The 54712-nt window shown below is 73.2% G+C and carries 56 protein-coding genes and 1 pseudogene (1 of these 57 cut by a window edge); 37 read left to right on the top strand and 20 right to left on the bottom strand.

Annotation, left to right across the window (positions count from 1 at the left end; genetic code table 11):
* The 8 genes from ACZ3TI_RS17800 to ACZ3TI_RS17765 form a co-directional block, all read left to right on the top strand.
* Positions 1-543, top strand: partial view of a quinone-dependent dihydroorotate dehydrogenase gene (locus ACZ3TI_RS17800; RefSeq protein WP_465727147.1) — the 3' portion only. 561 nt of this gene lie to the left of the window's left edge; only the last 543 of its 1104 coding nucleotides appear in the window; its start codon lies off the left edge, out of view; it ends in the stop codon at positions 541-543.
* Between the two features lie 59 nt (positions 544-602).
* Positions 603-1436: an orotidine-5'-phosphate decarboxylase gene (gene pyrF / locus ACZ3TI_RS17795; RefSeq protein WP_465727146.1), complete on the top strand. Its 834-nt coding sequence runs from the start codon at positions 603-605 to the stop codon at positions 1434-1436.
* Positions 1437-1809: 373 nt separating this feature from the next.
* The gene (mihF, locus tag ACZ3TI_RS17790) at positions 1810-2136 is read left to right on the top strand and encodes an integration host factor, actinobacterial type (protein WP_030056187.1); all 327 of its coding nucleotides are present in this window, start codon (positions 1810-1812) and stop codon (positions 2134-2136) included.
* Between the two features lie 49 nt (positions 2137-2185).
* A complete protein-coding gene (gene gmk / locus ACZ3TI_RS17785; RefSeq protein WP_402216848.1) occupies positions 2186-2743 on the top strand; it encodes a guanylate kinase in 558 nt (185 codons plus the stop codon).
* Between the two features lie 37 nt (positions 2744-2780).
* Positions 2781-3047, top strand: coding sequence for a DNA-directed RNA polymerase subunit omega (gene rpoZ / locus ACZ3TI_RS17780; protein ID WP_030056185.1), 267 nt, complete (start codon positions 2781-2783; stop codon positions 3045-3047).
* A 143-nt stretch (positions 3048-3190) separates the two neighbouring features.
* Positions 3191-4420: a bifunctional phosphopantothenoylcysteine decarboxylase/phosphopantothenate--cysteine ligase CoaBC gene (gene coaBC, locus ACZ3TI_RS17775; RefSeq protein WP_465727145.1), complete on the top strand. Its 1230-nt coding sequence runs from the start codon at positions 3191-3193 to the stop codon at positions 4418-4420.
* Between the two features lie 150 nt (positions 4421-4570).
* Positions 4571-5779 carry a methionine adenosyltransferase gene (metK, locus tag ACZ3TI_RS17770; RefSeq protein ID WP_387750966.1) on the top strand — a complete coding sequence of 403 codons (1209 nt, stop codon included), beginning with the start codon at positions 4571-4573 and terminating at the stop codon, positions 5777-5779.
* 99 nt (positions 5780-5878) lie between these two features.
* Entirely contained in the window at positions 5879-7963 is a 2085-nt protein-coding gene (locus ACZ3TI_RS17765; RefSeq protein WP_465727144.1) for a primosomal protein N', read from the top strand.
* Positions 7964-8122: 159 nt separating this feature from the next.
* Here ACZ3TI_RS17765 and ACZ3TI_RS17760 read toward each other — a convergent pair whose 3' ends face one another.
* The gene (locus ACZ3TI_RS17760) at positions 8123-8767 is read right to left on the bottom strand and encodes a hypothetical protein (protein ID WP_465727143.1); all 645 of its coding nucleotides are present in this window, start codon (positions 8765-8767) and stop codon (positions 8123-8125) included.
* A 290-nt stretch (positions 8768-9057) separates the two neighbouring features.
* Here ACZ3TI_RS17760 and def point away from each other — a divergent pair, with 290 nt between their 5' ends.
* The 5 genes and pseudogenes from def to ACZ3TI_RS17735 all read left to right on the top strand — a co-directional run.
* On the top strand, positions 9058-9603 hold the full coding sequence (def, locus tag ACZ3TI_RS17755) for a peptide deformylase (protein WP_465727142.1): 546 nt from the start codon (positions 9058-9060) through the stop codon (positions 9601-9603).
* A gap of 40 nt (positions 9604-9643) precedes the next feature.
* A complete protein-coding gene (gene fmt / locus ACZ3TI_RS17750; protein WP_465727141.1) occupies positions 9644-10603 on the top strand; it encodes a methionyl-tRNA formyltransferase in 960 nt (319 codons plus the stop codon).
* A gap of 127 nt (positions 10604-10730) precedes the next feature.
* On the top strand, positions 10731-11087 hold the full coding sequence (locus tag ACZ3TI_RS17745; RefSeq protein WP_465727140.1) for a hypothetical protein: 357 nt from the start codon (positions 10731-10733) through the stop codon (positions 11085-11087).
* A gap of 170 nt (positions 11088-11257) precedes the next feature.
* Entirely contained in the window at positions 11258-12703 is a 1446-nt protein-coding gene (locus ACZ3TI_RS17740; RefSeq protein ID WP_465727139.1) for an RsmB/NOP family class I SAM-dependent RNA methyltransferase, read from the top strand.
* Positions 12704-12769: 66 nt separating this feature from the next.
* A pseudogene (locus ACZ3TI_RS17735) lies at positions 12770-13222 on the top strand (MerR family transcriptional regulator); the annotation flags it as partial.
* A 128-nt stretch (positions 13223-13350) separates the two neighbouring features.
* Here ACZ3TI_RS17735 and ACZ3TI_RS17730 read toward each other — a convergent pair.
* From ACZ3TI_RS17730 to ACZ3TI_RS17700, 7 genes are all read right to left on the bottom strand, one after another.
* Positions 13351-13809 carry a hypothetical protein gene (locus tag ACZ3TI_RS17730; protein ID WP_465727138.1) on the bottom strand — a complete coding sequence of 153 codons (459 nt, stop codon included), beginning with the start codon at positions 13807-13809 and terminating at the stop codon, positions 13351-13353.
* A 267-nt stretch (positions 13810-14076) separates the two neighbouring features.
* Positions 14077-14409 (bottom strand): sulfurtransferase TusA family protein, encoded by a 333-nt coding sequence (locus tag ACZ3TI_RS17725; RefSeq protein WP_465727137.1) that lies wholly within the window; start codon positions 14407-14409, stop codon positions 14077-14079.
* Positions 14406-15092, bottom strand: coding sequence for a class I SAM-dependent methyltransferase (locus tag ACZ3TI_RS17720; protein WP_465727136.1), 687 nt, complete (start codon positions 15090-15092; stop codon positions 14406-14408). The genes ACZ3TI_RS17725 and ACZ3TI_RS17720 overlap by 4 nt, the downstream gene beginning before the upstream one ends.
* A gap of 120 nt (positions 15093-15212) precedes the next feature.
* Positions 15213-15725, bottom strand: coding sequence for a MarR family winged helix-turn-helix transcriptional regulator (locus ACZ3TI_RS17715; protein WP_465727135.1), 513 nt, complete (start codon positions 15723-15725; stop codon positions 15213-15215).
* A gap of 76 nt (positions 15726-15801) precedes the next feature.
* On the bottom strand, positions 15802-16158 hold the full coding sequence (locus tag ACZ3TI_RS17710) for a DUF6204 family protein (protein ID WP_465727134.1): 357 nt from the start codon (positions 16156-16158) through the stop codon (positions 15802-15804).
* 121 nt (positions 16159-16279) lie between these two features.
* Positions 16280-16921 carry an ester cyclase gene (locus ACZ3TI_RS17705; protein ID WP_465727133.1) on the bottom strand — a complete coding sequence of 214 codons (642 nt, stop codon included), beginning with the start codon at positions 16919-16921 and terminating at the stop codon, positions 16280-16282.
* Positions 16914-17675, bottom strand: a complete 762-nt coding sequence (locus ACZ3TI_RS17700; protein ID WP_465727132.1) for an SDR family oxidoreductase — start codon at positions 17673-17675, stop codon at positions 16914-16916. The genes ACZ3TI_RS17705 and ACZ3TI_RS17700 overlap by 8 nt, the downstream gene beginning before the upstream one ends.
* Positions 17676-17803: 128 nt before the next feature.
* On the opposite strand from ACZ3TI_RS17700, the gene ACZ3TI_RS17695 reads away from it, so the two are divergent.
* Together ACZ3TI_RS17695 and ACZ3TI_RS17690 are read left to right on the top strand one after the other, a co-directional pair.
* Positions 17804-18733 (top strand): LysR family transcriptional regulator, encoded by a 930-nt coding sequence (locus ACZ3TI_RS17695; protein ID WP_465727131.1) that lies wholly within the window; start codon positions 17804-17806, stop codon positions 18731-18733.
* Between the two features lie 339 nt (positions 18734-19072).
* On the top strand, positions 19073-20596 hold the full coding sequence (locus ACZ3TI_RS17690; protein ID WP_465727130.1) for an outer membrane protein assembly factor BamB family protein: 1524 nt from the start codon (positions 19073-19075) through the stop codon (positions 20594-20596).
* A gap of 17 nt (positions 20597-20613) precedes the next feature.
* On the opposite strand, the gene ACZ3TI_RS17685 is transcribed toward ACZ3TI_RS17690, so the two are convergent.
* Complete coding sequence (locus ACZ3TI_RS17685) at positions 20614-21141, bottom strand: GNAT family N-acetyltransferase (RefSeq protein ID WP_465727129.1); 528 nt, start codon at positions 21139-21141, stop codon at positions 20614-20616.
* A gap of 217 nt (positions 21142-21358) precedes the next feature.
* Here ACZ3TI_RS17685 and ACZ3TI_RS17680 point away from each other — a divergent pair, with 217 nt between their 5' ends.
* Positions 21359-22168 (top strand): alpha/beta fold hydrolase, encoded by an 810-nt coding sequence (locus ACZ3TI_RS17680; protein WP_465727128.1) that lies wholly within the window; start codon positions 21359-21361, stop codon positions 22166-22168.
* Positions 22169-22342: 174 nt separating this feature from the next.
* On the opposite strand, the gene ACZ3TI_RS17675 is transcribed toward ACZ3TI_RS17680, so the two are convergent.
* Positions 22343-23332 carry an ArsR/SmtB family transcription factor gene (locus ACZ3TI_RS17675; RefSeq protein ID WP_465727127.1) on the bottom strand — a complete coding sequence of 330 codons (990 nt, stop codon included), beginning with the start codon at positions 23330-23332 and terminating at the stop codon, positions 22343-22345.
* A gap of 178 nt (positions 23333-23510) precedes the next feature.
* On the opposite strand from ACZ3TI_RS17675, the gene ACZ3TI_RS17670 reads away from it, so the two are divergent.
* Complete coding sequence (locus ACZ3TI_RS17670; protein ID WP_465727126.1) at positions 23511-24902, top strand: alpha/beta fold hydrolase; 1392 nt, start codon at positions 23511-23513, stop codon at positions 24900-24902.
* A gap of 160 nt (positions 24903-25062) precedes the next feature.
* Here ACZ3TI_RS17670 and ACZ3TI_RS17665 read toward each other — a convergent pair whose 3' ends face one another.
* Together ACZ3TI_RS17665 and ACZ3TI_RS17660 are read right to left on the bottom strand one after the other, a co-directional pair.
* Positions 25063-25620, bottom strand: coding sequence for a hypothetical protein (locus ACZ3TI_RS17665; protein ID WP_465727125.1), 558 nt, complete (start codon positions 25618-25620; stop codon positions 25063-25065).
* Complete coding sequence (locus ACZ3TI_RS17660; RefSeq protein ID WP_465727124.1) at positions 25617-26762, bottom strand: serine hydrolase domain-containing protein; 1146 nt, start codon at positions 26760-26762, stop codon at positions 25617-25619. Before ACZ3TI_RS17660 ends, ACZ3TI_RS17665 begins: the two co-directional genes overlap by 4 nt.
* Before the next feature lie 402 nt (positions 26763-27164).
* On the opposite strand from ACZ3TI_RS17660, the gene ACZ3TI_RS17655 reads away from it, so the two are divergent.
* Complete coding sequence (locus ACZ3TI_RS17655) at positions 27165-28538, top strand: pyridoxal-phosphate dependent enzyme (protein ID WP_465727123.1); 1374 nt, start codon at positions 27165-27167, stop codon at positions 28536-28538.
* Between the two features lie 97 nt (positions 28539-28635).
* On the opposite strand, the gene ACZ3TI_RS17650 is transcribed toward ACZ3TI_RS17655, so the two are convergent.
* Positions 28636-29235: a DUF1707 SHOCT-like domain-containing protein gene (locus ACZ3TI_RS17650; RefSeq protein ID WP_465727122.1), complete on the bottom strand. Its 600-nt coding sequence runs from the start codon at positions 29233-29235 to the stop codon at positions 28636-28638.
* Positions 29236-29335: 100 nt separating this feature from the next.
* Between ACZ3TI_RS17650 and ACZ3TI_RS17645 the strand changes: the two genes are divergently transcribed.
* Entirely contained in the window at positions 29336-29677 is a 342-nt protein-coding gene (locus tag ACZ3TI_RS17645) for a VOC family protein (protein ID WP_465727121.1), read from the top strand.
* Positions 29678-29698: 21 nt separating this feature from the next.
* Here the strand turns inward: ACZ3TI_RS17645 and ACZ3TI_RS17640 are convergent, their stop codons facing one another.
* Both ACZ3TI_RS17640 and ACZ3TI_RS17635 read right to left on the bottom strand, forming a co-directional pair.
* Positions 29699-30460, bottom strand: coding sequence for an IS5 family transposase (locus ACZ3TI_RS17640; protein ID WP_465727120.1), 762 nt, complete (start codon positions 30458-30460; stop codon positions 29699-29701).
* A gap of 42 nt (positions 30461-30502) precedes the next feature.
* Positions 30503-31315: a TetR/AcrR family transcriptional regulator gene (locus ACZ3TI_RS17635; RefSeq protein WP_465727119.1), complete on the bottom strand. Its 813-nt coding sequence runs from the start codon at positions 31313-31315 to the stop codon at positions 30503-30505.
* A 104-nt stretch (positions 31316-31419) separates the two neighbouring features.
* On the opposite strand from ACZ3TI_RS17635, the gene ACZ3TI_RS17630 reads away from it, so the two are divergent.
* The 6 genes from ACZ3TI_RS17630 (at position 31420) to ACZ3TI_RS17605 (ending at position 36622) form a co-directional block, all read left to right on the top strand.
* Positions 31420-32391: an ATP-binding cassette domain-containing protein gene (locus ACZ3TI_RS17630; protein WP_465727118.1), complete on the top strand. Its 972-nt coding sequence runs from the start codon at positions 31420-31422 to the stop codon at positions 32389-32391.
* A complete protein-coding gene (locus ACZ3TI_RS17625; RefSeq protein WP_465727117.1) occupies positions 32391-33212 on the top strand; it encodes an ABC transporter permease in 822 nt (273 codons plus the stop codon). Before ACZ3TI_RS17630 ends, ACZ3TI_RS17625 begins: the two co-directional genes overlap by 1 nt.
* Positions 33213-33305: 93 nt before the next feature.
* On the top strand, positions 33306-34292 hold the full coding sequence (locus tag ACZ3TI_RS17620) for an aldo/keto reductase (protein ID WP_465727116.1): 987 nt from the start codon (positions 33306-33308) through the stop codon (positions 34290-34292).
* Positions 34293-34468: 176 nt separating this feature from the next.
* A complete protein-coding gene (locus tag ACZ3TI_RS17615; RefSeq protein ID WP_465727115.1) occupies positions 34469-35083 on the top strand; it encodes a TetR/AcrR family transcriptional regulator in 615 nt (204 codons plus the stop codon).
* Between the two features lie 105 nt (positions 35084-35188).
* On the top strand, positions 35189-35776 hold the full coding sequence (locus ACZ3TI_RS17610; protein ID WP_465727114.1) for a DUF4188 domain-containing protein: 588 nt from the start codon (positions 35189-35191) through the stop codon (positions 35774-35776).
* Positions 35777-36352: 576 nt separating this feature from the next.
* Positions 36353-36622, top strand: coding sequence for a hypothetical protein (locus tag ACZ3TI_RS17605; protein ID WP_465727113.1), 270 nt, complete (start codon positions 36353-36355; stop codon positions 36620-36622).
* A gap of 23 nt (positions 36623-36645) precedes the next feature.
* Here the strand turns inward: ACZ3TI_RS17605 and ACZ3TI_RS17600 are convergent, their stop codons facing one another.
* Complete coding sequence (locus ACZ3TI_RS17600) at positions 36646-37497, bottom strand: SCO6745 family protein (protein WP_465727112.1); 852 nt, start codon at positions 37495-37497, stop codon at positions 36646-36648.
* 278 nt (positions 37498-37775) lie between these two features.
* On the opposite strand from ACZ3TI_RS17600, the gene rpe reads away from it, so the two are divergent.
* From rpe to ACZ3TI_RS17585, 3 genes are all read left to right on the top strand, one after another.
* A complete protein-coding gene (gene rpe / locus ACZ3TI_RS17595; protein WP_465727111.1) occupies positions 37776-38459 on the top strand; it encodes a ribulose-phosphate 3-epimerase in 684 nt (227 codons plus the stop codon).
* Between the two features lie 175 nt (positions 38460-38634).
* Entirely contained in the window at positions 38635-39594 is a 960-nt protein-coding gene (locus ACZ3TI_RS17590; RefSeq protein ID WP_465727110.1) for a pirin family protein, read from the top strand.
* A gap of 286 nt (positions 39595-39880) precedes the next feature.
* The gene (locus tag ACZ3TI_RS17585) at positions 39881-40171 is read left to right on the top strand and encodes a hypothetical protein (protein ID WP_465727109.1); all 291 of its coding nucleotides are present in this window, start codon (positions 39881-39883) and stop codon (positions 40169-40171) included.
* Between the two features lie 16 nt (positions 40172-40187).
* Here ACZ3TI_RS17585 and ACZ3TI_RS17580 read toward each other — a convergent pair whose 3' ends face one another.
* The gene (locus tag ACZ3TI_RS17580) at positions 40188-42191 is read right to left on the bottom strand and encodes an ATP-binding protein (protein WP_465727108.1); all 2004 of its coding nucleotides are present in this window, start codon (positions 42189-42191) and stop codon (positions 40188-40190) included.
* 68 nt (positions 42192-42259) lie between these two features.
* Positions 42260-42460, bottom strand: a complete 201-nt coding sequence (locus ACZ3TI_RS17575; protein ID WP_465727107.1) for a hypothetical protein — start codon at positions 42458-42460, stop codon at positions 42260-42262.
* 110 nt (positions 42461-42570) lie between these two features.
* On the opposite strand from ACZ3TI_RS17575, the gene ACZ3TI_RS17570 reads away from it, so the two are divergent.
* The 3 genes from ACZ3TI_RS17570 (at position 42571) to ACZ3TI_RS17560 (ending at position 45823) form a co-directional block, all read left to right on the top strand.
* Positions 42571-44082 (top strand): MFS transporter, encoded by a 1512-nt coding sequence (locus ACZ3TI_RS17570; RefSeq protein WP_465727106.1) that lies wholly within the window; start codon positions 42571-42573, stop codon positions 44080-44082.
* 103 nt (positions 44083-44185) lie between these two features.
* The gene (locus ACZ3TI_RS17565) at positions 44186-44407 is read left to right on the top strand and encodes a hypothetical protein (RefSeq protein WP_465727105.1); all 222 of its coding nucleotides are present in this window, start codon (positions 44186-44188) and stop codon (positions 44405-44407) included.
* Between the two features lie 69 nt (positions 44408-44476).
* The gene (locus tag ACZ3TI_RS17560) at positions 44477-45823 is read left to right on the top strand and encodes a carotenoid oxygenase family protein (RefSeq protein WP_465727104.1); all 1347 of its coding nucleotides are present in this window, start codon (positions 44477-44479) and stop codon (positions 45821-45823) included.
* 608 nt (positions 45824-46431) lie between these two features.
* Here ACZ3TI_RS17560 and ACZ3TI_RS17555 read toward each other — a convergent pair.
* Positions 46432-46797, bottom strand: coding sequence for a nuclear transport factor 2 family protein (locus ACZ3TI_RS17555; protein ID WP_465727433.1), 366 nt, complete (start codon positions 46795-46797; stop codon positions 46432-46434).
* Positions 46798-46953: 156 nt separating this feature from the next.
* On the opposite strand from ACZ3TI_RS17555, the gene ACZ3TI_RS17550 reads away from it, so the two are divergent.
* The 4 genes from ACZ3TI_RS17550 (at position 46954) to ACZ3TI_RS17535 (ending at position 50557) form a co-directional block, all read left to right on the top strand.
* Complete coding sequence (locus ACZ3TI_RS17550) at positions 46954-47397, top strand: MarR family winged helix-turn-helix transcriptional regulator (protein WP_465727103.1); 444 nt, start codon at positions 46954-46956, stop codon at positions 47395-47397.
* 341 nt (positions 47398-47738) lie between these two features.
* On the top strand, positions 47739-48371 hold the full coding sequence (locus ACZ3TI_RS17545; RefSeq protein ID WP_465727102.1) for an RNA polymerase sigma factor: 633 nt from the start codon (positions 47739-47741) through the stop codon (positions 48369-48371).
* Positions 48368-49183, top strand: a complete 816-nt coding sequence (locus tag ACZ3TI_RS17540; protein ID WP_465727101.1) for a hypothetical protein — start codon at positions 48368-48370, stop codon at positions 49181-49183. Before ACZ3TI_RS17545 ends, ACZ3TI_RS17540 begins: the two co-directional genes overlap by 4 nt.
* A 201-nt stretch (positions 49184-49384) precedes the next feature.
* Positions 49385-50557 carry an alpha/beta hydrolase gene (locus ACZ3TI_RS17535; RefSeq protein WP_465727100.1) on the top strand — a complete coding sequence of 391 codons (1173 nt, stop codon included), beginning with the start codon at positions 49385-49387 and terminating at the stop codon, positions 50555-50557.
* Between the two features lie 107 nt (positions 50558-50664).
* On the opposite strand, the gene ACZ3TI_RS17530 is transcribed toward ACZ3TI_RS17535, so the two are convergent.
* Positions 50665-52125 carry an MFS transporter gene (locus ACZ3TI_RS17530; RefSeq protein ID WP_465727099.1) on the bottom strand — a complete coding sequence of 487 codons (1461 nt, stop codon included), beginning with the start codon at positions 52123-52125 and terminating at the stop codon, positions 50665-50667.
* Positions 52126-52320: 195 nt separating this feature from the next.
* On the opposite strand from ACZ3TI_RS17530, the gene ACZ3TI_RS17525 reads away from it, so the two are divergent.
* Together ACZ3TI_RS17525 and ACZ3TI_RS17520 are read left to right on the top strand one after the other, a co-directional pair.
* Complete coding sequence (locus tag ACZ3TI_RS17525) at positions 52321-52668, top strand: YciI family protein (protein ID WP_465727098.1); 348 nt, start codon at positions 52321-52323, stop codon at positions 52666-52668.
* A gap of 67 nt (positions 52669-52735) precedes the next feature.
* Entirely contained in the window at positions 52736-54007 is a 1272-nt protein-coding gene (locus ACZ3TI_RS17520; RefSeq protein ID WP_465727097.1) for an RNA polymerase sigma factor, read from the top strand.
* Positions 54008-54712 lie beyond the last annotated feature (705 nt).

Genomic DNA, 54712 nt, shown 5'->3' with positions numbered 1-54712 from the left:
GGGCTGCGCAACCTGCAGGCCGTCGACCACCTGCGCCCGCTGCTGGCCGCCGTCCGCGAGGCCGCCGACCGCACCACCGCGCACCACGTGCCGCTGCTGGTCAAGATCGCCCCCGACCTGGCCGACGAGGACGTCGACGCCGTCGCCGACCTCGCCCTGGAGCTGGGCCTGGACGGCATCATCGCCACCAACACCACGATCGGCCGCGAGGGCCTGCGCACCGACGCCGCGCGGGTCGAGGAGATCGGCATGGGCGGGCTGTCGGGCGCCCCGCTCAAGGACCGCGCCCTGGAGGTGCTGCAGCGGCTGCGCGCCCGTACCGGGGGCCGGCTGACCCTGGTCTCGGTCGGCGGCGTCGAGACCGCCGAGGACGCCTGGCAGCGGATCATCCACGGCGCCGACCTCGTCCAGGGCTACAGCGCCTTCATCTACGAGGGCCCGTTCTGGTGCCGCAAGATCCACAAGGGCCTGTCCGCCCGGATCCGGGCCGCGGGCTTCCGCGACCTGGCCTCGGCCGTCGGCAGCGCCGTGCGCAGCTCGTGACCACCCCCACCGCTCCTGGAAACACCGCTTCCGGACACACCGGTTCTGGAAAGGACGACATGACCCTCGCCCCGTTCGGCGCCCGACTGCGCCAGGCCCTCGACACCCGCGGCCAGCTCTGCGTCGGCATCGACCCGCACGCCTCGCTGCTCGCCGCCTGGGGACTCGGCGACGACCTCGCCGGGCTGGAGACCTTCAGCCGCACCGTGGTCGAGGCGCTAGCCGACCGGGTGGCCGTGCTCAAGCCGCAGGCCGCCTTCTTCGAGCGCTTCGGCAGCAAGGGCGTCGCGGTGCTGGAGAAGACCGTCGAGGAGGCCCGGGCGGCCGGCGCGCTGGTCCTGATGGACGCCAAGCGCGGCGACATCGGCTCGACCATGGCCGCCTACGCCGAGGCCTTCCTGTCGCCCGCGAGCCCGCTGTTCTCCGACGCCGTGACGGTCAGCCCGTACCTGGGCTTCGGCTCGCTGCGCCCGGCCCTGGACCTGGCCCGGGAGCAGGGCTGCGGCGTGTTCGCGCTGGCGCTCACCTCCAACCCGGAGGGTGCCGAGGTGCAGCGCGCGGTGGGCGCGGACGGCGAGTCGGTCGCGGCCTCGGTGCTGCGGCAGCTGGCGGCCGAGAACGAGGGCGCCGCGCCGCTGGGCTCCTTCGGCGCGGTGGTCGGCGCGACGCTGGCCGACGCGGGCGTGGAGCTGGCCATCAACGGCCCGCTGCTGGCCCCGGGGATCGGCGCCCAGGGCGCGACCATGGCGGACCTGCCGCGGGTGTTCGGCGCCGCGGTGATCAACGTGGTGCCGAGCGTGAGCCGGGACGTGCTCAGGCACGGCCCCTCGGTGGCGGCGCTGCGGGAGGCTTCGGACCGCTTCGTCGGCGAGTTCGCGGACGCGGTCAAGTAGCCGTCGAGTGGCGGTCGAGTACCGGAAGGGCTCCCACTGGTAGCCGTCCGGTGACCCTGTGGAGTGTCCGCAGGACGGCGAAGCCGCCGCGGAGTTGACGTGAGCGCCGTCACATCGAGCCCGTCAAAGTTTCGCAATCGCGGTCATTTTGCCCTGGAAAGTCCTGGTCGGCCTTGGCTGACCAGGACTTTTCGTGTTCTTTTCCTGACGTGGCGCCGCAATCCGGGTAGTGTCCGGCGATAGGTCATCGGCGAGCCGCGAATTCCGTGGCTCCCGCAGGTCAGGGCCCCTGTGGTTCCCCCTTGCGGACGGTGTCCTGGGTACCAAACCAGTCATAGCTCAATCCCTTCCATCCACACCTGAGGTGAACGGCGTGGCTCTTCCGCCCCTTACCCCTGAACAGCGCACCGCCGCGCTCGCCAAGGCCGCCGAGGCTCGCCGGGAGCGCGCCGAGGTCAAGAACCGGCTCAAGCACTCCGGCGCCTCCCTGCACGAGGTGATCAAGGCCGGCAAGGCCGACAACGACGTCATCGGCAAGATGAAGGTCTCGGCGCTGCTGGAGTCGCTTCCGGGCGTCGGCAAGGTTCGCGCGAAGCAGATCATGGAGCGCCTCGGCATCAGCGAGAGCCGGCGTGTCCGGGGTCTCGGTACCAACCAGATCGCCTCCCTGGAGCGGGAGTTCGGCGGGGGTGCCGCCTGACCGTGCCCCGGTGGTCCCGTCATCCTCCGCGATCCGGGATAATCGGTGCATGAGTGAGCGTCCGCGGCTGACCGTGCTCTCCGGCCCCTCGGGGGTCGGCAAGAGCACGGTCGTCGCTCATATGAGGAAGATGCACCCCGAGGTCTGGCTCTCGGTGTCGGCGACGACCCGCCACCCGAGGCCGGGCGAGAAGAACGGGGTCCAGTACCACTTCGTCGACAACGACGAGTTCGACAAGCTGATCGCCAACGGTGAGCTGCTGGAGTGGGCCGAGTTCGCCGGGAACCGCTACGGCACCCCGCGCGCGGCCGTGCTGGAGAAGCTGGAGCGCGGCGAGCCCGTGCTGCTGGAGATCGACCTGCAGGGTGCCCGGCAGGTGCGCGAGTCGATGCCCGAGGCGCAGCTGGTGTTCCTGGCCCCGCCGAGCTGGGACGAGCTGGTCCGCCGACTGACCGGTCGTGGCACCGAGCCGCAGGACGTGATCGAGAAGCGGCTCGACGCCGCCAAGATCGAGCTCGCCGCCGAGCCCGAGTTCGACACGACTCTTGTCAACACCTCCGTCGAGCAGGTAGCGGCCGAACTGCTAGCCTTGCTCGGTGTAGCCTGACCTGTCTGTCTTTTCCACCCTTTCGGAAGGTTTTCGCGTGTCCTCTTCCATGACCGCGCCCGAGGGCATCATCAACCCGCCGATCGACGAGCTGCTCGAGGCCACCGACTCGAAGTACAGCCTCGTGATCTACGCCGCCAAGCGCGCGCGCCAGATCAACGCGTACTACTCCCAGCTCGGTGAGGGCCTGCTGGAGTACGTCGGCCCGCTGGTCGACACCCACGTGCACGAGAAGCCGCTGTCGATCGCGCTGCGCGAGATCAACGCGGGCATGCTGACCGCCGAGGCGGTCGAGGCTGCCTGAGGCGGTCGCTGATTTCCGGGAGGGCCCGGCGGAATCGTTTCCGCCGGGCCCTTTCGCGTCCTGCCGGGGGGTGGGGCACTGCGCGGGCGGCGGCTGAGGGGCCGTAGGGTGGGCGGGTTCCCGATGCGGAGAAAGGCCGGTAGATGAGCGCGAGTGCGGACGCCCCCCGCGTGGTCCTCGGTGTGAGCGGCGGCATCGCCGCGTACAAGGCGTGCGAGCTGCTGCGCCGGTTCACCGAGTCCGGCCACCAGGTCACCGTGGTGCCCACCGAGGCCGCGCTGCACTTCGTCGGCGAGGCGACCTGGGCCGCGCTGTCCGGCCGCCCGGCCGCCACCGAGACCTGGGAGCGCGTGCACGAGGTGCCGCACGTGCGGATCGGACAGCAGGCCGACCTGGTCGTGGTCGCCCCGGCCACCGCCGACCTGATCGCCAGGGCCGCCCACGGCCTCGCCGACGACCTGCTGACCAACACCCTGCTCACCGCCCGCTGTCCCGTGGTCGTGGCGCCCGCCATGCACACCGAGATGTGGGAGCACCCGGCGACCCGGGAGAACGTCGCCACGCTGCGCCGCCGGGGCGTGATCGTGCTGGAGCCGGCCGTCGGGCGGCTCACCGGCAAGGACACCGGCAAGGGGCGGCTGCCCGAGCCGTCCGCGATCTTCGACGCCTGCCGGGCGGTGCTGCGCCGCGGCGGGGCGGCGCCGACCGACCTCGCGGGCCGGCACGTGGTGGTCTCGGCCGGCGGCACCCGGGAGCCGCTGGACCCGGTGCGGTACCTGGGCAACCGCTCCTCGGGCAAGCAGGGCTACGCGCTCGCCGTGACGGCCGCGGCGCGCGGGGCCCGGGTGACCCTGCTCTCGGCCAACGCCGAGCTGCCGGACCCGGCCGGGGTGGACGTGGTGCACGTCTCGACCGCGCTGGAGCTGCGCGAGGCGGCGCTCAAGGCGGTCGCCGACGCGGACGCCGTGGTGATGGCCGCGGCGGTGGCGGACTTCCGGCCCGCCGAGTACGCCACCGGCAAGATCAAGAAGGTCGAGGGGGTCGAGCCGGCCCCGGTCGCGCTGGTCCGCAACCCCGACATCCTGGCCGAGCTGTCGGCCCACCGGCCCCGTTCGGGTCAACTGGTCGTGGGTTTCGCGGCGGAGACCGACGACGTGCTCGCCCATGGCCGCGCCAAGCTCGCCCGCAAGGGCTGCGACCTGCTCGTCGTGAACGAGGTCGGCAACGGCAAGGCCTTCGGTAAGGACGTCAACGAGGCCGTCGTCCTGGGCTCGGACGGCAGTGAGACGCCCGTTCCGGTGGGCCCGAAGGAGGCGCTCGCGGACATCGTCTGGGATCTGGTCGCAAAGCGGATGGAAACGGGCGGCAACTGATCGGAAGGGGCTCCGGGCCGCTCCGGAATTCCTGGAGTAGGTGACGTTTGACGGAAGCAGACCGTTAGACTCCAGGAATCAAGTCTTTCCGGAGTTCCCGGGTCAGCCCGGGAACTTCAGTCAGCAGCCGCTGCAACCCCAGGGAGCGCTGTGTCTCGCCGCCTGTTCACCTCGGAGTCCGTCACCGAGGGCCACCCCGACAAGATCGCTGACCAGATCAGCGACACCATCCTTGACGCTCTCCTGCGTGAGGACCCGACCTCCCGGGTCGCCGTGGAGACGCTCATCACCACCGGCCAGGTGCACGTGGCCGGCGAGGTGACCACCAAGGCGTACGCGCCGATCGCCCAGCTCGTCCGGGACAAGATCCTGGAGATCGGCTACGACAGCTCCAAGAAGGGCTTCGACGGCGCCTCCTGCGGCGTCTCGGTGTCCATCGGCGCGCAGTCGCCCGACATCGCGCAGGGTGTCGACACCGCGTACGAGGCCCGTGTCGAGGGCGACGAAGACGACCTGGACAAGCAGGGCGCCGGCGACCAGGGCCTGATGTTCGGCTACGCGTCCGACGAGACGCCCGAGCTCATGCCGCTGCCGATCACCCTGGCCCACCGCCTCTCGCGCCGGCTGACCGAGGTCCGCAAGAACGGGACCATCCCGTACCTGCGCCCCGACGGCAAGACCCAGGTCACCATCGAGTACGACGGCGACAAGGCCGTCCGCCTCGACACCGTGGTCGTCTCCACCCAGCACGCCAGCGACATCGACCTCGAGTCGCTGCTCACCCCGGACATCCGCGAGTTCGTGGTCGAGCCGGAGCTGAAGGCGCTCGCCGAGCAGGGCATCAAGCTGACCACCGAGGGCTACCGCCTGCTGGTCAACCCGACCGGTCGCTTCGAGATCGGCGGCCCGATGGGCGACGCCGGCCTCACCGGCCGCAAGATCATCATCGACACCTACGGCGGCATGGCCCGCCACGGCGGCGGCGCCTTCTCCGGCAAGGACCCGTCCAAGGTGGACCGCTCGGCCGCGTACGCGATGCGCTGGGTGGCGAAGAACATCGTCGCCGCCGGCCTCGCCCGCCGCGCCGAGGTGCAGGTCGCGTACGCGATCGGCAAGGCCGAGCCGGTCGGCCTGTTCGTGGAGACCTTCGGCACCGAGACCGTGCCGGTCCTCAGCATCCAGAAGGCCGTCTCCGAGGTCTTCGACCTGCGCCCGGCCGCGATCATCCGCGACCTGGACCTGCTGCGGCCGATCTACTCCCAGACCGCCGCGTACGGCCACTTCGGCCGTGAGCTGCCGGACTTCACCTGGGAGCGCACCGACCGGGTGGAGCAGCTGAAGGCTGCCGTGCAGGACTGACGTCCGTAGCGCTCGAAGCGGCGCCCGCCCCTTCCGGGGGGTGGGCGCCGCTTCGCGTTCGTGCACGGTGTCGGTGTGACCTGGTAGTACTTGGTGGCGATGAGCAGCACAGGGGAGAACGGGGGCGCCGAGCCGGAGCAGCTGGCGTTCATCCGGGAGACGGTCAAGCGGGCCAAGCCGCGCAGCTGGCGCGGGGCCAAGCGGGCCGAGCACCTGCCGGTGGCCCGGGTCGTGGTGGACAAGGGCGTGCTCACCATCGACAAGTTCTTCGACTACGAGGTGCCGGCCGCCATGGCCGAGGAGGCCCAACCGGGCGTGCGGGTCCGGGTGCGCTTCGGGGCCCGGGTGGTGAAGGGGCAGCGCGAGGGCGGGGAACTGCACGACGGCTTCGTCGTCGCCCGGCTGGAGAAGAGCGACTTCCCCGGGCCGCTCGCCCCGCTGGCGCAGGTGCTCTCGCCCGAGCCCGTCCTCACCCCGCAGCTGCTGCGGCTGTGCCGGACCGTCGCCGACCGGTACGCCGGGACGCTCGCCGACGTGCTGCAGCTGGCCGTTCCGCCCCGGCACGCCAAGGCCGAGGCCGAGCCCTCGCCGCCGCCGCTGCCACGACCCACCGCCCCGGCCCCCGGCGGCTGGCAGCGCTACCCGGCCGGGCCCGACTTCCTCGCCGCGCTGGCAGGCGGCGGCGCGCCGCGCGCCGTGTGGGCGGCTCTGCCCGGCCCCGGCTGGCCGTACGAGATCGCACGGGCCGTGGCGGCGACGCTGGCGGGCGGACGCGGGGCGCTGGTCGTGCTGCCGGACGGGCGGTCGGTGGCCCGGGTCGACCAGGCGCTGACCGAGCTGCTCGGCCCCGGGATGCACGTGGCCCTGGAGGCCGACCTCGGCCCGCGCGAGCGCTACAAGCGCTGGCTCGCGGTGAGCCGCGGCTCGGTGCACGCCGCCATCGGGACCCGCGCGACCATGTTCGCGCCGGTGCGCGACCTCGGGCTGGTCGTCGTCTGGTCGGATGGCGACAGCAGCCACAGCGACCCGCGCGCCCCGCATCCGCACGTCCGGGAGGTGGCGCTGCTGCGCGCCGCGGAGGAGGGTGCCGCCGTCCTGCTCGGCGGGCACGCGGTGACCGTGGAGGGCGCCCAGCTGGTGAGCACCGGCTGGGCGCGCCCGCTGGTCGCCGACCGGGAGACGGTGCGGCAGGTCGCTCCGCGAGTGCGGACCGTCACCGACCAGGACCAGCACCGGGACGCGGCCGCGCAGGCCGCCCGGCTGCCCTCGGTGGCCTGGGAGGCCGCCCGGGAGGCGCTGGCCGCCGGGCACCCGGTGCTCATCCAGGTGCCCCGGCGCGGCTACGTACCCCGGCTGGCCTGCGGGCGCTGCCGCACCCCCGCGCGGTGCCGGCGGTGCGAGGGGCCGCTGGAGGCGCCCTCGGCGGACGCCCCGCTCTGCTGCGGGTGGTGCGGGGAGACGGAGAGCGACTGGCACTGCCCCGAGTGCGGGTCGTTCCGGCTGCGGGCCCAGGTGGTCGGCGCCCGGCGGACGGCGGAGGAGCTGGGCAAGGCGTTTCCGCGGATCCCGGTGCGGACCTCGGGGCGGGACGCCGTGCTCGCGACCGTGCCGGACGAGCCCTCGCTGGTGATCTCCACGCCGGGCGCGGAGCCGGTGGTGGAGGGCGGCTCCGGGTACGGGGCGGCGCTGCTGCTGGACGGGTGGGCGCTACTCGGCAGACCGGACCTGCGGGCCGGGGAGGAGACGCTGCGGCTCTGGCTGGCCGCCGCCACGCTGGTGCGGCCCTCGACGGAGGGCGGCACGGTGGTCGTCGTCGCCGAGCCGTCGGCCCGGCCGGTCCAGGCGCTGGTGCGCTGGGACCCGTTGGGGCACGCCGGGCTGGAACGGGACGAGCGGGCGCAGCTGCACTTCCCGCCGGTGTCGCGGATGGCCTCGGTCAGCGGGAGCCCGGCGGCGGTCGCCGACCTGCTCGGGCTGATCCGGCTGCCCGAGGGGGCGGACGTGCTCGGACCGGTGCCGGTGTCGGCACTGCGGGGGGAGGAGCAGGAGCGCGCGCTGCTGCGGGTGCCGCCCGGGCAGGGGGCGGCGCTGGCGGCGGCGCTCAAGGCGGCGCAGATCGCGCGGATCGCGCTGCGGACGGCGGAGCCGGTGCGGGTGCGGGTGGATCCGACGGACATCGGCTGAGGGCCGGGGCCGGGGTCCTTCCAGGGCCGGGTGCCGGTGGGGCGGGGTGAGTGGGCCACCCCGCCCCGGGTGGCCGGTGGTGCGGGCGGTGCTGCGGTCGTGGTGCGTGTGGTGCGGTGGGGTGGGGTGCGGTGGGGCTTGGTGCGGGTCGTGGTGTCGTCAGCCGCGCAGCGGGATGCCGGTGCGGTCGACGGGGGTGCTGCGCTCGATCGTGGTGCGGTCCATCGCGGTGCGGTCCATTGCGGTGCGGTCCATCGTGGTGCGGTCGGGCTGGGTGCGCTCCATCGGGCCGCGGTCCATGGCGTTGCGCTCCAGGCTGCTGCGGTCCAGGCCGCCCTGGCGGGCCGCCGGGACGGTCGCGGCCAGGCCGCCGGTGGGGGCGGGCGACAGCTCCTCCGAGCGGTCCGGGCGGCTGGGGCCCGGGACGGCGCCGCTGGCGGCGAGGAGCTCGCTGGTCGGGCGGCGCATCCCGTAGCGCCGGTGCACGGCCTGCTTGGTGACCCCGAGGGCGGAGCCCACCGAGTCCCAGGAGAAGCCGAGCGCCCGGTCGAACTCGACCGCCGCCGCCACCAGGGTCTCCACGCTCTCCCGCAGCTCCTGCGCCAGGCGCACGGTCGGCGCCGGCGCCCGCCCGTACACCACGAAGCCGGCCGAGGTGCTCGGGCGGCGCGGACGGTAGACGTTGCCCAGCTGGGCGGTGAGCGTCCGCAGCGCGTCGACCTGGCGCCTCACCCGCTCGATGTCCCGCACCAGCAGGTGCAGGCTCGCCCGCGCCCGGGCGTCGTGGTTGATCTGCTCGGCCATGGCCTACGTGCCACCTTCCGTACGGTTCAGCTCGGCCGGGGCGCGGTGTCCCGTGCGCCCGGCCCCGGTCAATCTCTCTTGACCAACGCCGAAGCGGGGGCCGGGGTAACGCCGCTCGGCAGACTCGGGGTATGCCAGAACGGTTCCGGCCGGTCCGCGGGCACGCTCCGCGGGGACGGTCCGAGGGCATGGGGGACGGCATCGGGGCGTTGCATAGACTTGGCGGGAACAGCCGTTGCCCGCAGCCCTCACCGACGCCCGACACCTCGACGGACAGGAGCCCGTACCCCGTGGCGATCCAGCCGATCCGTCTCTTCGGAGACCCCGTCCTGCGGGCCACCGCCAAGCCGGTGACCGTGTTCGACAAGGAACTGCGCAACCTGGTCCGCGATCTCACCGAGACCATGCTGGAGGCCCCCGGCGCCGGCCTCGCCGCGCCCCAACTCGGCGTCTCCCTGCGGGTGTTCACGTACCACGTGGACGGCGTCACCGGGCACCTGATCAACCCGGACCTGTCGCTGAGCGAGGACGAGCAGGAGGGCCCGGAGGGCTGCCTCTCGCTGCCCGGCCTGCGCTACGACACCAAGCGCGCGTACGGCGTGGTCGCCAAGGGCTTCAACATGTACGGCGATCCGGTGACCCTGGAGGGCACCCAGCTGCTCGCCCGCTGCATCCAGCACGAGACCGACCACCTGGACGGGATCATCTTCATCGACCGGCTCGACCGCGAGCAGCGCAAGGCCGCGCTGAAGGCGATCCGGGAGGCGGACTGGGGCGGCGGGCCCGCGCCCGTCGTCAAGGTCTCGCCGCACAGCACCTTCGGCGCCGCGCGCTGAGCCCGGTTCCTCCCGACTCCCCTTTGCAGAAAGGCACTTGATGCGTCTCGTCTTCGCCGGCACCCCCGAGGTCGCCGTTCCCGCCCTGGACGCCCTGCTCGCCTCCGACCGGCACGAGGTCGTCGCGGTGGTCACCCGCCCCGACGCCCCCGCCGGGCGCGGGCGCAAGCTGGTCGCCAGCCCCGTCGCCCAGCGCGCCGAGGAGGCCGGGATCGAGGTCCTCAAGCCGGCGAAGCCCAGCGACCCCGACTTCGTCGCCCGGCTCACCGAACTCGCCCCCGACTGCTGCCCGGTGGTCGCCTACGGCGCGCTGCTGCGCCCCGGCACCCTGGAGATCCCCGTACACGGCTGGGTCAACCTGCACTTCTCGCTGCTGCCCGCCTGGCGCGGCGCGGCCCCGGTCCAGCACGCGGTGCTGGCCGGCGACGAGGTCACCGGGGCGTCCACCTTCCTGATCGAGCAGGGCCTGGACTCCGGCCCGGTGTACGGCGTGATCACCGAGGAGATCCGCCCGACCGACACCAGCGGCGAGCTCCTCACCCGGCTGTCGCACTCCGGCGCGCGGCTGCTCGCGGCCACCATGGACGGCATCGAGGACGGCTCGCTGCACGCCGTGCCGCAGCCCGCCGAGGGCGTCACGCTCGCGCCGAAGATCAGCGTCGAGGACGCGCGGATCGACTGGAACCACCCCGCGCTGCGGGTCGACCGGGTGGTGCGCGGCTGCGCGCCCGCGCCGGGGGCGTGGACGGAGTTCCGCGGCGAGCGGCTGAAGATCACCGGGCCGGTGAAGCTGCTGCCCGGCTCGACCGAGCTGGCACCGGGTCAGGTGGCGATGGTCGGCAAGAACAGCGTGCGGGTCGGGACCGGCAGCCACGACATCGAGCTGGGCGAGGTCCGTCCGCAGGGCAAGAAGGAGATGCGGGCCGCCGACTGGGCGCGCGGGGCGCGACTGGAGGCGGGGGAACGGTTCGGCGCCCCGTCCGGCGGCGCCGAGGGCTGAGCCTTCGGGGGCGGTCCGGCGGCGCGGAGGGCCGAGCGATCGGGCGGTTCGGCTCGCCGCGCGGGCCGTTGCGGGTGGGCCTACCTTGGTCCGAGTGGGGGATTCCTCACCAGGAAGGCTGATCCCAATGGCCCGACTCACCCGGACGAGCCCGCGCACCTGGACCGCCGTGGCCGGTGCACTGCTGGTGGCCACGACCTTCGGGCTGGCGACCGCTCCTCCGGCCGGAGCCTCGACCACCACCGTGGTCGCCGGCGCGCCGGCCACCTCGGGCTCGGTCTCCTCGGCCACCTGCCCGGCGAACGCCGTCCTGATCGCAGGAGGCTTCGACCTGGGGAACGTCGCGGTCGATCCCACCACCGGTGCGCCGCCGTCGGTGCTGGTGACGCTGAACGGCCCCTCGCCCGACCAGAGCAACACCTGGAACGCCGCCGCGGTGGGCATCAACGGAACCCAGGCACTCGCCCTCTGCCAGACGAGCTGACCAGTCGTCCGGAAGGGATTCCGTGGAGCCCCCTCCCGTGAGGGGGCTCCACCCCGGGGCTGCGGGGGCTCCACCCGGGGCCGGGGAGCGCAGGAGGCTTCGGGTGGTACGTCCCGCTCGGGATATCGTTGACCTTTGATAACCACCGCAGCACTTTGAGGCACACAGGCATGAGCACGCCCAGCAGTACCCCCGGCGCGAAGCGCGCACCCCGCCCGCACCGCCGTCCGAAGAAGGACCCGGCCCGGATGGTCGCGTTCCGCGCGCTGCGCGCCGTCGACGAGCGCGACGCGTACGCCAACCTGATCCTGCCCTCGCTGCTCCGCGAGGCCGAGCAGAAGGGCATGGACCGGCGCGACGCCGCCCTCGCCACCGAACTCGTCTACGGAACCCTGCGCCTGCAGGGCACCTACGACGCGATCATCGCGGCGTGCATCGACCGGCCGCTCAGCAAGGTGGACCCGCCGGTCCTGGACGTGCTCTCGCTCGGCGCCCACCAGCTGCTCACCACCCGGATCCCCAGCCACGCCGCCGTCTCGGCGACCGTCGAGCTCGCCCGGGTGGTGCTCGGCGACGGCAAGGCGAAGTTCGTCAACGCCGTGCTGCGCCGGATCAGCGCCCACGACCTGGACGCCTGGATCGGGCAGGTCGCCCCGCCGTACGAGCAGGACGCCGAGGACCACCTGGCGGTCGTGCACTCGCACCCGCGCTGGGTGGTCTCCGCGCTCTGGGACTCGCTCGGCCGCTGGCAGCCGGACGCCTCCGGGCGCGGCGCGGTGGAGGAGCTGCTGCGGGCCGACAACGAGCGGCCCGAGGTCACCCTGGTCGCCCGGCCCGGGCGGGCCACCGTGGGCGAGCTGGCCGACGCGCTGCCCGAGGCCGAGCCCGGGCGCTGGTCCCCGTTCGCGCTGCGGCTCGCCGAGGGCGGCGACCCGGGCTCGGTCGAGGCCGTACGGGAGAACCGGGCGGGCGTGCAGGACGAGGGCAGCCAGCTGGTGGCGCTGGCGCTGGCCTCTGCGCCGCTGGACGGCCCGGACCGGATCTGGCTGGACGGCTGCGCCGGCCCCGGTGGCAAGGCCGCGCTGCTCGGCGCGCTGGCCGCCGAGCGCGGGGCGGCGCTGGTCGCGAGCGAGAAGCAGCCGCACCGGGCCCGGCTGGTGGCGCGGGCGCTGGAGGGCAACCCCGGTCCGTACACGGTGATCGCGGCGGACGGCACGCGCCCGGCCTGGCGGTCCGGCGGCTTCGACCGCGTGCTGGTCGACGTGCCGTGCTCCGGCCTGGGCGCGCTGCGGCGCCGACCCGAGGCGCGCTGGCGGCGCCGACCGGCCGACGTGGCGGCCTTCGGGCCGCTGCAGCGGGACCTGCTGCGCTCGGCGATCGAGGCCACCCGGGTCGGCGGCGTGGTCGGGTACGCGACCTGCTCGCCGCACCTGGCGGAGACCCGGGCCGTCGTCGACGACGTGCTGCGGGCCGAGGGCGGCCGGGTCGAGTGGATCGACGCCCGCCCGCTGCTGCCCGGCGTGCCGGCGCTCGGCGACGGGCCGGACGTCCAGCTGTGGCCGCACCTGCACGGGACGGACGCGATGTACCTGGCGCTGCTGCGGCGGACGGCCTGAGCGGTGCGGCTCGATCGGTAGTGGCTGCTTGCACCTCCCGTAGGGGGAGGCGGCAGGGTGGTGGCCATGAACGGCGACACGACGTACACCATCGGTGAGCCGGCCCGGCGGACGGGGCGGACGGTCAAGACCGTCCGCTTCTACTCGGACCAGGGGATCGTGCCGCCGGCCGACCGCAACCCGGCCGGCCACCGGCGGTACGGTGCCGACGCTGTCGCGCGCCTGGAACTGGTCCGCACCCTGCGGGAACTCGGGCTGGGACTGCCCGCGATCCGGGCGGTGCCGGAGCGCGAACGCACGCTGCCCGCCGTCGCGGCGGCGCACGCCGAGGCGCTCGACGTCCGGATCCGGGTGCTGCGGCTGCAGCGGGCGGTGCTGAACGCGGTGGCCAGGCGCGGGTCGACACCTGAGGAGTTGACGTTCGTGCACCGGTTGGCCCGGCTGTCGGGGGAGGAACGGGAGCGCCTGATCGGGGAGTTCCTGGCTGGGGGAACGGCTGGCGGCGATGGCGGATCCGCGGCGGGAGCGCTACCTGGAGCTGCTGGCGGTGGTCAACGGGTGGTCGGCGCCCGAGAGTTGGGCGGCCGAGCTGGACTGGGCGCGGCGCGCGGTGGCCTGAACGGGTACGGGCGCCGTGGGTGCGGTCGTTACGGCTGGGGACGCCGGGGACCGGGCAAGCCGGTGAGGAAGGCGTGGGCCTGGGCGCGGAGGTCGTCGACCGGCAGGTTCTCGCAGATCACCTCCATGCCGAGTGCGGTCGTCTGGTCCCAGTGGAAGTAGGACTGGAAGGCCAGGTACGGGCGGTGGTCGTCGCTGGGGTCGAGCCCGACGGCGAAGGTCGCGAAGCAGGTGCGTTCGCGCCCCGGCCGCACGAACTCGGTTCGGGAGAGCTCCCATTCGAACTCGTAGGGCTCGGGTTCGGCGGGCAGGTCCAGCAGGGCCTGGGCGAGCCGGCGGACCTCGTCCGGGTTCGCGAACGGGAGCGACTGGGATCCGAAGGGGCCGGCGGCGAACAGCTCCCACTCCCGGCCGTTGTGGCTGACGGTCAGTGCCCAGTGCCCGTCCTTGTCGTGCCAGTGGCAGTGGAGGGTCAGGTCCTGGTCCATGGCGCTCAACCTCCCTGTGGTGCTCGGTTGTTCGTAGTCCCTCATCGTGGCACACCGGGTGGCGGAGGGAAGTCGGGTGTGAGCCGTTCTCGAGCCCGCTGCCAGGCGTCCTGCAGCGGGCGGTAGCCGAGGACGGTGATGCCGTGCTCGGTGAGCAGACGGCGGGCCTCCGGGGAGATCGGGAACTCGAAGTCGGTGCGGCGCCCGCAGGATTCCGTCGGGGGTGGGGGAGGTGGGGCGTGTCGGTGGGCGCCGGGGGTGGCCGGGTCAGTCGGTGGTGGGGGCGGGGTGCCAGGGGCGGTCCGGGCGGGTCGGGACCGGGGCGGAGGTGAGGCGCAGGGCGTACACCTCGCGGTCGGTGGTCTGGTACGGGACCGGGCCGAGGTACTCGTGGCCGGTGAGGTGGCACCAGGCGGGCAGGTCGAGCGGGGCGGCGGGGTCGGTGGTGTGGATGTGGACCACCGCACCGGCCGGGAGGTGTGCGATCCGGGCGCGCAGGCGGAGCAGCAGCTGGACGCAGAGCAGGCCGGTGCCGTCGATGGTGAGGTCGGGGGTGGGGTCCGGCGTGGTGGCGGCGTCGGTGCCGTCCGGGGCGGTCATCGCGGGGTCTCCTGGGTGATCTGCCAGAGGCGGCGGGGCAGTTCGCCCTCCTCGAAGGGGCGGACGTCGGTCAGGCGCCAGCCCTCGGCGAGTGCGTCCACCAGTTCGCGGGGGAAGAAGTGGACGGCGAAGCCGCCGTGCTCCCAGATGTCGTCCCCGTGGCCGGTGCCGGTGCCGTAGTGGGCGTCGCCGGTGTGGCGGACGGTGTAGACGAAGGTGCCGCCCGGGCGCAGGACACGGCGGACCTCGGCGACGAGCGCCTCGATCTCCCCGGTAGACAGGGCCATGCAGAGCAGCATGTGGGCGAAGACCGCGTCGACGGAGGCGTCGGGGAGGGGCAGCGGGCGGCGGGCGTCGTGGGCGATGACGGCGACCCGGTCGGCCAGGCCCTGGGCGACGGCGGTCGCGCGCAGCTGCTGCAGACCGGTGTCGCTGAAGTCGGTCGCCAGCACGCGGAAGCCCGCGCGGGCGAAGTGCAGCGCGTCGCGGCCGTGGCCGGCGCCGAGTTCGAGCACCGTCCCGGCGCCGGCGGTGGCGAAGAGCTCGGCGGCGTACTCGGCGGGGGTGGAGGGCCGCTCGCCGTACATCCCGGGGTGGGCGGTGTAGGTCTGCTGCCAGTGCGCGTGTTGGCTGTCGGCGAGGGCGGACTCCCCGCCGGGCGTGCTGCCGGGGGTGTGCGTCATGATGCCGCCCTTCGCGGGGTGGGGCTGGTGGGGCTGGTCTGACCGGTGTCGGCTGCTGTCGGCTTCAGCCTAGGTCGCGGGTCGGGCGGCGGGTCGTGCGGGTCCCCGGTGGTGGCGTGTTCAGCCGAGTCGCTGCCCGGGGGCGGTGCCGCCGAGGCGGGTGAGCAGGGCGGACAGTCGGGTGAGGTCCTCGGTGCTCCACTGCTCGGCCGCGAAGTGGTCGGCGGCGACCTGGCGGGCGGTGTGCAGCATCTCGGCCAGCCGCTCGCGACCGGTCGGGGTCAGGGCGGCGTACGCGACCCGGGCATCGCGGGCGGCGGCCTCCCGGGTGACCAGGCCGATCCGCTCCAGTGGCGCGAGGCCGCGGGTCACCCCGGAGGCGGTGAGGCCGAGGGCCTCGGCGAGGTCGACCCGGCGCATCCGGCCACCGGGGGCCTGGGCGAGGTGGAGCAGCATCGTGAAGTCCGACAGGCTCACGCCGTGCAGGCCGCTGAGGCTCGCGTCGAACCGCTTGACCACGGCCGTCTGGGCGCGGACCAGCCGCAGGGCGGTGTCGAGCGGGTCGGGGCCGGGGTTCGAGACGGGGGTCGGGCCGACGGTCGGGCCGGGGTTCGGGCTGACGGGGTTGTCCATTGCCACCTCCTTGACTGCTCAAGTATATCCCTGCGGAGAGCCGTCAAGGAGGTGGCGGAGGGGGGGAGGGGGGCGGTCAGCGGGCGGCGTTGGCGGCGCGGCGCTGCCGCTTGCCGAGCGGTGCCTGGGAGAGGTCCTCGGCCTGGGAGCGGAGGTTCTTGTAGCCGTAGCCGCGTTCGGACAGCCAGCTCCGCGCCGTCTGCTCGGCCCGCTCGGTGGCCTCCAGGATGTCCTCCTCGGCCTCGCCCTCGTCGAGGAAGCGGAAGGTGAAGGCGGCCCGCGCGGAGAGGTCGTAGCTGAGGTGCCCCTCGCGGGTGAAGGTGGCGTGCAGGACGTCGTGTTCGGGTGCGGCGGCGAGGAGTTCGGCGCGCTGCCCGTCGGTGAGGCCGTCGAAGACGCCGCGCACCATGATGCGGAAGGTTCGGGTGGTCATCCCCCGACCATAGGCAGCAGGGGCCGTCGACCGCCACCGCGATTCCGGGCGCGCCGGCGGTCGACGACTCCTCGTCGGGGGTCTCAGTCGTCGGGGCGGGCGTCGGCCGCTGGAGCGGGCGTCAGCCGTTGACGCCCAGTTGGGCCAGCAGCGCCGTGTTGTCCTCGATGTGCCAGTCCTCGACGATCCGGTCGCTGCCGACGTGCTGGATGTCGATGGCGTTGAACTCGACGCTCTGGCCCCGGCCGTGGACACCGTTGAAGGTGCCGGTGAAGTGGCCGCGGAAGACCAGCCGGGCGGTGATCTCGTCGCCGGTGACCAGGACGTCGGACAGTTCGCAGGTCAGGTCCGGTACGGCCGCGCGGAAGGTGCGCGAGGCGAGCACCGGGCCGGTGGGGCCCTGCGGACGGCCGGGCGGCAGCGTGTTGTCCCGGAACTGCGGACTGATCGCCGCGTCCAGGTACTTCTGCTGCCCGGTGTTCCAGAACGTGTACAACTGCTGGGCCAGGTGGACCTCTTGGGCCGCGCGCCGGGCACCGAGCGACCGGTCCGCGGTGAGCGCCTTCGGCTGGACCAGGTCGGGCGAGTTGTCGACCAGTCGCTGCGGCCAGGAGTGCGAGGGCCGACCGCGGCCCGGGTCGTGGACCGGCGCGGCCGCGGCGGTGCCACCCGCGAGCGCGGCCAGGACGGCGGCGACGGCGACGGTGCGGGACAGGCGACGGGAGCGGACGGGCGCCACCGCGGTGGGCCGGGTCTCAGACAAGGCGACCGCCCCCGTCGACGTGCAGCACGGCGCCGGTGACGTACGGGTTGTCGATGACGTAGCGCACGGCCTTGACCAGGTCCTCGGGGCTGCCGACGCGGCGGGCCGGGTTGCGCTCGGCGACACCGCGCAGGAACGCCTCCTTGTCGGCGCCGAGCCCGTCCCAGGAACCGGTGTCGACGATGCCGGGGGAGACCGCGTTGACCCGCACCGGCGCGACCTCCACCGCCAGCGCCCGCACCAGGAAGGCGAGCGCGCCGTTGGTGGTGGCCATCACCGTACGACCGGGGGAGGGGCGCCAGGCCGCCAGACCGGAGAAGAAGGTGAACGAGCCGTCCCCCGACACCTGCCCGACCAGGTGCTTGGCCAGCAGCAGCGGACCGATCACCTTGGCCGAGAACGCCCGCTGCACATCGGCCGCGTCGAGCTCCCGCAGCGGGCCGTTGGCCGGGATCGCGGCGGTGGAGACCAGGTGGTCGAACCGCCCGGCCCGGGCGGCGAAGTCGGCGATCGACCGCTCGTCCGCGATGTCGAGCGCGAGCACCTCGGACGGCCCGGACAGCTCGCCCGCCGTCCACTCCAGCTTGCGCGGATCCGGACCGGCCAGCGCGAGGTCGGCGCCGGCCGCCGAGGCGGCCTTGGCGAGAGCCCGCCCGGTGCGCGAGCCCGCGCCGACCACGACGAGGCGTCGGCCCTTCAGGGAAACGTCGTGGGAGGTGTTGTGGGACTCGCTGTGGGAACCGTCATCGGACACGGGAGAGCTCCTTCGCATCAGGGGGATCGGCCGACTGTTGCTTGCTGCGCCGGCCGCACCACGACGATCTCCCGGGCTACGGTGATGAGTCCAAGGCATGTTTTCTACCTCCGCGATAAAATCTGCTCATGGCAACGCTCCGGCAGCTCGAATACCTGGTGACGGTGGTCGACACCGGCTCCTTCACGCGCGCGGCCGAGCAGCTGCACGTCACCCAGCCCGCGCTCTCGCACCAGATGCGGGCCCTGGAAGCCGCCGTCGGAGGCACGCTGCTCGAACGCCTGCCGCGCTCGGTACGGCTCACCCCGATGGGCCGGGCGGTGCTGCCGCACGCCCGTGCCGCGCTCGCCGAGGCCGAACGCCTGCACGCGGTCGCCCGGCGCGCGGCCGGTCTGGAGGAGGGCGAGCTGGAGGTCGCGGCGATCTACTCGGTCAGCCTCGGCATCCTCCCGCCCGTGCTGCGCGCCTGGCGCCGGCTCCACCCCGGTGTACGGATCCGGCTGCGCGAGTACCCGCACGCCGACCGGCTCCAGGCCGCGATGGCCGCCGGTCGCGCCGACGTCGCCATCGGTCCCGTGCCGGTCGGCTGGGAAGGCCCGATCCGCGAACTCGGCGTCGAGGAGTTCGCGATCGTCCTGCCCGCCGACGACCCGCTGGCCGACAGCCCCACCGGCACCGTCGCACCGGCCGAACTCGCCGACCGCGCCTGGGTCCACTACGCCCCCGGCAACGGCCTCGCCGACCTGCTCGACCGCGTCGCCGCCCAGGCCGGGTTCCACCCGCGCGCGGCGGTCCGCGCCGAACAGACCTCCGCCGCACCGCTACTGGCCGCGGCCGGGCTCGGCCCCGCCCTGGTACCCGCCAACATCGTCCCGCCGCACTTCGACGGCGCCGTGCTCCGCCCCGACCCACCGGTCCGCCGCACCCTCACCGCCTACACCCGCACCCGCCCCGACCCCCTCACCGTGGCCTTCGCCGACCTCCTGGCCGAACAGGCCCGCGTCAACCCGCCCGGGCTGCCGGCGGCGAGGGTGGGGTGCGGCGAGGCGGACGGGTGAAGGCGGGGCGGGGCAGGCGGGGCCGGGCCTCGGTGGTCGTGTGCTGCGGGGTGGAGCGCGCGCCGAGGCCAACTGGTGCGGGGGGCGGGGCGGTTCGGGGCTGGGGTGCGCCCGACGGGCGTCACCGGCCGGGTGGGAAGGGGTGAGGATCCGGAGGTGAGGATCCCGGGGTGAGGATTCGTAACGATCGCCCGATTCCGGGCCTCTCATGTGCAGGTGATGGCCGGGGTTTTCCCTGCTCTTTGTTTCGGATCACGGTGGCCTCTGCAACGATCCGGTGATCGCCGTCCCTCGTGCGTGGGCGGCGCGTCGCAGGGGCGTCGCAGGGGAGAGACCGGCATGGCCGTTGGGCCCGAGGACAGCGTGGTCCGGGCGAGGTTGGGGGCCAGGAGTGCGAGGTGGGGTGCCGGGTTCGCCTGGGACCGGGAGACCTGGATGGTGGTCTCCGGCGGGGTGCTGGGGGCCATGTTCGCCGGCATGGGGCTGGCGGTGCTGTTCGGTCCGGCGAACGGGTTCGGCGGCGACAGCCTGACGTACATGGGCATCATCAGCATCCTCGGGCTGATGCCGTGCGGTGCGGGCTTCGTCTGGGCGCTGATCCACCCCCGGTACGGGCTGCCCTCGGCCGCCGTCGGGGCGCTGCTGGGGCTCGGCATCTTCGTCGTCTTCGCCGGTGACGGCCTCAACGACTCCTGGAAGGCGCCGCTGGACCGGCCGTCCACCACCCGCGCGCTGGGCAGCTGGACCGCCGGGGACCTGGTGGTGCGGGTCCGGCCCGACCTGGTGGTGGCGTACCGCAGCGTCACCGGCGCCGTCGTGTGGCGGTGGACGCCGCCGGGGGAGGACTCGGTGTGCGCGATGAGCCGAGGGACCGGGCAGGGCGGCGCCGGGCCGATCGGGCTGATCGGTCACTCGCCGCACGACAAGCCGTGCGCGGCGGTGACCGCGCTCGACCTCGCCGACGGCCGGGAGGGCTGGACCGCCGCCGTGGACGCGCCCGCCCGGGACGGCGACTCGGCGGCGCCGGACGTGGTCGCCGTCGCCGGGCAGCAGGCCGTCCTGCAGGAGCAGGGCGGCTGGCGGGCGGTACGGCTGGCGGACGGCGGGGTGCTGTGGCGCGGCGCGGTCGACGCGGGTTGCACTCCGCTGCAGGTCGCGGGCGGTGCGGCCGATGCGGTGACGGTGGCGCAGTGCGGCGCGGCGCCGCCCGTCCTGCGGTCGCTGGCGGCCGCGGACGGGCGGGAGCAGTCGCGGATCGCGCTGCCGGCGGCGGGCGGGCTGAAGAACCTCGCGGTGCTGTCGGTCGAGCCGCTCGCCGTCTGGGTCGAGGCCCAGGGCGAGCGCGGGACGCACGCGGTGCTCAGCTACGACCGGTCCGGGCGGCAGCGGGCGGAGATCCCGGTCTCCGGTGACGAGTACGACCTGGACGTGATGCTGGGCGGCCTGCACGCCTTCGACGAGTTCGACGCCCGGCCGCTGTTCGGCGGGGTGGTCGTGGGCGACCTGTTCGTCGTGCCGGGGGAGCGGCCCGGCGACGTCAGCATCAGCGGCGGCGGGCACCCGAGCCGCAGCGCGACCGGACGACTGGTCGCGTACTCGCTCGCGGACGGCCGGCAGCGGTGGACGGCGGGACTGGACGACCAGGTCACGGGCCTGGTGGTGGACGGGACGTCGGTGTGGGCGATGACCCGGGACCGGGTCGCCCGGGTGGACACGGCGACGGGACGGCAGAGCGCCGAGCTGGACGTCAACGGTACGGCGTCGCTCTACCCGGTGGACCTGTCGGTGTCCGGGCCCGGGCGGTTCACGGTGGTGGCGGAGGACGGGACGCGGAACGAGCCGCCGGTGCGAGGGATGCACTGAGCGGCTGTTCTCCTCGGCTACCGGGAGTCGCTCCGGAAGTCGGGGTAGCCCAGGATGAAGACCTTCTCGGCCGGGTTGCGGACGTACGGGATCACCTTCCCGGTGTCCTCGAAGCCGAGCCGCCGGTAGAAGGCCAGCGCGCGTCCGTTGGTCTCGTTGACGCCGAGGGTCAACCACCGTGCGTCGGTGTGGTCCTGCGCGTGGCGGATGGTCGCGTTGACGAGGTCGGCGGCGGGTCCGGCCGGGCCGCGGTGGGCCGGGGCGACGTAGACGGAGCGGACGCACACGGTGTCGGGGACGTCGGGGACGGGCTCGACCCCGGCGATTCCCACCCAGTTCCCGACGTCGTCACGGACCGTGAGGGTGGCGCATCCCCCGGCGGTGGCCTCGGCGTCGGCCTGCTGCTGCCAGTAGCCGTCGGGGAGGGCGGCCGTGTCGGCGTAGGAGAGGTTGAAGGCGCCGGGGGAGTCCCGCAGCGCCTCCAGCGTGATCTCGCGAAGTTCCCGCCATTCCTCGGCGGCGATCCGGCGTACGACGTAGTGCATGCCGTGAGCCTGGCACGGCGGCGGTGCGGCGGGATCACACGTGAGGATGATCTTCGTCCGCGACCTCCCCGGCGCGGGGGAGGTCGTCGGCCCGGGTGACCTCCGGCGCGAGGAGCCTCCCCGGCCCGGGGCGGCACCCCGCGACCGGCGGAACTGAGCCTTCCAGGCGGTTGTGTCAGGCTGGTGGGGGAGCACCGCCGAGATCGGGAGGCTCGAGATGGCCGAGATCAGGGTGAACGGGGTGGCGCTGCACTACGAGGCCCACGGCGAGGGCCCCGGCGTCGTCCTGGTGCACGGCTCGTGGAGCGACGGGGACTCCTGGGCGCGGGTGATCCCGGGCCTGGCGGAGTCCGCCACCGTCGTCGCCTACGACCGCCGGGGGCACAGCCGCAGCGAGGACCTGCTCACCCAGGGTTCGGTGTACGAGGACGCGGCCGACCTGGCCGGGCTGATCCAGGGGCTCGGGATGGCACCGTCCTTCGTCTACGGCGACTCCTACGGCGCGCTCGTCACCCTCCGTCTCGCCGCTGCCCGTCCCGACCTGATCCGGGGGATCGCCGTGCACGAGCCGCCCGGCACCGGCATCCTGCTCGCCGACCCGGACCTGCGCCCGATCGGCACCGCCTTCGCCGACCGGATCGCCGCCGTCCGGGCGCTGCTGGAGCAGGCCGAGTCCGCCGCGGCCGCCGAACTGTACGTGGACACCCTCGCCTTCGGACCGGGCGCGTGGGAGCAACTGCCCGCGCCGGTCCGGCACACGTACATCCGCAATGCGCCCACCTACCTGGACGAGCTGCGCGACCCGGACGCGCTGGACCTCGACCTCACCGGGCTCGCCCGGTACACCGACCCGGCGCTGCTCACGCAGAGCGACGACAGCGCGCCGATGTTCGGCGAGGTGCTGGACCTCGTCGACCTCGCCCTGCCGAAGGCGGAGCGCCACCTGTACACAGGCGCCGGCCACGCCCCGCACCTGTCGCAGCCGGAGGAGTGGGTGCGGGTGGTCCTCCCGCGAGTGCTGGCCTGAAGCTGATCCAGGCCCTTGCCGGCCTGGAGCGGGTGCCGACCTGAAGCGTGCGCCGGCCTGGAGCGGGTGCCGACCTGAAGCGTGTGCCGGTCTGGAGCGGGTGCCGACCTGAAGCGTGTGCCGGTCTGGAGCGCGTGTCGGCCTGAGACCCGGAGGTCCCGAGGGTCGCCGGCGCTACCGGGTCGCCAGCATCTCCTCCCCGCGCGGCGTCCGCCGGTACAGCACCTCGCGCCCGCTGCGCATCCGGCTGACCAGGCCCGAGCGGTGCAGCACGCCCAGGTGGTACGAGACGGTGCCCGCGCTCAGGAAGTGCCGGGCGGCGAGGTCGGCGGTGGTGGTCGGGTCGACGAGGGCGGCGAGCAGGTCCGCCCGGGTCGGGCCGAGCAGCTGGGCCAGTGCCGGGGTGGGGCTCTGCGGGATGGCCGGCGGATTCACGACCGGGTACACCAGGGTGGGTGCCCGGTGGCAGCCGTCGACCGGGTCCAGGATGACGTGGATCGTCCGGCTCACCAGCGTCGGCATCAGCAGCACCATCCGGGCCGGCAGCGTCACCTCGAAGCGGCTCTTCAGCCGGATCAGGCCGTCCGCCCAGGAGAGTTGCGGGGAGAGGGAGTTGAACAGCGAGCCGGTGCCGTACCGGGCCAGGAAGCGGCCCCGCTGGTCGACCTCGGCGTCCAGCACCGCCCGGGCGTCCGGCCAGTACGGCGCGAGCGCCGACTCCCAGTACCGGCCCAGCTCGTCGGCGACCCGCTCGGCGAAGTAGCGCGGGCCGCGCTGCATGGTGCGCAGCACCACGTCCGGGACCTGACGGCCGGACAGGTTGGCTGCGGGCAGGCCGTGCCGGACGGTCTCCAGCTCCGCCCGTACCCGCTCCGGGTCGGTGCGCCGGACGGCCTCCAGCTGCTCCGCCACGGTCGGGTCCGGTCCGGCGGGGTGCGGGGAGAGGAAGTCCGGGATGTAGCCGCCCGCCTGTTCCAGCGCCAGCCCCGACAGCAGTTCCAGCTTCTCCCGGCGCAGCACGCGGCGGGTGCGGCCCACCCAGGCGTACGGCCCGGTACGGGAGTTGAGCGAGAAGGCCATCAGGGTGTTGACCGCTTCGTGGAGCGGTGAGACCGCGAAGCGGGTGCGGGCGAGCCCGGTCGAGTCGATCGTGAGCCGGATCATGCCGTCCTCCCCTCGAACTGTCGGGCGGTCGGAATCACCGGTTCGGTCCGCCTTTTCGACCTCCGACGTTTCGACTCTGGTCGAATCCTGGCATGAATGCTCGCGTTCGAGGTCACCCCGGCACAAGCTGATTCCCGTGGCCGCGTCAGCACGGACGCGGCGCGACGGAAGGACGAACATGACGAGCACGCGCGGTCGCGTGGCCGCCCTGCTGGGCGCCGTCGCGATGGTCGCCGGCACCACCCTGGCCACCGCCCCCGCCATCGCGGCGCCCGCCGAACCCGCCCGACACGGTGGTGGAATCGCCGGGCAGGCACCCTGCCAGGGCGCGCCCGAATTCACCTGCGGGACCATCACCGTGCCGCTCGACCACAGCGGCGCCACCCCCGGCAGCCTCCTGCTCGACGTGGCGATGACCGGGAACGCCGACGCGCCCAAGGGCGACTTGCTGTTCCTCGCCGGTGGCCCCGGCCAGCCCGGCGTGCCGCTGATCCGGCGGATCGCGAGCAAGCTGACGCCCGTCCTCAAGGACTACCGCCTGGTCATGTTCGACCAGCGCGGCACCGGCGAGCGGGCGCTCCAGTGCCCCGGGCTGCAGGAGGACATGGGCTCCTCCGACCTCGCCCCGCCCCGCAAGCAGTCCATCGCCGACTGCGCCGCCACCCTCGGTCCGAACGCCCGCTTCTACAGCACCGCGGACACCGTCGGCGACATGGACCTCCTGCGCCAGGCCCTCGGTGACCGCCGCCTCGCCATCGACGGCGTCTCCTACGGCACCTTCGTCGCCGAGCGGTACGCGCTCGCCCACCCGGCGCACGTGTCCCGGCTGGTGCTCGACTCGGTTGTGCCGCAACAGGGTTACGACCCGCTCGACCTGATCGCGCTGCCCGCCACCGCCCGGGTCCTGCGCGCCGCCTGCCAGGCCACCGGCTGCACCACCGACCCGGCCGCCGACCTCGCCACCACCGTGCGGACGTACGGCAACGGGGCGCGGATCCTCGACGCGCTGACCAGCTACGAGTTCGCCGACCCGAACTACGGCGGAGTGCCGGAGGCGCTGCACGAGGCCGCCGGCGGACAGCCGGCCAAGCTCCAGGCCTTCATCGACGAGGTGCACCAGAACGACGCCGCGCCCGCCGAATTCCTCAGCCAGGGCCTGCACGCCGCCACCCTGTGCGCCGACGGGCGCTACCCGTGGGGCACCACCGACACCCCGGTCGCGGGACGCGCGGCCGCGCTGGAGCGCACCCGGCAGGAGCTGACCGCCGAGCAGACCTGGCCGTACGACGCGGCGACCGCGACCGGGCTGGGCAGCCTGTTGGTCTGCCTGGACTGGCCGCGCGAGCCGGTGCCGCCGACGCCGCCGGCGCACCGCAAGCTGCCGAACGTGCCGGTGTTGCTGCTCGGCGGGGACCGTGACCTGTCCACGCCGTACGAATGGCTCTACCAGGAGGCGAAGTCGGCGCACGACCCGCAGGTCGTGATCGTCCCCGGGGCGGCGCACTCGGTGCAGACCCGGGCGGCGAACCCGGCCGGGCGGCAGGCGGTGTACGACTTCCTGCTGAAGTAGCGCCGGGTCGAGCCGGGCGAGGGGCCGTTCCGCACAGGGGACGGAACGGCCCCTCCCCGGCCTCGCCGACGTCCTCGGCGTCCTCGGCGTCCTCGACGTCCTCGACGTCCTCGACGTCCTCGACGTCCTCGACGTCCTCGGCACCCTCGGCAACGTCGGCTCAGGACTCGGCCGCGCCCCAGCCGTCGTCGGGCAGGGTGCGGTCCGGCTCGGGACAGTCGCTGTGCTCGTAGCCCCACATCATCGCCTTGTACAGCACCCACTCCTCCAGCGGCGGCTCGTCGTAGTCCTCCCGATTGGTCAGGACCAGCTCCACCCGGACCTCCTCGGCCGGGGAGAAGAGCAGGTTCCGCTGGTTCGGGAGGTTCTCGTACGTCACCGTCTCCCAGGTGCGACCGGTGGCGGTCAGCGCGGCCATCAGCTCGGTCTCGGTGATGCGGGTGCCGAAGGTCACCGACTCGCCTCCCGGCCGCGGGAGTTCGAGCTCGCCGGTCCAGACCGGCAGGGACAGCGAGTGGAGCTGCCGGCAGCGGCAGAACACCGTCGGCACGTCGTGCCAGACGAAGCCGTGCGGCCAGCGGTGCCCGCTGCGGATCTGGCCGCCGTCCCGCGGATCGCCGTAGAGGGCGGCGAGTTCGGGCAGGGAGGCGCCGTAGCGCAGCTCGCCGAGGCTGCCGGTGGTGGCGAGGCCGGCGAGGAGAGTGAGGAAGTCCGTCACCCCAGGCACCCGCGCACCGCGTCGATCAGCCCGTTCGCGCGGGCGTCGCCGTGGCCGATCATCCGGTTGGCGACGTAGGCGAAGCCGATGCCGAACTCGTCGTCACCGAAGGCGAACTGGCCGCCGGCGCCGTCGTTGCCGAAGCTCCGCCCGCCGAGCAGCTTGCGGAAGGACGGGGAGTCGAGCAGGACGCCGGAGCCCCAGCGGGCGCCCATGTCGAAGCCCAGGAAGCCCGCGCCGGAGGAGACTTCACGCACCGCGTCGGTGACGGTGTCGTGCGAGAGCAGGCGGGGGGAGCCGTCCAGGCCGGTGACCGCCGCCGCGTACAGGCCGGCCAGGCCGGTGGCCGAGGCGACGGCGCCCGCGCCGGGCAGCTCGATCGCGTGCAGGGCCGGGTCGTTCCAGCCGTGCGGCACGTCCAGGCCGGGGAAGACCAGCGCGCCGTTCATCGTCACGATCCGGGTGAGCAGGTGCTCCGGGCCGGGCATCGGGCGGCGGCCATCGGCCTCCACCAGCCGTGCCAGGCGCGGGAGTTCGCTCTCCGGCAGGCCGATCCAGACCGGCAGGTCGCCGAGCGGCTCGGCGATCTCCTTGCGCAGGAACGCGCCCGGGGTCAGGCCGGTGATCCGGCGGATCACCTCGCCGACCGCGAAGCCGAGCACATGGCCGTGGTACTCGTAGGTGGTGCCCGGCTCCCAGAGCGGCTGCTGCGCCTCGATCGCCCGGACCACCGGCTCCCAGGCGGCGATCTCCTCGAAGGAGAGCACCGCGTCCAGGGCCGGGAGGCCGGCGCGGTGGCCGAGGATCATCCGGGTGGTGATCGCCTGCTTTCCGTGCTGCGCGAACTCGGGCCAGTAGCGGGCGATCGGGGCGTCCAGGTCGAGCCTGCCCTGCTGGGCGAGCAGGTGCGCGGAGATGCTCACCGCGCCCTTGGCGCAGGAGAAGACCGGCACCACGGTGTCCTGGGTCCAGGCCCGGCCGGTGCGCTCGTCGGCGGTGCCGCCCCACAGTTCGACCACCTTGCGGCCGCCGGCGAACACCGTGACCGCGGAGCCCAGTTCGGGGAACTCGGCGAAGTTGCGGGCGAAGGCGTCCGCGACGGCGCCGAAGCGTTCGTCGGCCCAGCCCTGGTACTGCTGCATGATGGGGTACCCCGTTCTGGCTCCAAGATCGACCGCACCACGCTACGGGAGCCGGGCGACCGTGACGAGGGGATTTCGCCACGTCGGGGCTGGTGGGGCAGGTGTGACAGACTCGGCGGCGATCGAGAGGGGGCCGGGTGGACCGGGAGACGTTGACCGCGCTCCGGAGGCGGCGGTGGCCGGGCTCCCCGGGCCGGCTGCTGTGCCGAGTCGCCGACGAGGCGGCGGTCGGAGTGATCATCAGGGGCGACCGCGGAAGCGGCGCACTCGCGGGTCGTGCTGCTCCGGGTGCGGCGAGCTGTCGACCGTGGGTGTGATCTCGGCTCGTTCCGGCGCTGTCGGCGGCTAGCGGGTCCCACGGTTGGGCAGGCTCGGGCGGACAGCTAGCGAAAGGGGCCGCAGATGGCCGCAGTTCACGAAACCGTCCTCGATGGGATCGGCGGGACGCCGCTGTTCCGGCTCGCCCGGCTCGGCGCCGGGATCGCCGCGCCGATCTACGCCAAGGCCGAGTTCCTCAACATCGGCGGCAGCGTCAAGGACCGCGCCGCGCTGTCGATGGTGCTGGCCGCCGAGCGGGACGGTCTGCTGAAGCCCGGCGGCACGATCGTCGAGGCGACCTCGGGGAACACCGGTATCGGGCTGACCATCGTCGGGCGCCAGCGCGGCTACCGGGTGATCGCCGGGGTGTCGGACAAGGCCGCGTCGGAGAAGTCCGACATCCTGCGGGCGTACGGCGCGGAGGTGGTGCTCGCGCCGACGTCCGTGCCCCAGGAGGATCCGCGGCACCTGTTCCACGTCGTCCGGCGGCTGGTGGAGGAGATCCCCGGCGCCTGGCTGGCCAACCAGTACGACAACCTGGCCAATCCGGACGCCCATGTGCGGACCACCGGCCCGGAGGTCTGGGAGCAGACCGGCGGCCGGGTGACCCACTTCGTCGCGGGCGTCGGCACCGGCGGCACCATCACCGGCACCGGCGGCTACCTGAAGGAGGTGTCCGGCGGCGCGGTGACGGTGGTCGGGGCCGACCCGGAGTCCTCGCTGTACGGGGGCGGCGACGGCAGCCCGTGGTACGTCGAGAGCATCGGGCACTTCCTGCACCCCGACACCGTCGAGGACCGCTGGCCGCAGGCCTACCGCTCGGAGGTGGTCGACGCCTTCGAACGCATCCCGGACCGCGAGTCCCTGCAGGCGGCGCGGCAACTGGCAAGGGAGGAAGGCATCCTGGCGGGCCCGTCGTCCGGTACGGCGGTGGCGGCGGCGCTGCGGGTGGCGCGCGGGCTGGGGCCGGAGGACCTGGTCGTCGTCCTGCTGCCGGACTCCGGGCGCTCGTACCTGTCCAAGGTGCACAGCGACGCGTGGATGCGGGAGTGGGGGTTCCTGGAGGAGGGCACCGGCTTGCGAGCGCTGCTCGACGCCGCCGGCCCGCTGGTGGCGGTCGAGGCCGGTGCGAGGGTCGGCGAGGCGTCGGAGGTGCTGCGTGCCGCGCCGGGCGGGGTGGCGCCGGTGGTGCTGACGCGGGCGGTGCGGCCGTTCGGGGTCGCGGCGGCGGAGGTGGTCGGCTCGGTGCGCCGGGAGGTGCTGGCGGCGGCGCTCGCGGACGGCTCCGCCAAACCGGGCGACCCCTTGGGCGCGCTGCTCGGACCGGCGCTGCCGGCGGTGGGTGTCGGGCAGTCACCGGCCGAGGCACGGGCGGTCCTGGGGGAGGCTGGCGCCGGGGTGTCGGTGCTGGTGGACGGGCGGGTTGCCGGGGTGCTGCCGAGGTCGGTGCTGGCCTGACCGTCCGTTGTCGACCTTACCGGCCAGAGCTTGCCGTACCACCTGACGCAACGACCCGGCAGGATGCCCCCATACTCACTGCCCACGCGAGCGCAGGCTATCGCTTCTGGCGGAGTTGTTTGATCTTGATGTAGCCGGCTCGCGGATGCCCGACGACTGTGAGCGTCGGGGAGGCCGGGTCAGCCGGTGCGGTGGCCTTGTTGCTGATGTGAGCAGTGTTGGTGCTCGACGCATCGATCTGCACCGCCCAGCCCTGCGGGACGATCAACTGGATGCCGCCCGTGCCGCAACTCGCCTCAACGGTGACATCACGGTGCGCACAGGCAGCCTCGGTGAAGTCGATCACGATGTTCAACATCTTGCACTCGGCGATGATTCTCCGGGGAACTGTCCACCGGCCGCCCTGCTTGATATTGCCCAGGCGGGTCTTGAGAACAAGCGTTTCCGTATCAGTGCCGGCGGGCAATCCGGAAGGCTGCTCCTGCGGCAGATCGGCCACTAGCACGTCGAGTTCGGCATACGTCTTGGCGCCATAGGCCCGATCGAGCCTCTCCTCCAACTCGGCAAGGTCGATACGGCCCTCCCCCGCGGCAACCCGCAGCCTCTCAGCCACCGACTCCCGGTCGGCATCCCCTGCCCGAGGCGCCACCGCGCCCGGCGACGTCGCCTGCCCCTGCCCCTGCTCCCCACCAGTCATGGTGAGACTGTAACCGCACGGGCGAATCACCAATGCACGCCATCGGTTCCGGCCTCAACCCCCGAAGGACTTCCGGCGCCGACCCCTTAGGGTGCCGATCATGAGTCTGACAGCAGTAATGATCACGATGGATTGTGCGGAACCGCAGGAGTTGGCTCAGTGGTGGGCCACTGCGTTGGGAGGCGAGATCGCCCAGGACCACGGCGACTTCGTCATCGTCAGGGCGCAGCCGTTGGCACTGGGTTTCCAGCGTGTGGCCGAAGAGCGGCGGGGCAAGAACCGTGTACACGTCGACTTCGCTGCCGCGCCCGGCACGGGTCTGGCGGAGGAGGTGGAGCGGCTGGTCGCTCTGGGTGCGAGCGTCGTTGGCGAGCACAGCATTCCGGGTCTCACCTGGACTGTGCTGCAGGACCCGGCCGGCAACGAGTTCTGCGTCCACTAAGGAGCGTTGCGACCGTGCTGGTCACAGCCACTCGTTGACGGCTGCGACCAGCACCGTTGCCTCGTAGCGCACGGCCGACTTGTCGTACCTCGTGGCCACAGCTCGATGGCGCTTGAGGCGATTGATTCCGCACTCCACCGCGTGGCGCTCCTTGTAGTCGTCCTTGTCGAACTTCGGCGGGCGCCCGCCATGGGAGCCGAGCTCCTTGCGGTTTCGGACCTGGTCGGCCTTCTCCGGGATGGTGCACTCGATCCTGCGTCTGCGCAGGTAGGAGCGGTTCGCGCGAGATCCGTAGGCTTTGTCGGCGCGGACCCTGTCGGGTGTGGTGCGTGGCCGTCCGGGGCCGGTGCGGGGGGCGCAGGCCGCCCCGGGACCGTCCGAGCCCGTGGTCGTCCGGCTCGGTGTCGATTCCGCCGGGCGGCTCGCGCTGAAGATCCCTTCTTTACGCGCGCCGGCGGCGTGCTGGTGGGCGCGACAGACAGTCGAGTCCACGCTCACATCCCAGGTGATCAGGCCCTGCGCGTGGGCCTGGACCTGCAGTTGTTCCAGGATCCGCTTCCACGTGCCGTCGCGCTGCCACCGGCGGAACAGGTCGTAGATCCGGTCCCACGGGCCGTATCGCTCGGGGATGTCCCGCCATGGTGTGCCCGCCCGAGTCCGCCACCGTATCCCGTCGATCAGCTGCCGACGCGTCCACGTCCGCGGCCTCCCCGGCTTCTTCCCCGCTGGCAGCAACGGCTCCAGCCGAGCCCACTGTCGGTCTGTCAGTTCCCCTCGCGCCACACCATGATCATCGCAACTCAAGATCCACTTTCGCAGCAGACCCTAACCGTCCGCGGCCGGGGCGAGGATCGCGGTGATGACCCGGTCCAGGGTGCGGTCGAAGGCCTTGTCCGGGTCGGCGGGCGGGCCCGAGGTGGCGAACGCCTGGGCCAGGTGCGGGTATTCGCCGCTCATCGCGGCCTGGGTGAGGTAACCGACCAGCTCCGCCTGCCACTTGGCGCCCGCGGCTGCCGTCTGCTCGTACTGCGCGTACTGGCAGACGAAGCCGTTGAGCAGCGCCATCGCCTCCATCCGGGCGCCGCCGCCGAGGCCGGTGGGCGCGGTGAGGGCGAGGAAGTGGTCGGTGTAGCGCAGGGCGTTGGGGCCGATGCTCGGGCGGGCCAGGACCAGGGCGGGCAGCCAGGGGTGGCGGCGGAAGATGGCGAGCTGCTCGTGCGCGAGGCGGGCGAGGTCGGCCCGGACGTCGCCGCTCGGCGCGGGCAGCGGACCGTACTCGCCGGAGGCCGCGTCGAGCATCAGGTCGAGCAGGTGCTCCTTCTTCGGCACGTAGTTGTAGAGCGACATGGTGCCCGCGCCGAGCGCGGCCGCGACCCGGCGCATGGAGACCGCGTCCAGGCCCTCGGCGTCGGCGATCGTGATCGCTGCGGCGGCGATCGAGTCGCGGCTGTGGGCCGGGCGCGGGCCGCGGCCGGTGCGCTCGGGGCGCAGCCAGATCAGTTCGGGCGCCTCGGGCGGCGCGGGCCTGCCAGACGGGCTGGGCCTGCCGGGTGGGCTGGGCTCGCCGGTCGAGCCGGTCGAGCCGGTCGAGCCGGTCGAGCTGGGCTGGCTGGTCGGGCTGGGCTTGCTGGACGGCACTGGAAGATCACCTCGCTCCCCCATCTTAGATACGTACGGCGTACGTAGTAGGATGCGCTTGCGCGCGCTTCTACGTACGCTGTACCTAGAGAAGGGGCAGAGCCATGTCCGACACCACCCGGCCCGCCATCGAGATGGCGGGCGTGGAGAAACGATTCGGTGCCACCGAGGCCCTGCGCGGCCTCGACCTCACCGTCCCGGCCGGCACCGTCTGCGGTCTCCTCGGCCCCAACGGCGCCGGCAAGACCACCGCCGTCCGCGTTCTCGCCACCCTGGTCGCGCCCGACCGCGGCACGGCCAAGGTCGCCGGGCACGACGTCGTCCGCGCCGCCGAGGACGTCCGGCGCTCCATCGGCCTCGCCGGGCAGCACGCCGCGGTCGACGAGGGCATCACCGGGCGCGACAACCTCCACCTGCTCGGCCGGCTGCACCGCCTCGGCGCCCGCCGGGCCCGGGAGCGCGCCGACGAACTGCTCACCCGCTTCGACCTCACCGGGGCCGCCGACCGGCTGGTGCGCACCTACTCCGGCGGCATGCGCCGGCGCCTCGACCTCATCGCCAGCCTGGTCACCAGCCCGCCCGTGCTGTTCCTGGACGAGCCGACCACCGGGCTCGACGCGCGCAGCCGGCAGGACATCTGGGACACCGTCAAGGAGTTGGCGGAGGACGGCACCACCGTGCTGCTCACCACCCAGTACCTGGAGGAGGCCGACCGGCTGGCCGACGAGATCGTGGTGGTCGACCACGGCGCCGCCATCGCCACCGGCCCGCCGGACCGGCTCAAGGCGGCGATCGGCAGCCAGGTCTCCGTCACCCTGGCCGACCCGGGGCAACTCGCCTCCACTGCCGTGGTGTTGTCCGCGCTGACGGGCGGCGACGCGCAGGTGGACGTCGCCGAACGGACCGTCACGGTGCTGACGATGCCGGGCGCGTCCGTCCTGCTGCCCTCGCTGGTACGGGAGTTGGACGGAGCCGGGGTCGTCGCGGAGGACGTCGCGGTGCGGGCGCCCTCGCTGGACGACGTGTTCCTCGCGCTGACCAAGGACTCCGCCGCTGCCGTGGGGAGGGCCGCCTGATGGCCATCGCCGGGTACGCCGCTCCGCGACCGTCCGCCGTCGGCCGGCTGGGCTCCGACACCTGGACGTCGATGCTCCGCATCCTGCTCAACTACCGTCACTCACCGGGCCTGTTGGCCGCCTCGCTGGGCGTCCCGGTGGTCATGGTGGTGGTCTTCGGGTACGTCTTCGGCAGTGCCATGCAGGTGCCGGGCGGCGGTGACTACCGGGAGTTCCTGATGCCCGGGCTGTTCGCCATGGTCGCCACCAACGGCATCATGCCCACCATGGTCGGCGCCGCCCGCGACGTCGGGCGCGGGGTCACCGACCGGCTGCGCTCCATGCCGGTCTCGCGCACCGGCCTGCTGCTCGGGCAGACCCTCGCCGACCTGCTGGTCTCCACGGTCGTCCTGGCGCTGCTGGCCCTGGTCGGGCTCGCCGCCGGATGGCGCGCCCGGAACGGACTCGACGACGCCGCAGGGGCGTTCGCGCTGCTGCTGCTCTTCCGGTTCGTGATGACCTGGGTCGGCACGCTGCTCGGCCTGACCGTCGGCAAGGAGGAGGCGGCCGGCCAACTCTCCGTCGTGGTCTTCCCGGTGGCGATGGTGACCAACGCGTACGTGCCGACCGGGGGTATGCCCGGCTGGCTGCGCTTCGTCGCGGACTGGAACCCGATCAGCTCCGTCGTCCAGTCCTGCCGGGAGCTCTTCGGCAACCCCTCGGCACCCGGATCGGCCTGGCCGATGCAGCACGCCGTGCTCGTCGCGCTGCTCTGGAGCGCCGCACTGCTCGTGCTCTGTGTGCCGCTCACCGTACGGAAGTTCGCCATGCACGGGCGCTGACCGAAGGGGCCCGCTGCGGGGGTGGCCGGGGCATTCGGCACGCCCGCGAAATGTGCTGGACAGGGGGGCCGGTGTGGTCTTGGGTGGGGCGCCATGGAGTACACCCACCTCGGCCGCACCGGCCTGACCGTCTCCCGCCTCTGCCTCGGCACCATGAACTTCGGCCCGCACACCGAAGAGGCCGACGCCCACCGCCTCATGGACACCGCCCACGACCGCGGCATCAACTTCTTCGACACCGCCAACAGCTACGGCCGCGACAGCGAGGGCAACCTCAGGGGCCGCACCGAGGAGATCATCGGCCGCTGGTTCGCCCGGGGCGGCGGCCGCCGCGAGCGCACCGTCCTCGCCACCAAGGCCTACGCCGACATGAGCGACTGGCCCAACGACGGCAAGCTGTCCGCGCTCGCCATCCGCAGGGCCGTCGAGGCCAGCCTGCGCCGGCTGCAGACCGACCACATCGACCTCTACCAGATGCACCACATCGACCGGGCCACGCCCTGGGAGGAGATCTGGCAGGCGATGGAGGTCCTGGTCGCCCAGGGAAAGATCATCTACGTCGGCTCCAGCAACTTCGCCGGCTGGCACATCGCCCAGGCCCAGGAGGCCGCCCGCTCCCGCCACTTCCTCGGCCTGGTCAGCGAGCAGTCCCTCTACAACCTCCTCGACCGCACGATCGAACTCGAGGTCATCCCCGCCCTCCAGCACTACGGCCTCGGGCTCATCCCGTGGTCCCCGCTGCGCAGCGGCCTGCTCGGCGGCATCCTGCGCAAGGAGCGCGAGGGCACCCTGGGCCGCAGCGCCACGGGCTACGCGCGCGAGCTCCTCGCCAAGCACCGCGACCGCATCCAGGCCTACGAGGACTTCGCCGAGGAACTCGGCACCGACCCCGCCGACCTCGCCCTCGCCTGGCTGCTCTCCCGCCCGGCCGTCACCGCCCCCATCATCGGCCCCCGCACCCCGGCCCACCTCGACACCGCCCTCGCCGCGCTCGACCTCGAGCTCGACCGCAAGACCCTCGACCGCCTCGACGAGCTCTTCCCGGGCCACCGGCCCGCCCCGGAGGACTACGCCTGGTAGGACGCCCGCCCGGACCCGGCCCGGCCCTGGCCACGGCCCTGGCCCCGGCTGTCCGGCTGCGCCCGGCTGCCCGCCCGGCCTTGCCTGGCCCCGCCCGGCCCCGGCTGTCCGACCGAACCCGGTCGCACGGCCGGGGCCGACTCCGTGGTCCGGCCGGCTGTGGTAGCAAGGCGGGCATGAGTGAGACCAGGGAGCGGGAGGCGTACCACCACGGGGCGTTGCCGGAGGCGCTGGTGGCGGCGGCGTTCGAGGTGCTGGACGAGCAGGGCCAGGAGAAGGTGAGCGTGCGGGAGGTGGCGCGGCGGGCGGGGGTGTCGGCGGGGGCGCCGTTCCGGCACTTCGCCGACCGGCAGGCGCTGTTGACCGCCTTGGCGGACCGGGTGCTGGCGGACTTCGTGCGGTGGCAGGAGTCGCAGGTCGCGGCCGCCGGACCGGACAGGGGTTCGGTGATGCGGACGATCGGGCTGGGGTTCGTCCGGTACGCCGTGCACCATCCGCGGCGCTTCGAGCTGGTGCGCTCGCGGGTGTTCGCGGCCGCGCGGGAGCCGGAGCTGCGGGAGCAACTGGACGGGATCGACCGGGCGTTGATCGACGTCGTGGCCGCGGACCAGGAGGCCGGCCGGTTGCGCGCCGGGGACCCGGCGCTGGTCGGGCTGGCCGGGCAGGCGCTGGTGTACGGGCTGGCGCAGATGATCGTCGACGGTTACCTGCCGGCCGAGAAGGCGGAGGAGCTGGCCGCGCAGGTCCTCGACACCTTCGGCCAGGGGATCGCCAACCGGCCTGCGCAGTAGCCGAATTGTGGTGGTGGAGAGCCTTGACCGGGTCATCGCCCCCTGATGTAATCGCTGATTACATCAGGGGCGGGCGACGCCCCCGGCTGGTAGGGGGAGGCAGAGATGCCGTTGTTCGCCAAGCCACAGCGCGGCTACACCACCGCCGCGGCCACCGGCGACACCGTGGTGCTGCTGATCGGCATGCGGATCAACCGGTTCTGGGCGGTGCACCACTGGGGCCCGGTCATGTTCGCGATGTTCCGGATGCTCCACGAACTGCGCCGCGCCCCCGAGCGCGGCCTCCTCGGCCGTATCCTGCTCACCGCCTCGCCGCGCACCTACTACGTCGTCCAGTACTGGGAGTCGAAGGAGAAGCTCTACGGCTACGCGGCCGCGCCCGACGGCTTCCACCACACCGCGTGGGGCATCGCCAACCGCAAGCAGCGGGAGGGCAAGCTCCGCGGGCACGTCGGGCTCTGGCACGAGACGTACGTCGTGCCGGAGGGCGGGTACGAGTCGATCTACTTCGACATGCCGCCGTTCGGCCTGGCCGGTGCCACCGGCGCGATCCCGGTGGAGCGGCGCGGACGGCGCGCGGCGCAGCGGCTGGCCTACCGGTCCAGCGAGACCGGCGGGGCGGGGGACTCCGCGGGCGCCGGGAAGCGGCTCGGGGACGAGGAGGCGGTGGGCGACGGCGCGACGGGCGCGTAGGTGGTGGGGGTGGAGGGCGAGTCCGGTCCCATGGTGACCGCCAGGTAGATCCACGGCGCGATGAAGATCAGCGCGCCCATCGCCAGGATGGCCAGTACTCCCAGAGCGGCCTTCTTCACTGCTGCCTCCTGCGTTCTCGTCCACGGCGTGATCACGTTAGGAGAACCCGCAGGTCGGCCGCCTGAGTACGGGTACTCAGGGAGTGTCGTGAGTTGTCCGGTCACCCGGCGTGAGAGCGTCGGGGGATGTACCGGGCGCAGTGGGAGTCCCCGGAGCTGGTGCGGGAGATCGTCGACGGACGGCTGGACGCGGCCGCGGACCCGCGCTGGGGGCAGTCCGGGGCGGCCGACGCGCAGGAGTACGCGTGGTGGTCGTGGCGGCTGTGCGGGGTGGCCTGCCTGCGGATGGCGCTGGAGCACTGGTGGGGCGTGACGCCGACGGCGATGGCGCTCGCGGGCGAGTGCGTGGCGGCCGGCGCGTACGTGCGGGACGGCGAGAGCCTGCACGGGCTGATCCCGGCGCCCGTTCGCCGAGTACGTCCGGCGGCGGTGGGGACTGGCCGCGCAGGCGCGGGAGTTGACGCCCGAGGAGGTGTCGGCCGCGCTGGTCGGCGGGCGGCTGGTGATGGTGTCGGTGCACCCGTCGATCCGGGAACCGGCCGGGCCGGAGCCGGTACGGCCCGGCGGGCACCTGGTGCTGGCGGTGGGCGCCACGGACACGGCGCTGCTGGTCCACAACCCGTCCGGTTTCCCGGGGGAGTCGCAGGCCTTCGCGCGCGTGCCGTGGCGCTCGTTCGGGGCGTACTACGCGGGGCGGGGCATCCTGCTGGGACCGCCCGGGGTGTAGCGCCTCGGCGGCCGTGCGCGGTCCTACGGGTTGTCGGGCAGTCCGGCCGGGTTGACCGGGAGCTGGCCACGACAGAGTGCCGATATCGGCTTCAACGCGGCTGCCAGGGTGTCGAGTTCGGCACGCGGGTAGTTCTCCCACACCCGGGCGGCGGCCAGGTCGGTCGCCGCTTCCAGGCTCTGGTGGCGGATCCGGCCGAGCTCGGTCACCGAGCCCTGCGCCGTCAGCCAGCCGCGCTCGACCAGGCGCTCGGTGGCGGCGTCCCACTCGGCGTCCGTCCACCCGCGCAGCGGCTGGATCATCTCGCGCCGCATGTCCATCGCGCACCGGACCACCAGCGCCTCGCAGCCGTCCAGCCCGGCCGTCACCAGCGCGGCCACGTGGCCGTCCCCGCGGTGCTCGCGCATCACGGTGGCGGCCTGCCAGAGCCGCTCGTACAGTCCGGTCGGCCGGGGGAGCGCGGCGTTGGCGGCGGCCAGCACCCGGCCGGTGCAGTCCAGCCGGGCCGCGACCTGCTCCAGCGTCTCCGTGACCAGCTCGACCTGCTCCGGGTCCACGTGCTCCAGCAGCCGGCCCAGCGTCGCCGCCGCGCCCTTCAGCCGGGCGGCCAGCACCTCCTCCGGGCTCGCGTGCGTCCACGCCTCCGGCAGGGCGCGCTCGACCATGGCCGGGGCGAAGTTGAAGAACGCGGCGATCACCGGCGGTGCGTCCACCGCTCCCAGCGGCGCCGAACGGCTCGCGAAGTAGCTGTGCAGGCGGCCGTGCAGCCCGGCCGCCTCGAAGGCCTCGCGGGCATCGGAATGGAAGGCGGAGACGGCGTGCACCGGCTCGAAGAGCCACCACAGGGCGCGGGCGGGGTGGACGAGATCGGTCATCGGGGACCTTCCTCGGACGGAGCTCGGGCGGGAGCGGGAGCTCGGCTGGTCGGGACGGTCCGGCGGGCGTCGGACGGCCCGTGGCTCGGACCGCGCGGACGGGAGCGTGGACCGCTCAAGTGCTGATGACCACGGCGGCGGCCCCGGTAACCCCGAGTGCCCTGTGATGCCGGTCACGCCCGCGTCGCGGTGGGCGGTGGGCGGCCGCGCGGCGGGAGATGATGGGGCGAGGTGCCCGCTCCCGGGGCGCCCCAGCCCTCATGTGAAGGTAGTCGGTCATGGCCCAGATCAACCCCAGCATCCTCAGCGCTGACTTCGCCCGGCTCGCCGACGAGGCCGAGGCCGTCCGGGGTTCCGACTGGCTGCACGTGGACGTCATGGACAACCACTTCGTGCCCAACCTGACCCTGGGCGTCCCGGTGGTCGAGTCGCTCGCCCGCGCCACCGACATCCCCCTCGACCTCCACCTGATGATCGAGGACCCGGACCGCTGGGCCCCCCAGTACGTCGAGGCCGGCGCCGGCTCGGTCACCTTCCACGTCGAGGCCGCCGCCGCGCCCGTCCGGCTCGCCCGCGAGATCCGCGCCAAGGGCGCCCGGGCGTCCATGGCGCTCAAGCCGGGCACGCCGATCGAGCCGTACGAGGACCTGCTGCCCGAGCTCGACATGGTGCTGATCATGACCGTCGAGCCCGGCTTCGGCGGCCAGGCGTTCCTGGACATCATGCTGCCGAAGATCCGCCGCACCCGGGAGCTGATCGCCAAGCACGATCTGGAGCTGTGGCTGCAGGTGGACGGCGGCGTCGCCGCGAGCACCATCGAGCGCTGCGCCGAGGCGGGCGCGGACGTGTTCGTGGCCGGCTCGGCGGTGTACGGCGCGGAGGACCCGGCGGAGGCCGTCCGCAACCTTCGGGACGCCGCCGTCAAGGCCTCGGCGGACGCCTGGTGGGCCTGCCGGCACTGAGCCCGGGCGGCCTCGCGGCCGTCGGCCGCTGACCGTCGGGCGCTCATCGCCGACCGCCGGATGGCCGGGCGCGGGTGGAGGAACGTCGGACCGTGCCGGATGATCGGTGACGAACCGACCGGCGGCGGACCGCGCCCCCGCCCGGCCGCCCTCCTCGTACGGTGGTGGAACCGCGATGAGCAACCTCGACCTCAAGCCCACCCCGACCGCCTGCGGCCGCGAGGCCGCCGGCGGGCCGGTGAAGGACCTGCTGACGCCCCGTCAATTCCCGCTCGGCGGAAGCACGGTGGTCCGACGCCTGCTCCCCAACCTCGGCCGCCGGATGGTCGGCGCCTGGTGCTTCGTGGACCACTACGGACCGGACGACATCGCCGACGAGCCCGGCATGCAGGTGCCGCCGCACCCGCACATGGGCCTGCAGACGGTCAGCTGGCTGCACGAGGGCGAGGTGCTGCACCGCGACAGCCTCGGCAACCTGCAGACCGTCCGCCCGTACGAACTGGGCCTGATGACCTCCGGCCGGGCGATCTCCCACTCCGAGGAGTCCCCGCGCCCGCACGCCCGCCACCTGCACGGCGCCCAGCTCTGGGTCGCCCTCCCGGACGCCCACCGGCACACCGCCCCCGCCTTCGAGCACCACCCCGACCTGCCCGTCGTCACCGCCCCGGGCCTGCGCGCCACTGTCATCCTCGGCACTCTCGACACCGCCACCTCGCCCGGCACCACCCACACCCCCCTCGTCGGCGCCGACCTCGCCCTCACCGAGGGCGCTGACCTGCGCCTGCCCCTCGTCCCCGACTTCGAGTACGCCGTCCTCGCCATGTCCGGCCGCGTCGACGTCGACGGCGTCCCCGTCGAACCCGGCTCCATGCTCTACCTCGGCTGCGGCCGCCCCCACCTCCCCCTCCGCGCCCACACCGACGCCGCCGTCCTCCTCCTCGGCGGCGAGCCCTTCGACGAGAAGATCGTCATGTGGTGGAACTTCATCGGCCGCTCGACGGAGGACATCGCCCAGGCCCGCACGGACTGGATGACGGGCACCCGCTTCGGCGAGGTCCACGGCTACGCCGGCTACCGCCTGCCCGCCCCGGACCTGCCCGCGATGCCGCTGAAGCCGCGCGGGCGGGAGCGCTGAGCCGGGCTTTCGTGGCGGTGGGTGGAGGGCCCGCGAAGGGAACTCTCGCCCTGCCGTCGCTGCCTGGTGGGCGTCAGGGCGTGTGCATGGCGGCTTGGATCAACGACGTGTGTGTCGGTGGTCGGTGCCCTTCTTGGCCTTGCAGTAGTGGACCTGCCTGTGCTGCCACCGCTGGGGCCTGTCCAGCGGATCTGCCCGGGAGCAGCTCGCCGCGTGGCCTCATCTGACCAGGGCGCCGGCGAGCTGTGGGCTCGGAGAGACGCTGCTCTTCGAGGGCAGCGAGATTGTGCACCTTCACGTCGGCACCGGGATCGACGTCCGTCTGACCCGTTCGGTGATCAGCAGGTCCGCCCCGGAGCTGCGACTGTCACCGGCCGTGGGGCTCTTGGACGGTTCGGCGTGGATCACGGTCCAGGTGGAGAGCGATGAGGACGCCGACCAGCTGATGACGTGGCGACCGCTGGTTGAACAGCAGCCCACGCCGCATCAGCACGGCGGGGCTCTGCGTCACGTTGCTCAAGCCCCCCGCGATGGGGTACGGCGTGAACGACGTGAAGGGGCAGTGCCTCGGGGATGACGCCGATGTCAGGACGTCACTGATTGGGGCCGCCGAGTTCGTGCTGCCACAGGCTCTCGCAGAGCAGGTCCAGGCCGTGGCGGAGATGGCGGCGGTAGGTGCCGTAGGGGAGGCCGAGGCGGCGGGCGGCGGCTTCCTGGGTGGGGGCGCCGGAGAAGTAGCCTGCTGTCAGGGCGTCGCGGGCGCGTACGCCGCGCGGGTCGGCGGCGAGGTCGTCGACGCAGCCGCGCAGCAGGGCCCGCAGGTCCTGGGCGGGATCGCCGAGGTCGGCGGCGAGCCGGGTGCGCATCAGGGCACAGGCTGCGAAGGCCGCGGTGTCGCGCCAGTGGGTGAGGGCTTCGCGGACGGCCTGGTCGAAGGTGGCGCGTGAGAAGCCCGGCGGGCCTGACGGGGCCGGTACGGCGGTGGCGGCGATGAAGTGGCGCAGCCAGGTCTCGACCGGGGTGCGGCGCCAGTCGACGGCGAACAGACCGTAGGTGTGTTCGCCGACCTGGGGGCGCGCGGTGGTGTCGGTGAGGCTGCCTTTGACGCGTTCGGCCCAGGCCTGCGCGTCCTGCCAGACGGCGAACCCGTAGGCGCGGCCGCGCGCCCGGGCGGACTCGGCCTGGGCACGGGAGCTGCTGAGGTCGATGACGCGTGAGGGTATCTGGTAGCGCTCGGGGTAGACGGTGAAGCGGCTGATGCCGATGTGTTCGCCGGGGCGGACCGGTCCGGCGGTTTCGGTGTACTGCCAGGCTGCCGCGACGACGGGGTCGGTGGCGAGGTCGTCGGGGTCGGGTGGGGCTTGCAGGGCGAGGCGGGCGGTGAACGCCACGATCCGGCCCGTGGTCACCAGGCGGTAGACGCTGAAAGCTTCGGGCTGGCGGTCGGCCCAGTAACGGACCAGGGCGGCGGAGGCGGGGCCCTCGGTCTCCGTGGCCATGCGGAGCACGGTGTCGAGGTCGTCAGGGTGCAGGGGCCGGTCGTGGACCTCGTCCTCGCGGGACCAGGTGCGGGTGCGGGCGACGATCCGGCCGTCGCGGAAGAGGTGGAAGAGCTCGTCGGTGACGGTGAAGACCTGGTCGTCCGGGGCTTCGCGGAGCAGGCGCAGGTACTCCTCGGCCAGGCGTTGGCGCATCGTCTCGAACGCGCTGGGGGCGCGCCAGCGCAGGTCTGCGGCGAGCGTCTCGCGGGCGGCGTCGTGGGGGTGGAGTCCGCGGTGGGTGGACTCCATGAAGGGGAGGTCGCGCAGCCAGGTGAACAGCTGGTGGGCGTCCTGGTCGGGTAGGACCGCGGCGAGCAGTTCCTCGGAGGTCGAGTAGGCCTGGGCGGCCACCTCCAGGGCGCGGCGGTGGGCCGCGCTGGGTACCTCGCCGATCAGGCCCGCCAGCAGGGTGCGCAGGATGTCGGCCGATGGCGCCCAGGTCTCCTCGCGGCCCCAGTCGGCCGTTCCGGCGGCGGCCGCGAGGGAGAGGGCCAGCGGGTTGCCTCCCGCGAAGCGCAGGATGCGCTCGCGCAGGCCCGGCAGGGCCTGGGTGGTGGTCAGCAGACTGCGGGCCTGTTCCTCGGAGAACGGCTCCAGTTCGTGGACGTGGAGGATCTCGGTCCAGGCCGGGTCGGCGGTCCATTGTGGCTGGGGCGCCTGGCGGCCGGCCAGGACCACCAGGGTGTTGTCGGCGGCGCGTGGCAGGAAGCGCTGCCACAGCCAGCTCTCCAGCCACTGGCAGTGCTCGAAGGAGTCCAGGAACAGGACGGTGCCGGGCTCCTGGAGGAACTGCGCGGCCTCGCGTTCGAAGTCGGCCGGGTCGCGGGCCACGAAGCGGCCGTCCAGGTCCAGGACGGTGCGGCCGGCCTCCCGGGCCTGGTCCGCCAGGCGCCGCAGCAGCGTCGACTTGCCGATGCCGCCAGGCCCGAACACGTAGAACGCGAACGGGACGTCGCTCTGGCCGGCCAACGCGCTTGCGAACTGCTGGCGTTCCTCGTCCCGGCCGACGAACGCCTGAAGGCGCGCGCTGCTGAGCCGTTCTCCCACCGACGCCATGGCGACCCCCCTTCTCACGGCGCGGCAGCCGCGCACCCGTCGATCCCCACCGGTCCACTGTCACGATCCTAGCCACGCGGGCTGATCAGCCGGGAAGGGCGAACCGCGTGCTCGGACACGGGTGTGAACTCCAGCGGCAGTGCGGTGGGGCCGCGGGTGTAGAGGCCGGTCTCCCGGTACACGGAGCCGGGACGGTGGCGCAGCTGGTCCAGCAACGGAAGCAGCAGCGCAGGCCTTTCGGACGACGGGCTGCTGCGGAGTGTAGACATCCCAGGTGTCCGGCCGACGCTCCTGGGTGGACAGGCGTGGACAGCGGTGGACAGCAGAGCACCGCGCCGGGGCTGGGAAGTGGACAGCGGTCACGGCCAGGCTTCGAGCCGTGAACCCCACCGATGTCACATCCGGAGCCCTCGCCCCGCAGGGCGCATCCGCGTCCCGCGTCAACACCGCCACCGCTCGCCGTCCGGCAGCCGCGCTCGCAGCGCTGGCCGGGGCGCAGTTCACCGTCATGATGGCCACCTCGATCGTGAACGTGGCGCTGCCTCAGATCCGCACCGGCCTTGGCCTGTCGGACGCCGGCACCACCTGGGTGGTCAACGCCTACGGGCTGGCCTTCGGCGCCCTGCTTCTGGCCGGAGGCCGGACCGCGGACCTGCTGGGCCGACGCCGGATCCTGCTGGCGGGCCTCGCCGCCTTCGCGGCGTCCTCACTCGCCGCGGGCCTCGCCACCTCCTCCTCGCTGCTCATCGCCGCCCGGGCCGTACAGGGCCTGGGAGCAGCGGCCATCGCCCCCGCCGCACTGGCCCTGCTGATGGACCTGTTCCCGGCCGGCCCCGGTCGGGGAAAGGCGCTGGGCGTCTGGGGAGCAGTCTCGGGCGCCGGAGGCGCGGCCGGGGTCCTGCTCGGCGGGGTACTCACCCAGGCGTGGGGCTGGCCGTGGATCTTCCACGCGGTCGCCATGGGCGCCGTCCTCATGGTGGTCGCCGTCGCCCGCTGGGTCCCGGCGGCACCGGCCCGCAGCCCTGGCCGCTTCGACGTCCTGGGCACCGTTGCCGTCACCGCCGGCCTCACCGCCCTGGTGTGGGGCCTTACCACCGCCCGCCGCACCGGCTGGACCGAACCGACCGTCCTGACCGGCTTCGCCGTCGCTGCCGTGTTGCTGACCGCGTTCGCCCTGATCGAACGCCGTCACCCGGCCCCGCTGCTGCCGCCCCGCCTGTTCCGGACCGGCCGCGTCGCGGCGGGGAACCTGCTGATGGCGCTGCTGGGATCGGTGTGGATCGCCCTGTTCCTCTTCCTGCCGCTCTATCAGCAGCAGGTCCTCGGTGCCGGCCCGCTGGCCGCCGGACTGGGTCAGCTTCCCCTCGCCTTCGCCAACATGCTCGGCTCCGCACTGGCGCAGCGTCTCTCCCGCCGCTTCGGCGCTGCCGCGACCGTGACCGGCGCGTTGCTGACCGAGGCCGCCGGACTGCTGTGGCTGTCGCGGATCAGCGCCCACGGCAGCTACACGGCGGACGTGCTGGGCCCCAGCATCCTGATCGGCCTGGGTCTGAGCGTCGCCGTCGTCCAGCTCACCGCGCTGTCCGTCGAAGGCGTCCCCGCACTGGACGCCGGACTCGCCGGCGGCCTGGTCAACACCACCCGCCAGGTCGGCGGCGCGATCGGCCTGGCCGTCCTGGCGACCCTCGCCGGCACCGCCACCGCCCACGCGGCCGCCCACCAGCCCCACCTACAGGCGCTGACGGCGGGTTACCGCCTCGTGTTCCTCACCGGTTCCGCCGTCCTGGCCGCCACCGCCGTGTTCGCGCTGGCGCTCACCGGCCGAAGCGCCGCACCGGACGCCGGCCGGACCGACGCGGTCCGCCCCCGCCGCGCCGACGGCCGCAGCTGACGCCGCACCTGGTCGCGGCACCCACCCCACCGCTTGTGGCGAACGGCACCAGGCCGCACGCCGTACGTCCGGCAAGAAACCGCCATCACGAAGGGAACCCGCCATGAAGGTCAGCCTGCCCCGTGCCACCGCCGCGCTGATCGCCACCGCGGCCGTCTCCGCCGGCCACCTCAAGGGAGCACCCAAGCCGTTGGCCGTGCCGTTGGCCACCCTCCTCGACCTGAACGCCCACCACCAGATCACCTCCGACCAGGACTACTACAGCCTGAACGCCGTTCCGGCCCAGTCCGGCCTGCCCGCCGACTGGACCCCTCCCACCCGCTGACCGGCGACCAGGACCGCAGTACAGCGTCCACACCCACCCGTCGCACCGTCACACCGAAAGGTTCTTGCCATGACCAGCGACAAGCCCTACTTGACCGGCCACTACACTCCTGTCGCCGACGAGATCACCGCCACCGGCCTCACGGTCGAGGGCACCCTTCCACCGGAGCTGACCGGCCGGCTGCTCCGCAACGGGCACAACCCCAAGCCCGGCGTCACCCCCACCCACTGGTTCAAGGGCAGCGGAATGGTCCACGGCATCCGCCTGCGCGACGGGCGGGCCGAGTGGTACCGCAACCGCTGGGTGCACACCCCCGCCCTCGACGGCGCCCCCTACATGACCGAACACGGACCCGACCTCACCGCCAGCACCGCCGGAACCCACATCATCGAACACGCCGGCAAGCTCCTCGCTCTGTGCGAGGCGAACCTCCCCTTCCAGCTCACCGCGGAACTGGACACCGTCGGCACCTACGACTTCGACGGCAAACTGCGCACCGCCATGACCGCCCACCCCAAGACCGACCCGGTCACCGGGGAGCTCCACTTCTTCGCCTCCTCCCCCTTCCCGCCCTTCCTGATCCACTACGTCGCCGACGCCATGGGCCGGATCGTCCACAGCGCCGAGATCCCGGGAGCGACGGCCGCCCTCAAGCACGACTTCGCCCTCACCCGCCGCCACGTGGTCTTCATCGAGGGCAACGTCACCTTCGACCCCGGCGACCACTCCGGCATCCCCTACGGCTGGAGCGACGCCCAGCCCGCCCGGATCGGCGTCCTTCCCCGCGGAAGCGACGGCGCCAAGGGCGTGCGCTGGTTCTCGATCGAGCCGGGCAACGTGCTCCACGTCGCGAACGCCTACGAGGACGGCCAGGGCCGCATCGTCGTGGAGGGTCCCACCGTGGACCGGGAGGGCTTCCGGCTCTCCTGGAACTGGTGGATCGGCGCACCCGGGCGCGGCACCGAGCCCGTCTCCCGCTCCTACACCCGGCGCTGGGTCATCGACCTGGCCGAAGGCACCGTCGACGAGCAGATCATCGACGACCTGCCGGTGGAATTCCCGACCCTCAACGAGAACTACCTGGGTACCGAGAACCGCTACCAGTACGCCATCGCCTTCCCCGACGAGGAGGGCTTCGGCGGCTACGGCATCGTCAAGTACGACCGCGCCACCGGAGCCCGCCGCATCCGCCGGGCCGGCGACGCCCGCATGCCCAGCGAGGCCGTCTTCGTCCCCGCTGCCGACGCCACCCGCGAGGACGACGGCTACCTCCTCACCGTGGTCTCCGACCTCAAGCAGGACACCTCCCAGCTCCTGGTCCTCGACGCCGACAGCCTTGAGCCGGTCGCCACCGTCCACCTGCCCCACCGCGTCAGCGCCGGACTCCACGGCTCCTGGATCACCGACGCCCCCTAGGCTGACCCGCGCATCCGGGAGGGCGGGAACCGCCCGCCCTCCCGGGAAGTCCTGATCACCAGGCGCCCGGATCAGGTCTCACGAATACAGGAACGCAGATGTATCGCACCGACATCACCAAGGACCTGACCGACCTGCTCTTCACCCCGGGCCTCGACCGCAGGCCGCCGGTGGAGGCGTAGGCGCCGTCGTCCGCTTCCACGTGGACCAGCGGCAGGTCCGGCCGCGAGTCGACGGTGATCAGGGCGGTCGGGCTCATCAGCGGTGGCTGCCGGGGTGGTGGACTGACCGAGCGCCAGCATGAACGGGTGCACCGCCACGGCCGTGGAGAAGTGTGGTCGGGACTCGGCAGATCTCGCGGGCGATGAACCGATTGAAGCAGCGGCGAGCCGACCGGCCGACCGGCCGCCAGAGCGGCGGCCTCGTCGTCGACACGGTCGGCTCGCCCTGCCCGCGGCGTGCCTGGCGGTTCGGGTGGTCGATCCCCACCACGGTCACGCCCCACTTGCGCGGGTGGCGGGCGAGGCCGGCGCTGCCCCGTTCAGGACCCAGGGCCAGTCAGCGGGCTGGTCGGCCTGACCGGGAACCGCTCATGAACACCCGGGCCGTCAGCGGGCGCTGCCGATGTTGCGGTCGCTGTCGGCGCCCTGGAGCATCAGGGTGGTCTCCTCGATGCGCCGGAATCGACCGTCGGGGGCGAACTCGCCGAAAAGGTAGACCTCCACGCGGACGGAGGAGCCGTCGGTCTTTTCGACATCGATGATGTGCCGGTCGGCGTACAGGTCGCCCTGCACGAGTTCCTCCAGCACCTGGATCGAGCCGCCCACGACGATGCCGCGCAGGTGGGCGATGTGGGCCGTGAACTCGCTCCGGTCGGCCCAACTGCCGTCGGTGCGCTGGCGGTAGTCCGGGGCGAAGTGCCGGTCAAGGGCCTCGGACAGCTCCAGCTCCGGCGTGAAGAGCAGGTCGGTCATGGCGGAGACGACGTTGGTACGGAAGGCAGTGGTGGTCACAGCGGTCCTCACGGAAGGGTCGGGAACATGGGTTCCTGGATCGGAGATTTGCGTGCGTCGAGCACGCATTTGAAGAGTACTACAGAGTGCGTGCGCCGCGCACGCTAATCTGGAGGCATGTCGCACGATGTAGGACACGAGATCGCCGACGCGCTGGCAATGCTGCTCAGGCGCGACACCCGGACACGGCTGCACCAACGCCTGACCGAGGGCCTGGGCGACGCCGTGGACGAGACCACCTACCCCGTCCTCAGCGGGCTGGCCCGCATCGGCCCGCGCAGCGCCGCCGACCTCGCCGGCGAGATCGGTCTGGACCGCTCCGGCGTGACCCGCCGCGCCACCCGCCTGGAGGACGCCGGTCTCCTGCGCCGCGAACCCGACCCCCGCGACCGGCGCGCCACCCTGCTCGCGCTCACCGAGGCCGGGCAGCAGACCGTGGACGTCACCCGACACCGCCTCGCCGCGCACATCGAGGCATCCCTTGTTTCCTGGCCGCCGGCCGAGGCCCGCACCTTCGCCCGCAACCTCCAGCGCTTCGTCACTGACGGCCCCTTCACCTGATTCGGAACCGGACGCCACCGCACCCGCTCGGGGCGGCGCCTCGGCCCGGGTTGCGGGCCTTGCACTCGGCCGCGTCGCAGCTGGCCGCCTTGCCGCTGCCGAAGGCGGCCGACGGGCGGATCGTCCTGACCGTGGACGTGAGCAGCTGGCTATGCCCCGACGCTCCGCCCGGTCGTGCACGCCCGCCGGGTGATCTCGGACGGCTCGCCCCTCCGTCCGGCGAAGAACAGGCCACGCGACCGGTCGGGCAGACGGTGAGTGCTGGACCGTGTGATGTGCGTCATGGGAACCGGCCTGGGCCGGCACACCAGATAGCGGGCGTGGACTATTCGGATCCAGAAATGCGGACTCGGGTGCGGGCCGGTGACCGGGACGCGTTCGGGCAGCTCTTCGACGCGTACGCGCGGTCGGTGTACAACCACGCGTTCCGGCTCACCGGCGACTGGTCGGCAGCGGAGGACGTGATGTCGCTGACCTTCCTGGAAGCATGGCGTCAGCACGGCCGGGTCGGCGCCGAGGGCGGGTCACTGCGGCCCTGGCTGCTGGGCATCGCCACCAACCTGGTCAGCAACCAGCGCCGGGCTGCCCGGCGGCACCGGCAAGTGGTGGCCCAACTGCCGCCCGTGCCCGAGGGCGTTCCCGACTTCGCGGAGGAGGCGGTCGGGCGGATCGACGACGCGGCGCGGATCGCCGCCCTGCAGGACGCGTTGGCGCGGCTGCGACGCCCGGACCGCGAGGTGCTGGCCCTGTGCGTGTGGGCCGGCCTGGACTACCGGGAGGCCGCCGAGGCCCTCGGCGTACCGGTCGGCACCGTCCGCTCACGGCTTTCCCGCGCCCGGGCCAAGCTGCACCGCCTCACCGAGGCGGCCGCCCGCCGGGGCCCGCAGAAAAGGACGGAACTCGGCCGCGACCCGCACCAGATGAACAGTGGGCCCGCGACCGCGGCCCTGTCCCCCAAGGAGGCACACCAGTGAACGCCGACCAGCGGCCGGATCCGGTCGAGCGCGCCGAGCAGCTCGGGCAACTGCCCCTGCCGGCCGAGCGCGACCTCCCGCCGGGACGCCACGCCCTACACCGGGAGCGACTGATGCGCCGGATCGACCTCGACACCCCCGTCACCTCGCCCACCGCCTCGCCCACCGGGCGGCCCGCCCGGCCGCGCCTGCGGCGGCGGCTGACCTTCACGCTCGCCGGCGCCCTCGCCGCGGGCACGGCCGTGGTCGGCGTGACCCTGTACGACCGGGCGAACAGCGGGCCGCTGAGTTCCGCCGAGCTCGCCAGCTGGACCGGCAACCCGAGCTCCGTGGACACCTCGACCGGCCGGGGCGCCACCGCCCTGAAGTGGTGCCTGAACGGGATGCCGGACGTCGGCGGGCCCGTCACGATCACCAACGCGGACCTCCGGGGCAAGGTCACCTCCATGGTGGTCGCCCGCGGCGGCACCGTCATGCTCTGCTACGTCGCCTCGAAGGACAGTGGTCTGTCGATGTCGATCGGTGCGGTGAAGCCCGTCGCGCGCGATGTGATCACCTACGACACGGGTGGCTCCCACGGCAGCGGCTCGGCCACGTTCAACTACGCGGAGGGCCTGGTCGGGGCTGACGTCAAGGCGGTCACCATGGAGGACGCCGGGCGGACCTTCGAGGTCACCCTGGACAACGGTCGCTGGACCGCCTGGTGGCCCGGCTCCGACCACGACAACGGCGGCGTGCCCGACTCGGTGACCCTCACCCTCGCCGACGGCACCACCCACACCGTCACCGGGGACTCGCTGTTCCGGAAGTAGGCCGGGGCGGTCGAGCGGTGGCGGTGTCCGGTCCGTCCACCGGACGCCGCCACCCCACCGCGCACCGGCTGCACGGCGGACCGCCCTCGACCACTCCCAGGAAACTCCCAGACAGAGGCAACCGAACAGCCGTTCCAGGCAGTCACCCATGAGACCGGGCACACGGGCCCGGGCGGCACAGAAACCAGGCACACGAACGCAATGAACCTGACCGGCACCCCTTTCCTCGTCCTCACCGTCGTCCTGTTCACGGCCGCCATGGCGCTGGCCATGGCGCAATGGCTGGGCACAGGGGCCCTCTTCGGGCCGGCGCGGACAGCGGAAGGGCGGCGCACGCCACTGCGCGCGCTCTCGTACCTCGGCACCGTGCTGCTCTGTCAGTTCACCGCCGTGGCCCTGGTCTTCGTACTCGTCAACAACCAGAACCAGCTCTACGACAACTGGGGAGACCTGCTCGGCACCTCCAGCCACGTCCGGGCCGTGCCCGTGCCCCCGAAGGACGAGGGGCTCGCCGGGGACCAGGTCGCCGCCTCCGCCGGCCCGTCCGGCACCCCCGCGCCGAAGGTGGTGCAGGCCTTCCACGCGCCCGACTCGGACGCGGTGCCCAGGAGCGTCAAGCAGGCCGACCTCAAGGGCAGGCTCTCCGGAGTCGACGGCGAGGTGCTGGTCTGGACGCCCCCGCAGTACGACGACCCGGCCTACAAGGACAAGACCTTTCCGGTGGTCGAACTGCTCGTCGGCTTCCCCGGATCCTCCAGCGCCTGGTTCGGCGAGGCCATGGAGGCGGCCAAGCAGCTCGAACCGCTGATGAAGTCCGGTCAGGTGACGCCGTTCATCCTGGTCGCACCGCGCGTCACCCTCCTCGGCAAGACCGACACCGGGTGCGCCGACATTCCCGGCAAGGTCAACGCCGACACCTGGCTCTCGCGGGACGTCCCGCAGATGATCGTGGACAACTTCCGGGCCGACACCACCGCGGACCGCTGGGCCCTGTCCGGCTACTCGGCCGGAGCCCACTGCGCCCTGCGCCTCGCGCTCGCCCACCCCAACCGGTACCGCGCCGCGATCAGCATGTCCGGCTACAACGACCCGGCCGGCGAACCGGCCTCGCTGACCGCCAAGGACCCGAAGCTGCGCGAGAGCGCCAATCCGCTCCACATCCTCACCCATGCCGCGACCCCGCCGAACGTCGCGCTCTACGTGACCGGCAAGCGGGGTGACGGGCTGGAGGACGCGACCGCCCTCCAGCAGGCGGCGAAGAGCCCGACCACCGTCACCCCGTTCGAGACCACCGGCGCGCACCTGACGTCGACCTGGAAGCCGCTGGTCGTCCCGACCTTCACGTGGCTGACCGGGATCATCCCGCCCCGCTGACGGCCCAGCCGTCCCGTGCTCACGCTCTACGCGGGCGGTCAGAGCAACGGCTACAACACCTGGTGGGCCGCGAGGCCCGTGGGGGGCGGGCGTGGCGACGGACGCGATCAGGCGTTCGGCCGCGCCGCCTCGGGCTCTGCAGCCCGGGAAGCCGCGTGATCCTCAGGTGGTGGGACGGGGCGCCGCGGAGCGAGCAGGGCGGAGACGATGCCGCCCGCCGCCAGCCCGGCGCCGACCCAGAGGGCGGGCTTGAAGGCGTCGATGAAGGAGTCCGGCGACCCGTAGACCGCCGGGCCGGTGAAGACAGCGGCCAGAACGGCGATGCCGAAGACGCCGCCGAGCTCCCGCATCGCGCTGTTGGCTCCGGAGGCGATCCCGGCCTCCTGCCGGGGCACCGATCCCATCACCGCGTTGGCCACGGTCGGGAAGCACATCGAGGTCCCGATCCCGGCCACCGTCAGGGCGATGCTCAGTTCGAGGTATCCCATCCCCGGCCGGGCGATCGCGGCGACCCAGCCGAGCCCGATCGCCTGCAGCGCCAGGCCTGTGGCCATGAACGGCCGGTTGCCCCACCGGTCCGCCAGGGCGCCGGCGACCGGTGCGATCAGCATCGGCGTCGCCGTCCAGGGCAGGATCCGCAGGCCGGCCTCCAGCGGTGAGTTGCCGAGCCCGATCTGCAGGAACTGCGACATCAGGAAGAGCGCGCCGAACAGCGAGGCGTACATGAAGAAGCTCACGCCGTTGGCGGTGGCGAAGCCGCGCAGGCGGAACAGGCCGAGGGGCAGCATCGGGTTACGGGCCCGTTGCTGCCAGCGGACGAAGCAGACGACGAGGGCCGCGCCGGCCGTCAGCGAGCCGATCACCTGGCCGCTGGTCCAGCCCGCCGTGTTGGCGCGCACCAGCCCGAAGGTCAGGCCCAGGAAGCCGGCGCCGGCCAGTACCAAGCCGACCGGGTCGAGTCGCGGCCGTGGTCCGTAGCTCTCGGTGAGCCGGAGCAGGGCGAGCGGGACCAGGGCGAGCCCGATCGGGACGTTCAGCCAGAAGATCCACTGCCAGTCGAGGCCGCCGCTGATCGCCCCGCCGACCACCGGACCCATGGCGACGGCCGCACCCGCGATGCCGCCCCACATCCCGATCGCCATCCCGCGCTTCTCGGCCGGGAAGGCCTGGCTGATCAGGGTCAGTGTCAGCGGCATGACGATCGCCGCGAACCCGCCCTGTACGGCACGGGCCGCGATCAGCGCGCCGACCGAGGTCGAGAGCGCCGCCGCGCCCGAGGCGAGCGCGAAGCCGAGCAGCCCGATCGCGTACATACGCCGTCTGCCGAAGCGGTCGCCCAGCGCGGCGCCGGTCAGCAGCAGGCAGGCGAAGCTGAGGTTGTAGGCGTTCACCGTCCATTCCAGGTCGGTGAGCGACGCGTGCAGGTCGGCCCGCAGCACCGGCAGGGCGGTCGCCACCACCAGCGTGTCGAGGGCGACCATGAACAGCCCGAGCGAGGCCAGGGCCAGGGTCCAGCCCCGCCGCGGCAGGGCGGTCGCGGGGGCACGAGGAGAGAGTTCGGAAGACATGGCGTCCGCTCCGTTTCCGCAGGTCGCGTTCATCACCGGTCGGAGTCCGGTCTCACTCCTTCGACGGGTGGGATCCGGCCGGATCGACACCGCCGCAGGAAGATGGCCGGGTGGGCCCTGTCGATCCGCGCGGGTGCCGCACGTCGGTTCTACGGAGGGTCCGGTCCGCGGACCCGAGCGAGAGGGGAGCGCGCCATGGCGCAGTACCTGATCCTGATCTACGGAGACGAGACCTCCTGGGCCGCCGCCCCGCCCGAGGTGGTGGAACGGGTCCACGCCGACCACCGGGCCTTCCAGGCCCGCAACGCGGCAGCCGTCCTCGGCGGCAACGCCCTGCACCGCACCGACACGGCGACCAGTCTCCGCAACGACGGCACGGGTGGGCGGACCGTCACCGACGGACCGTTCGCCGAGACCAAGGAGGCGCTCGGCGGCTACTACCTGGTGGAGGCCACCGATCTGGACGAGGCCATCGCCGTGGCCCGGCAGGTCCCGGCCCCCTTCGGAGGCGTCGAGGTCCGCCCGATCCGGGTGATCGAGTGACGGAGACCGGCCGAGATCACCTGACACCGGCCGGAACGGGCCGGGACGATGCGCTGACGGAGCCGTGATGCCCATCGATCCCGCAGTCGCCGCTGCGGTCGCCGATGCGCACCGCCGTGAGTGGGCTTTCGTGCTCGCCGCGACGGCGCGCGTCACCCGTGACCTCGACCTCGCCGAGGAGTGCGTCCAGGATGCCTACGCCAAGGCCCTGACGGTCTGGGCCGAGCGCGGCATCCCACGGCGCCCCGGCGCCTGGCTCACCACTACCGCACGCAATCGGGCGCTGGACGAGCTGCGCCGCCAGGCCGCCCTCCGCCGGAGCCTGCCGAAGCTCGCCGCGACCGAGGACACCCCGGTCGCACCGGGCGCAGGAGCCGACGAGGACGCGACCGACGACTACCCGGACGACCGGCTCCGGTTGATCTTCACCTGCTGCCACCCCGCCCTCACCGAAGAGGCCCAGGTCGCACTCACGCTGCGATTGCTGTGCGGCCTGACCACGGCCGAGGTGGCCCACGCCTTCCTGACCGGCGAGGCGGCGATGGCCGCCCGGATCACCCGCGCCAAGCGGAAGATCAGCACCGCCAGGATCCCCTACCGGGTACCGCCCGCCGGTGAGCTCCCCGAGCGGATCGACGCCGTCCTCACCGTCGTCCACCTGCTCTTCACCACCGGCCACACCGCTCCCGCAGGGGAGGATCTCATCCGCCGCGACCTGGAGGAGCGCGCCCTCGACCTGGCCCGGATGCTGCGCACCCTGCTCCCCGAGGACGCCGGCGTCGCCGGACTGCTGGCCCTCATCCTGCTCACCGACGCCCGGCGGGAGACCCGGTCGGGCGAGGACGGCCGGATGCTGCTGCTCGCCGAGCAGGACCGAACGCGCTGGGACCGGACTGCCATCGCGGAGGGCCTCGTGCTCGTGCGAGAAGCCCTGGCGCGACGCCCGCCGGGGCGCTTCGCCCTGATGGCTGCCATCGCCGCCGTTCACGCCGAGGCGCCGAGCTGGCAGGAGACCGACTGGCGGGAGGTGGTCGCGCTCTACGACCTCCTGGTGCGGATCTGGCCCTCCCCGGTGGTGGCCCTCAACCGGGCGGTGGCGGTGGGCTTCGCCGACGGCCCCGCCACCGGACTCGCGGAACTCGACGCACTCGCCGCCGAACCGCAGCTCGCGGGCTACGGCTACCTGGCCGCCGCCCGGGCCGACTTCCTGCGCCGGCTCGGGCGGGTGACCGACGCCCGCCTGGCGTACGAAGAGGCGCTTCTGCTCACCGAGAACACCGTCGAACGCGAATTCCTGACCGGCCGGCTGCGGCAGTTGGAGCCGCCCGACGCCCGCTGAACGAAGGGGAGCGAAGGGGGACGCACACCGGTGGACACGCCGGATCCCCGCGGTCGTAGGCTCTGCCGGATGAACGAGAGTCCCGCCACCGCCGGGTCCGCGGTACCGGCCCGAAGCCTGGTGGTCGACGACGACCCGACGGTGGCCGAGGTCGTCGCCGCCTACCTCTCCGGGGGCCGGCCACCAGGTCGACCTCGCCGCCGACGGCCCGAACGGCCTCGCGACGGCTCGGGCGAACCGGCCCGACCTGCTCGTCCCGGACCTCATCCTGCCCGGCATCGACGGTCTGGAGGTCTTGCCTCGGTTGCGTGCAGACAGTGGTGCGGCCAAGGCACTCCTCAAGGCCCGCTGGGACAAGCCGAACGCTTGCGGCGCCCCTGCGCCCGCTACTGGGCCCGCGCGCACCCCGGGGAGGCCTTGCAAGACTTCCTCGACACCTCACCGGCCCTACGCCGGGCCTCCCGGAGCGTCGGACTCGGAGACCAGATCGCGGAGACGGTGCGGGACGTCCGATATCCACCTCGCCGTCCTTGCCGAACGCCGGGACGTGCAGTTGGAGTTCACAGTCGATCCCCGACCCGTGGCGCACGTGGAGTTCCGAGGTAGGACGCCGCCCCACTACGACGACCTCGCCCGGGCGCTCGACGAGCACCGGCCGGACCTGGTGGTACTCGCCACCCCGACGGAGACACACGCCGAGCTGAC

The organism is Kitasatospora sp. NPDC023120, assembly GCF_055560835.1.
This window is presented reverse-complemented; position numbering and strand designations above follow the sequence as displayed.

Excerpts from the sequence above, each read along its gene's own strand:
- pyrF (WP_465727146.1), top strand. The coding sequence starts at position 603 with ATGACCCTCGCCCCGTTCGGCGCCCGACTGCGCCAGGCCCTCGACACC.
- gmk (WP_402216848.1), top strand. The coding sequence starts at position 2,186 with ATGAGTGAGCGTCCGCGGCTGACCGTGCTCTCCGGCCCCTCGGGGGTC.
- coaBC (WP_465727145.1), top strand. The coding sequence starts at position 3,191 with ATGAGCGCGAGTGCGGACGCCCCCCGCGTGGTCCTCGGTGTGAGCGGC.
- ACZ3TI_RS17765 (WP_465727144.1), top strand. The coding sequence starts at position 5,879 with ATGAGCAGCACAGGGGAGAACGGGGGCGCCGAGCCGGAGCAGCTGGCG.
- ACZ3TI_RS17760 (WP_465727143.1), bottom strand. The coding sequence starts at position 8,767 with ATGGCCGAGCAGATCAACCACGACGCCCGGGCGCGGGCGAGCCTGCAC.
- fmt (WP_465727141.1), top strand. The coding sequence starts at position 9,644 with ATGCGTCTCGTCTTCGCCGGCACCCCCGAGGTCGCCGTTCCCGCCCTG.
- ACZ3TI_RS17745 (WP_465727140.1), top strand. The coding sequence starts at position 10,731 with ATGGCCCGACTCACCCGGACGAGCCCGCGCACCTGGACCGCCGTGGCC.
- ACZ3TI_RS17740 (WP_465727139.1), top strand. The coding sequence starts at position 11,258 with ATGAGCACGCCCAGCAGTACCCCCGGCGCGAAGCGCGCACCCCGCCCG.
- ACZ3TI_RS17730 (WP_465727138.1), bottom strand. The coding sequence starts at position 13,809 with ATGGACCAGGACCTGACCCTCCACTGCCACTGGCACGACAAGGACGGG.
- ACZ3TI_RS17725 (WP_465727137.1), bottom strand. The coding sequence starts at position 14,409 with ATGACCGCCCCGGACGGCACCGACGCCGCCACCACGCCGGACCCCACC.
- ACZ3TI_RS17720 (WP_465727136.1), bottom strand. The coding sequence starts at position 15,092 with ATGACGCACACCCCCGGCAGCACGCCCGGCGGGGAGTCCGCCCTCGCC.
- ACZ3TI_RS17715 (WP_465727135.1), bottom strand. The coding sequence starts at position 15,725 with ATGGACAACCCCGTCAGCCCGAACCCCGGCCCGACCGTCGGCCCGACC.
- ACZ3TI_RS17710 (WP_465727134.1), bottom strand. The coding sequence starts at position 16,158 with ATGACCACCCGAACCTTCCGCATCATGGTGCGCGGCGTCTTCGACGGC.
- ACZ3TI_RS17695 (WP_465727131.1), top strand. The coding sequence starts at position 17,804 with ATGGCAACGCTCCGGCAGCTCGAATACCTGGTGACGGTGGTCGACACC.
- ACZ3TI_RS17690 (WP_465727130.1), top strand. The coding sequence starts at position 19,073 with ATGGCCGTTGGGCCCGAGGACAGCGTGGTCCGGGCGAGGTTGGGGGCC.
- ACZ3TI_RS17685 (WP_465727129.1), bottom strand. The coding sequence starts at position 21,141 with ATGCACTACGTCGTACGCCGGATCGCCGCCGAGGAATGGCGGGAACTT.
- ACZ3TI_RS17680 (WP_465727128.1), top strand. The coding sequence starts at position 21,359 with ATGGCCGAGATCAGGGTGAACGGGGTGGCGCTGCACTACGAGGCCCAC.
- ACZ3TI_RS17675 (WP_465727127.1), bottom strand. The coding sequence starts at position 23,332 with ATGATCCGGCTCACGATCGACTCGACCGGGCTCGCCCGCACCCGCTTC.
- ACZ3TI_RS17670 (WP_465727126.1), top strand. The coding sequence starts at position 23,511 with ATGACGAGCACGCGCGGTCGCGTGGCCGCCCTGCTGGGCGCCGTCGCG.
- ACZ3TI_RS17660 (WP_465727124.1), bottom strand. The coding sequence starts at position 26,762 with ATGCAGCAGTACCAGGGCTGGGCCGACGAACGCTTCGGCGCCGTCGCG.
- ACZ3TI_RS17655 (WP_465727123.1), top strand. The coding sequence starts at position 27,165 with ATGGCCGCAGTTCACGAAACCGTCCTCGATGGGATCGGCGGGACGCCG.
- ACZ3TI_RS17650 (WP_465727122.1), bottom strand. The coding sequence starts at position 29,235 with ATGACTGGTGGGGAGCAGGGGCAGGGGCAGGCGACGTCGCCGGGCGCG.
- ACZ3TI_RS17645 (WP_465727121.1), top strand. The coding sequence starts at position 29,336 with ATGAGTCTGACAGCAGTAATGATCACGATGGATTGTGCGGAACCGCAG.
- ACZ3TI_RS17630 (WP_465727118.1), top strand. The coding sequence starts at position 31,420 with ATGTCCGACACCACCCGGCCCGCCATCGAGATGGCGGGCGTGGAGAAA.
- ACZ3TI_RS17625 (WP_465727117.1), top strand. The coding sequence starts at position 32,391 with ATGGCCATCGCCGGGTACGCCGCTCCGCGACCGTCCGCCGTCGGCCGG.
- ACZ3TI_RS17620 (WP_465727116.1), top strand. The coding sequence starts at position 33,306 with ATGGAGTACACCCACCTCGGCCGCACCGGCCTGACCGTCTCCCGCCTC.
- ACZ3TI_RS17615 (WP_465727115.1), top strand. The coding sequence starts at position 34,469 with ATGAGTGAGACCAGGGAGCGGGAGGCGTACCACCACGGGGCGTTGCCG.
- ACZ3TI_RS17610 (WP_465727114.1), top strand. The coding sequence starts at position 35,189 with ATGCCGTTGTTCGCCAAGCCACAGCGCGGCTACACCACCGCCGCGGCC.
- ACZ3TI_RS17600 (WP_465727112.1), bottom strand. The coding sequence starts at position 37,497 with ATGACCGATCTCGTCCACCCCGCCCGCGCCCTGTGGTGGCTCTTCGAG.
- rpe (WP_465727111.1), top strand. The coding sequence starts at position 37,776 with ATGGCCCAGATCAACCCCAGCATCCTCAGCGCTGACTTCGCCCGGCTC.
- ACZ3TI_RS17590 (WP_465727110.1), top strand. The coding sequence starts at position 38,635 with ATGAGCAACCTCGACCTCAAGCCCACCCCGACCGCCTGCGGCCGCGAG.
- ACZ3TI_RS17580 (WP_465727108.1), bottom strand. The coding sequence starts at position 42,191 with ATGGCGTCGGTGGGAGAACGGCTCAGCAGCGCGCGCCTTCAGGCGTTC.
- ACZ3TI_RS17575 (WP_465727107.1), bottom strand. The coding sequence starts at position 42,460 with ATGTCTACACTCCGCAGCAGCCCGTCGTCCGAAAGGCCTGCGCTGCTG.
- ACZ3TI_RS17565 (WP_465727105.1), top strand. The coding sequence starts at position 44,186 with ATGAAGGTCAGCCTGCCCCGTGCCACCGCCGCGCTGATCGCCACCGCG.
- ACZ3TI_RS17560 (WP_465727104.1), top strand. The coding sequence starts at position 44,477 with ATGACCAGCGACAAGCCCTACTTGACCGGCCACTACACTCCTGTCGCC.
- ACZ3TI_RS17555 (WP_465727433.1), bottom strand. The coding sequence starts at position 46,797 with ATGACCGACCTGCTCTTCACGCCGGAGCTGGAGCTGTCCGAGGCCCTT.
- ACZ3TI_RS17550 (WP_465727103.1), top strand. The coding sequence starts at position 46,954 with ATGTCGCACGATGTAGGACACGAGATCGCCGACGCGCTGGCAATGCTG.
- ACZ3TI_RS17545 (WP_465727102.1), top strand. The coding sequence starts at position 47,739 with ATGCGGACTCGGGTGCGGGCCGGTGACCGGGACGCGTTCGGGCAGCTC.
- ACZ3TI_RS17535 (WP_465727100.1), top strand. The coding sequence starts at position 49,385 with ATGAACCTGACCGGCACCCCTTTCCTCGTCCTCACCGTCGTCCTGTTC.
- ACZ3TI_RS17530 (WP_465727099.1), bottom strand. The coding sequence starts at position 52,125 with ATGTCTTCCGAACTCTCTCCTCGTGCCCCCGCGACCGCCCTGCCGCGG.
- ACZ3TI_RS17525 (WP_465727098.1), top strand. The coding sequence starts at position 52,321 with ATGGCGCAGTACCTGATCCTGATCTACGGAGACGAGACCTCCTGGGCC.
- ACZ3TI_RS17520 (WP_465727097.1), top strand. The coding sequence starts at position 52,736 with ATGCCCATCGATCCCGCAGTCGCCGCTGCGGTCGCCGATGCGCACCGC.